This is a genomic window from Halomonas sp. GFAJ-1 (assembly GCA_002966495.1).
Taxonomy (GTDB): Bacteria; Pseudomonadota; Gammaproteobacteria; order Pseudomonadales; family Halomonadaceae; genus Vreelandella.
Window position 1 is genome coordinate 1,093,028 of the sequence record CP016490.1, and the last position, 57,671, is coordinate 1,150,698.

The 57,671-nt window shown below is 54.4% G+C and carries 51 protein-coding genes (2 of these 51 running past the window's edge); 22 read left to right on the plus strand and 29 right to left on the minus strand.

Translation table 11 applies throughout. The features are described from left to right. The 3 genes in view from BB497_05040 to BB497_05050 are tightly spaced (each overlapping or abutting the next) and all read left to right on the plus strand, a layout consistent with a single transcriptional unit that may run on beyond the window. Positions 1-1,263: the 3' portion of a DNA methyltransferase gene (locus BB497_05040; GenBank protein ID AVI62114.1), read on the plus strand. The gene continues 219 nt to the left of window position 1, outside the view; only the last 1,263 of its 1,482 coding nucleotides appear in the window; the start codon falls outside the window, past its left edge; the stop codon is at positions 1,261-1,263. Then, positions 1,260-2,948 carry a hypothetical protein gene (locus BB497_05045; GenBank protein ID AVI62115.1) on the plus strand — a complete coding sequence of 563 codons (1,689 nt, stop codon included), beginning with the start codon at positions 1,260-1,262 and terminating at the stop codon, positions 2,946-2,948. Before BB497_05040 ends, BB497_05045 begins: the two co-directional genes overlap by 4 nt. Next, a complete protein-coding gene (locus BB497_05050) occupies positions 2,945-3,799 on the plus strand; it encodes an abortive phage resistance protein (protein ID AVI62116.1) in 855 nt (284 codons plus the stop codon). Before BB497_05045 ends, BB497_05050 begins: the two co-directional genes overlap by 4 nt. Before the next feature lies 1 nt (position 3,800). Here the strand turns inward: BB497_05050 and BB497_05055 are convergent, their stop codons facing one another. The 3 genes from BB497_05055 to BB497_05065 form a co-directional block, all read right to left on the minus strand. After that, a complete protein-coding gene (locus BB497_05055; protein ID AVI62117.1) occupies positions 3,801-4,700 on the minus strand; it encodes a transposase in 900 nt (299 codons plus the stop codon). Then, positions 4,700-5,017, minus strand: a complete 318-nt coding sequence (locus BB497_05060; GenBank protein AVI62118.1) for a transposase — start codon at positions 5,015-5,017, stop codon at positions 4,700-4,702. Before BB497_05060 ends, BB497_05055 begins: the two co-directional genes overlap by 1 nt. A gap of 525 nt (positions 5,018-5,542) precedes the next feature. Next, complete coding sequence (locus BB497_05065) at positions 5,543-6,391, minus strand: 3-mercaptopyruvate sulfurtransferase (GenBank protein AVI62119.1); 849 nt, start codon at positions 6,389-6,391, stop codon at positions 5,543-5,545. A gap of 293 nt (positions 6,392-6,684) precedes the next feature. Between BB497_05065 and BB497_05070 the strand changes: the two genes are divergently transcribed. From BB497_05070 to BB497_05110, 9 genes are all read left to right on the plus strand, one after another. Next, positions 6,685-7,533 (plus strand): DNA-binding protein, encoded by an 849-nt coding sequence (locus tag BB497_05070; GenBank protein ID AVI62120.1) that lies wholly within the window; start codon positions 6,685-6,687, stop codon positions 7,531-7,533. 273 nt (positions 7,534-7,806) lie between these two features. Beyond that, complete coding sequence (locus tag BB497_05075) at positions 7,807-8,844, plus strand: ABC transporter substrate-binding protein (protein AVI62121.1); 1,038 nt, start codon at positions 7,807-7,809, stop codon at positions 8,842-8,844. A 17-nt stretch (positions 8,845-8,861) separates the two neighbouring features. Beyond that, positions 8,862-9,431, plus strand: coding sequence for a C4-dicarboxylate ABC transporter substrate-binding protein (locus BB497_05080; protein AVI62122.1), 570 nt, complete (start codon positions 8,862-8,864; stop codon positions 9,429-9,431). Next, positions 9,428-10,732, plus strand: coding sequence for a hypothetical protein (locus BB497_05085; protein ID AVI62123.1), 1,305 nt, complete (start codon positions 9,428-9,430; stop codon positions 10,730-10,732). The genes BB497_05080 and BB497_05085 overlap by 4 nt, the downstream gene beginning before the upstream one ends. Continuing rightward, positions 10,732-11,421, plus strand: a complete 690-nt coding sequence (locus BB497_05090; GenBank protein ID AVI62124.1) for an Asp/Glu racemase — start codon at positions 10,732-10,734, stop codon at positions 11,419-11,421. The genes BB497_05085 and BB497_05090 overlap by 1 nt, the downstream gene beginning before the upstream one ends. A gap of 434 nt (positions 11,422-11,855) precedes the next feature. Further along, the gene (locus tag BB497_05095) at positions 11,856-12,035 is read left to right on the plus strand and encodes a hypothetical protein (GenBank protein ID AVI62125.1); all 180 of its coding nucleotides are present in this window, start codon (positions 11,856-11,858) and stop codon (positions 12,033-12,035) included. A gap of 236 nt (positions 12,036-12,271) precedes the next feature. Next, complete coding sequence (locus BB497_05100) at positions 12,272-12,919, plus strand: peroxiredoxin (GenBank protein ID AVI62126.1); 648 nt, start codon at positions 12,272-12,274, stop codon at positions 12,917-12,919. Positions 12,920-12,996: 77 nt separating this feature from the next. Beyond that, positions 12,997-13,905 (plus strand): MBL fold metallo-hydrolase, encoded by a 909-nt coding sequence (locus tag BB497_05105; GenBank protein ID AVI62127.1) that lies wholly within the window; start codon positions 12,997-12,999, stop codon positions 13,903-13,905. 124 nt (positions 13,906-14,029) lie between these two features. After that, the gene (locus BB497_05110) at positions 14,030-15,496 is read left to right on the plus strand and encodes a dihydrolipoyl dehydrogenase (protein ID AVI62128.1); all 1,467 of its coding nucleotides are present in this window, start codon (positions 14,030-14,032) and stop codon (positions 15,494-15,496) included. An 89-nt stretch (positions 15,497-15,585) separates the two neighbouring features. Here the strand turns inward: BB497_05110 and BB497_05115 are convergent, their stop codons facing one another. From BB497_05115 to BB497_05145, 7 genes are all read right to left on the minus strand, one after another. Then, complete coding sequence (locus BB497_05115; GenBank protein ID AVI62129.1) at positions 15,586-15,933, minus strand: carboxymuconolactone decarboxylase; 348 nt, start codon at positions 15,931-15,933, stop codon at positions 15,586-15,588. A gap of 112 nt (positions 15,934-16,045) precedes the next feature. Beyond that, complete coding sequence (locus BB497_05120; protein ID AVI62130.1) at positions 16,046-17,044, minus strand: cytochrome d ubiquinol oxidase subunit II; 999 nt, start codon at positions 17,042-17,044, stop codon at positions 16,046-16,048. Beyond that, positions 17,041-18,465, minus strand: a complete 1,425-nt coding sequence (locus tag BB497_05125) for a cytochrome D ubiquinol oxidase subunit I (GenBank protein ID AVI62131.1) — start codon at positions 18,463-18,465, stop codon at positions 17,041-17,043. The genes BB497_05120 and BB497_05125 overlap by 4 nt, the downstream gene beginning before the upstream one ends. A 198-nt stretch (positions 18,466-18,663) precedes the next feature. Further along, positions 18,664-19,002: a hypothetical protein gene (locus BB497_05130; protein ID AVI62132.1), complete on the minus strand. Its 339-nt coding sequence runs from the start codon at positions 19,000-19,002 to the stop codon at positions 18,664-18,666. 13 nt (positions 19,003-19,015) lie between these two features. Beyond that, positions 19,016-20,398: a twin-arginine translocation pathway signal protein gene (locus BB497_05135; GenBank protein ID AVI62133.1), complete on the minus strand. Its 1,383-nt coding sequence runs from the start codon at positions 20,396-20,398 to the stop codon at positions 19,016-19,018. A 156-nt stretch (positions 20,399-20,554) separates the two neighbouring features. Next, entirely contained in the window at positions 20,555-23,686 is a 3,132-nt protein-coding gene (locus BB497_05140) for an acriflavin resistance protein (protein ID AVI62134.1), read from the minus strand. Beyond that, the gene (locus BB497_05145) at positions 23,683-24,930 is read right to left on the minus strand and encodes an RND transporter (protein ID AVI62135.1); all 1,248 of its coding nucleotides are present in this window, start codon (positions 24,928-24,930) and stop codon (positions 23,683-23,685) included. The genes BB497_05140 and BB497_05145 overlap by 4 nt, the downstream gene beginning before the upstream one ends. A gap of 121 nt (positions 24,931-25,051) precedes the next feature. Here BB497_05145 and BB497_05150 point away from each other — a divergent pair, with 121 nt between their 5' ends. Beyond that, positions 25,052-26,152: an amine oxidase gene (locus tag BB497_05150; protein ID AVI62136.1), complete on the plus strand. Its 1,101-nt coding sequence runs from the start codon at positions 25,052-25,054 to the stop codon at positions 26,150-26,152. A 67-nt stretch (positions 26,153-26,219) separates the two neighbouring features. Here BB497_05150 and BB497_05155 read toward each other — a convergent pair whose 3' ends face one another. From BB497_05155 to BB497_05175, 5 genes are all read right to left on the minus strand, one after another. After that, positions 26,220-26,723, minus strand: a complete 504-nt coding sequence (locus tag BB497_05155) for an Opioid growth factor receptor (OGFr) conserved domain containing protein (protein ID AVI62137.1) — start codon at positions 26,721-26,723, stop codon at positions 26,220-26,222. Then, positions 26,723-27,238, minus strand: a complete 516-nt coding sequence (locus BB497_05160; protein AVI62138.1) for a hypothetical protein — start codon at positions 27,236-27,238, stop codon at positions 26,723-26,725. The genes BB497_05155 and BB497_05160 overlap by 1 nt, the downstream gene beginning before the upstream one ends. Before the next feature lie 442 nt (positions 27,239-27,680). Then, positions 27,681-28,307, minus strand: a complete 627-nt coding sequence (locus BB497_05165; protein ID AVI62139.1) for a hypothetical protein — start codon at positions 28,305-28,307, stop codon at positions 27,681-27,683. Between the two features lie 291 nt (positions 28,308-28,598). Then, positions 28,599-28,988 (minus strand): (2Fe-2S)-binding protein, encoded by a 390-nt coding sequence (locus tag BB497_05170; protein ID AVI62140.1) that lies wholly within the window; start codon positions 28,986-28,988, stop codon positions 28,599-28,601. A 28-nt stretch (positions 28,989-29,016) separates the two neighbouring features. Continuing rightward, the gene (locus tag BB497_05175) at positions 29,017-30,123 is read right to left on the minus strand and encodes a 4-hydroxyphenylpyruvate dioxygenase (GenBank protein AVI62141.1); all 1,107 of its coding nucleotides are present in this window, start codon (positions 30,121-30,123) and stop codon (positions 29,017-29,019) included. A gap of 127 nt (positions 30,124-30,250) precedes the next feature. On the opposite strand from BB497_05175, the gene BB497_05180 reads away from it, so the two are divergent. From BB497_05180 to BB497_05195, 4 genes are all read left to right on the plus strand, one after another. Next, on the plus strand, positions 30,251-30,727 hold the full coding sequence (locus BB497_05180; GenBank protein ID AVI62142.1) for an AsnC family transcriptional regulator: 477 nt from the start codon (positions 30,251-30,253) through the stop codon (positions 30,725-30,727). A gap of 85 nt (positions 30,728-30,812) precedes the next feature. Then, complete coding sequence (locus BB497_05185; protein AVI62143.1) at positions 30,813-32,399, plus strand: AAA family ATPase; 1,587 nt, start codon at positions 30,813-30,815, stop codon at positions 32,397-32,399. A gap of 369 nt (positions 32,400-32,768) precedes the next feature. Continuing rightward, positions 32,769-34,229, plus strand: coding sequence for a transporter (locus tag BB497_05190; protein ID AVI62144.1), 1,461 nt, complete (start codon positions 32,769-32,771; stop codon positions 34,227-34,229). Between the two features lie 237 nt (positions 34,230-34,466). Continuing rightward, complete coding sequence (locus BB497_05195; GenBank protein AVI62145.1) at positions 34,467-34,997, plus strand: hypothetical protein; 531 nt, start codon at positions 34,467-34,469, stop codon at positions 34,995-34,997. A 348-nt stretch (positions 34,998-35,345) separates the two neighbouring features. On the opposite strand, the gene BB497_05200 is transcribed toward BB497_05195, so the two are convergent. Together BB497_05200 and BB497_05205 are read right to left on the minus strand one after the other, a co-directional pair. After that, a complete protein-coding gene (locus tag BB497_05200) occupies positions 35,346-36,401 on the minus strand; it encodes a C4-dicarboxylate ABC transporter substrate-binding protein (GenBank protein ID AVI62146.1) in 1,056 nt (351 codons plus the stop codon). A 255-nt stretch (positions 36,402-36,656) separates the two neighbouring features. After that, positions 36,657-37,139, minus strand: a complete 483-nt coding sequence (locus BB497_05205; protein AVI62147.1) for an AsnC family transcriptional regulator — start codon at positions 37,137-37,139, stop codon at positions 36,657-36,659. A gap of 177 nt (positions 37,140-37,316) precedes the next feature. Here BB497_05205 and BB497_05210 point away from each other — a divergent pair, with 177 nt between their 5' ends. After that, positions 37,317-40,832 (plus strand): pyruvate ferredoxin oxidoreductase, encoded by a 3,516-nt coding sequence (locus tag BB497_05210; protein AVI62148.1) that lies wholly within the window; start codon positions 37,317-37,319, stop codon positions 40,830-40,832. A 192-nt stretch (positions 40,833-41,024) separates the two neighbouring features. On the opposite strand, the gene BB497_05215 is transcribed toward BB497_05210, so the two are convergent. The 7 genes from BB497_05215 to BB497_05245 all read right to left on the minus strand — a co-directional run bounded on the left by BB497_05215 (position 41,025) and on the right by BB497_05245 (position 48,417). Further along, a complete protein-coding gene (locus BB497_05215) occupies positions 41,025-42,215 on the minus strand; it encodes a Bcr/CflA family drug resistance efflux transporter (protein ID AVI62149.1) in 1,191 nt (396 codons plus the stop codon). A gap of 102 nt (positions 42,216-42,317) precedes the next feature. Next, positions 42,318-42,962, minus strand: a complete 645-nt coding sequence (locus BB497_05220) for a maleylacetoacetate isomerase (protein AVI62150.1) — start codon at positions 42,960-42,962, stop codon at positions 42,318-42,320. A 25-nt stretch (positions 42,963-42,987) separates the two neighbouring features. After that, positions 42,988-44,007 carry a 2-keto-4-pentenoate hydratase gene (locus BB497_05225; GenBank protein ID AVI62151.1) on the minus strand — a complete coding sequence of 340 codons (1,020 nt, stop codon included), beginning with the start codon at positions 44,005-44,007 and terminating at the stop codon, positions 42,988-42,990. Positions 44,008-44,064: 57 nt separating this feature from the next. Continuing rightward, positions 44,065-45,372 carry a homogentisate 1,2-dioxygenase gene (locus BB497_05230; protein ID AVI62152.1) on the minus strand — a complete coding sequence of 436 codons (1,308 nt, stop codon included), beginning with the start codon at positions 45,370-45,372 and terminating at the stop codon, positions 44,065-44,067. An 82-nt stretch (positions 45,373-45,454) separates the two neighbouring features. Next, positions 45,455-45,655: a hypothetical protein gene (locus tag BB497_05235; GenBank protein AVI62153.1), complete on the minus strand. Its 201-nt coding sequence runs from the start codon at positions 45,653-45,655 to the stop codon at positions 45,455-45,457. Next, entirely contained in the window at positions 45,642-47,372 is a 1,731-nt protein-coding gene (locus BB497_05240; GenBank protein ID AVI62154.1) for an FAD-dependent oxidoreductase, read from the minus strand. The genes BB497_05235 and BB497_05240 overlap by 14 nt, the downstream gene beginning before the upstream one ends. 76 nt (positions 47,373-47,448) lie before the next feature. Further along, a complete protein-coding gene (locus BB497_05245) occupies positions 47,449-48,417 on the minus strand; it encodes an MBL fold metallo-hydrolase (GenBank protein ID AVI62155.1) in 969 nt (322 codons plus the stop codon). A 443-nt stretch (positions 48,418-48,860) separates the two neighbouring features. Here BB497_05245 and BB497_05250 point away from each other — a divergent pair, with 443 nt between their 5' ends. The 4 genes from BB497_05250 (at position 48,861) to BB497_05265 (ending at position 52,658) form a co-directional block, all read left to right on the plus strand. Further along, the gene (locus BB497_05250) at positions 48,861-49,349 is read left to right on the plus strand and encodes a MarR family transcriptional regulator (protein ID AVI62156.1); all 489 of its coding nucleotides are present in this window, start codon (positions 48,861-48,863) and stop codon (positions 49,347-49,349) included. Positions 49,350-49,708: 359 nt separating this feature from the next. Next, positions 49,709-50,770 carry a C4-dicarboxylate ABC transporter substrate-binding protein gene (locus tag BB497_05255; GenBank protein AVI62157.1) on the plus strand — a complete coding sequence of 354 codons (1,062 nt, stop codon included), beginning with the start codon at positions 49,709-49,711 and terminating at the stop codon, positions 50,768-50,770. A 57-nt stretch (positions 50,771-50,827) separates the two neighbouring features. Further along, positions 50,828-51,370: a C4-dicarboxylate ABC transporter permease gene (locus BB497_05260; GenBank protein AVI62158.1), complete on the plus strand. Its 543-nt coding sequence runs from the start codon at positions 50,828-50,830 to the stop codon at positions 51,368-51,370. Next, positions 51,363-52,658 (plus strand): C4-dicarboxylate ABC transporter permease, encoded by a 1,296-nt coding sequence (locus tag BB497_05265; protein ID AVI62159.1) that lies wholly within the window; start codon positions 51,363-51,365, stop codon positions 52,656-52,658. Before BB497_05260 ends, BB497_05265 begins: the two co-directional genes overlap by 8 nt. A 115-nt stretch (positions 52,659-52,773) precedes the next feature. Here the strand turns inward: BB497_05265 and BB497_05270 are convergent, their stop codons facing one another. The 5 genes from BB497_05270 to BB497_05290 form a co-directional block, all read right to left on the minus strand. Next, complete coding sequence (locus BB497_05270; GenBank protein AVI62160.1) at positions 52,774-54,816, minus strand: phenylacetic acid degradation bifunctional protein PaaZ; 2,043 nt, start codon at positions 54,814-54,816, stop codon at positions 52,774-52,776. A 69-nt stretch (positions 54,817-54,885) separates the two neighbouring features. Then, complete coding sequence (locus tag BB497_05275; GenBank protein ID AVI62161.1) at positions 54,886-55,968, minus strand: phenylacetic acid degradation protein; 1,083 nt, start codon at positions 55,966-55,968, stop codon at positions 54,886-54,888. A 19-nt stretch (positions 55,969-55,987) separates the two neighbouring features. Further along, on the minus strand, positions 55,988-56,539 hold the full coding sequence (locus BB497_05280) for a phenylacetate-CoA oxygenase subunit PaaJ (GenBank protein ID AVI64264.1): 552 nt from the start codon (positions 56,537-56,539) through the stop codon (positions 55,988-55,990). A gap of 46 nt (positions 56,540-56,585) precedes the next feature. Then, positions 56,586-57,416, minus strand: a complete 831-nt coding sequence (locus BB497_05285) for a phenylacetate-CoA oxygenase subunit PaaI (GenBank protein ID AVI62162.1) — start codon at positions 57,414-57,416, stop codon at positions 56,586-56,588. 11 nt (positions 57,417-57,427) lie between these two features. Then, on the minus strand, positions 57,428-57,671 hold the 3' portion of the coding sequence (locus tag BB497_05290) for a 1,2-phenylacetyl-CoA epoxidase subunit B (protein ID AVI62163.1). Its footprint extends 38 nt past the window's final position; the window shows 244 of its 282 coding nt (coding positions 39-282); its start codon lies beyond the right edge, outside the window; the stop codon is at positions 57,428-57,430.

Below are 57,671 nucleotides of genomic sequence, written 5' to 3' on the forward strand. Positions count from 1 at the left end.
ACCGGTGACGAACTCAAGGATTTTATCGATAACACCCTCTTCCCCGGCCTGCAGCAGCTACAGCCCCAGGGCGACGATATTCGCGGTGTGGTGATTCGCAATGTATTCGAGGATGCCTATAACTACATGAAGTCTGGCCAGCTGATGCGCCAGGTGATCAACCGCCTGCAGAGCGGCGTCGACTTCAACAAGTCCGCCGAGCGCCACGAGCTGGGCGAACTCTACGAACAGATCCTCAAAGACCTGCAAAGCGCGGGCAACGCCGGTGAGTTCTACACCCCGCGGGCGGTGACCGAATTTATGGTTAACCGCGTTGACCCGAAGCTTGAAGAAAGCGTGATGGACCCGGCCTGCGGCACCGGTGGGTTTTTAACTTGCACCATTGAGCACAAGCGCCGCCATTACGTGAAAACGCCGCAGGATGAACAGACCCTGCAGAACAGCATTCACGGGGTTGAGAAAAAGCCGCTGCCGCACCTGCTGGCCACTACCAACATGATTCTGCATGGCATTGAAGTGCCCAACCAGATCCGCCACGACAACACCCTTGCCCGCCCGCTGCGCGATTGGGGGCCGAAAGAGCGGGTGGATGTGATTGTGGCCAACCCGCCGTTTGGTGGCATGGAAGAAGATGGCATTGAAACCAACTTCCCCAGCGCTTTCCGCACCCGGGAAACCGCTGACCTGTTCATGACGCTGTTTATCCAGCTGCTGAAAAACACCGGCCGCGCCGCTGTGGTGCTTCCGGATGGCTTTCTGTTTGGCGAGGGCATGAAAACCCGCCTGAAAGAAAAGCTGCTGGAGGAGTGCAACCTGCACACCATCGTGCGCCTGCCCAACGGCGTGTTTAACCCCTACACCGGCATCAAGACCAACCTGCTGTTCTTCACCAAGGGCCAGCCGACCGAACATATCTGGTATTACGAACACCCCTACCCGGAAGGCTATAAGAACTACAGCAAAACCCGTCCGATGAAGTTTGCCGAGTTCCAGACAGAAATCGACTGGTGGGGCGATGAAGACGATGGCTTTGCCAGCCGTGAGGAGACCCATCAGGCCTGGAAGGTCTCGATCGATGAGATCAAGGCGCGTAACTACAACCTGGATATCAAGAACCCCTGGCAGGGGGAAACCATCACCCACGACCCGGAGGAACTGATGGCCCAGTATCAACAGCAGCAGGCGGAAATTCAGCAGCTACGCGACCAGCTGAAAACCATCCTGAGTGATGCGCTCACCCGTGATGCAGGGGAGCCGGTATGAGCGCGCATAAACTGATCACCGAGCATCTGGATCTATGGACGCAAGCCGTCACTCAGAAATCCACGGCAGGCCGGGGGAGCAACGGCAAGGTTGAGCTGACTGGTATCAAGAAGCTACGGGAGCTGATTCTGGAACTGGCGGTGCGCGGGAAGCTGGTGGAGCAAGATCCTAATGATGAGCCCGCAACACGACTACTTAGCAAAACCATAGCCTTACGGGAACAACTTGTCAGAGAAGGTAAAATTCGGAGGCAAAAGAAAACCATTTCAGCTGAAGGCATAGAAAAACCATTTGAAATTCCAGCTAGCTGGAGCTGGGCTACTCTCCCAGACGTTGCCAGCTACAATCCCGGAAAAACTCCCTCCACCAAAGACCCTAAATTCTGGGCCGTGGTTGATTCAGGAATACCGTGGGTAAGTATTGCTGACTTGAATCATAACGGTACTATTTGGAGCACCGCAAAAGCGGTCACACAAACAGCAGCCGATGAAGTCTTCAGGTTACAACCTATTGCGCCCGGCACCATTTTGATGAGTTTTAAGCTTACTGTCGGGAAGGTATCTATCACCGAAGTACCGGCTTATCACAACGAAGCTATCATCTCGATTTTCCCCTTTAACGGAGTGAGCCGGGACTACCTTTTCAAAGTCATGCCAATGCTTGCTCTCGGCGGTAACACCAAACGCGCAATTATGGGCAACACGCTCAACGCAACATCTTTGGCTCAGATATTGGTTCCGCTTCCCCCAGAGGAAGAACAACACCGCATCGTCCAGAAAGTCGATGAACTGATGGCCCTCTGTGACCGGCTGGAACAGCAAACCAGCGACCAGCTCGACGCCCACGAAACCCTCGTAGATACACTACTTGGCACTCTGACCCAATCCAACAACGCCACCGAACTGGCCGACAATTGGGCGCGCCTGGCCGAGCACTTCGATACGCTGTTTACCACCGATCAAAGCATCGACAAGCTCAAGCAAACCATTCTGCAACTGGCAGTGATGGGGCAGCTGGTGGAGCAGGATGCGGGGGATGAACCAGTGATAAATCTGCTCAAGCAGCATTACATTACTAGCAAGTCTTGTTCTTTGAATGGGTGGGCTGAGGTTTCGTTGGGTAATCTAGGAACAGTTGTAGGTGGATCTACGCCTACAAAGTCCAAAAGTGAATTTTGGAATGGAAGCATTCCTTGGGTATCACCAAAAGACATGAAGTTCCATCTAATAATAGATTCCCAGATAAGAGTTACCGAGCATGCACTGAGCCAATCAAACTTAAAGCTAGTGCCTGAAAATAGCCTAATTATGGTTGTTCGGGGAATGATTTTGGCTCACTCCTTCCCAGTTGCGATCACTGGATGTGAAATAACAATTAACCAAGATATGAAGGCACTAACACCGCCTGATAAAATCAGCAAATACCTACTTTTATACCTACAGGCATCAAAACATAAGGTAGTAGGTCTTGTTGACCGATCATCTCATGGCACATGCAAGCTAATTTCAGAAAAGCTTTGGTCACTACCTATATTCTTGCCACCACTCGAAGAACAACGCCGAATAGTCCAGAAAGTCGATGAGCTGATGGCCCTCTGCGACCAACTCAAGGAACGCCTAAACCAGGCCAGTAGCACACGCTGCCAGCTGGCGGGAGCGGTGGTGGAAGGGGCACTGGAAGGATGACCGACTACACCAAGCCCTGGCTCAGCCACTTGGAGCAACTGCAGCAGCTAAAAGATCGTGGCCTAACGGTGACAGACGACCAGCGCGCGCTGGCGCATCTCCAACGGATTGGCTATTACCGGTTGAGTGGGTATTGGTTTGCTTTTCGTCAGCGCTCAGGCGTATGCACCCCTTTAAATAAAAATGGTAAGCGGCTGCTCAAAAAAGGCAAAACGGACTACCTAGCGTTAGACACGTTTAAGCACGGCACCACCTTTCAGCAAGCCTTCGACCTTTACGTATTCGATAAGCGGTTACGCCTACTGGCACTGGATGGCCTTGAGCGTATCGAAGTGGCGCTGCGGGTAGACATCGCCCATACGCTGGGGCGGCTAGATCCGTATGCTTATTTGAACCCTGAACTATTGCATGATGCGTTCGCCTATACGATTGACCAGAAAACAGGCGTCACGCCTTTGCATAAATGGCAGGAAAATCATGCGCGCTTAATTAACCGTTCTCGGGAAACGTTTATTGAGCACCATAAAAAGAAGTACGGGTTACCGTTGCCGATATGGATAGCCAGTGAAGTGTGGGACTTCGGTACGCTTTCCCATCTGTTCGGTGGAATGCGTGAACAGGAGCAGGATGCTATTGCAGCGCGCTATGGTATTAGCAATGGGCGCGTATTCGCTTCCTGGCTTCGCAGCTTGAACTATTTACGCAATGTGTGTGCCCATCATAGCCGGTTATGGAACCGCAATATGGCTGACCAGCCGCGCAAGCCTAGCCATGGTGAAGCTAACTTGTTTTTCCAAGGATGGCAGGATGCCCTGAACCGCCCCGGTTATTCCGGAGACCGGTTTGTTTGAGTCAGGCAGCTTCACCCGACTCCTCCAGTTGACGATAATACGTCCTTTCTCGTTCTGCTGGTGGAACGTTTCCGATGGGTTCCAGTAGTCGGCGATTGTTGAACCAGTCAACCCACTCCAGCGTGGCATACTCAACGGCACCCAGCCCTCTCCATGGGCCACGATGATGGATCACCTCCGTTTTGAACAAGCCGATTATGGTCTCGGCCAGCGCATTGTCGTAGGAGTCGCCGGTGGTGCCGACTGAGGCATTGATACCCTCGTCAGCCATACGCTCGGTGTAGCGGATCGAGAGATATTGGCTTCCCCTATCACTATGGTGGATCAACCCTTGTCTGTGTTTTCGTGCCCACAGAGCTTGCTCCAGAGCGTCCAGCACCAGTGCCGTTTTCATCGACGTCGCTACACGCCAACCCACGATACAGCGTGCATAAACATCGATAACGAAAGCAACGTAAACGAAGCCAGACCAGGTAGCGACATACGTAAAATCGGCCACCCAAAGCTGATTAGGACGCATGGCCGTAAAGTCGCGTTTCACTAAATCAGGTGCTCGTTTCTGGCCGGGATCACTGATCGTCGTGAAAGGGCGTTGGCCTCGCACTACGCCGCGAATTCCCAGGCGTCGCATGAGTCGTTCTACGGTGCAGCGAGCAATATTAACGCCCTCACGGCGGAGTTGCCGCCAGACCTTACGAGCACCGTAGACGCAGAAATTTTCTTCCCACACTCGCTGAATCTCAGCGGTAAGAAGCGCATCCTGCCGATATCGATCTGCCCGCCGCTCAGGATCGGTCTCAAGTGCCTTGTGGTGGTAATACGTCGATGGGGCGATTGGCAGCTGGCTACAAATCGACTCGACCCCGAACTGAGCACGATGCTCGTCGATAAATGACACCATCAGTTGGGTTTGCGGTCGAGCTCCGCCTGGGCGAAAAAAGCAGCCGCCTTACGGAGAATTTCATTGGCGCGCTTCAATTCGACGTTTTCACGCTCTAGCTGCTTGAGTCGTTCATTTTCAGGCAGGTTAACCGAGCTATCTTCCTGCATGAGTTCTGAGCGTTTGCACCAGGCTCTTAAGGTCTCTGGTGTACAGCCAAACTTGCTGGCAATGGAGCAGATCGCCGCCCACTTGGACGGGTATTCGCCTTGCTGTTCAAGGACTAATCGAACAGCTCGCTCCCGGACTTCTGGGGAATATCGTTTTGGTGAGTTCATAACTCCATCCTCTCAAGATATGGAGTCTCCGGTAAAGCCGGGGCGGTTCAGCCCACGTTCAAGCGCGCCCTTTCCTGCTGTTCTGTATTGTGCAGTTTCTATTAATGACGATTAACCCAACATCTACTTGGTGGTCTCGTCTAACAGATTTGCTGGACAGTTTTCCAGATCTGAATGAGGCAGGCCTAAATCTACAAGGCATGGGAGTAATAGAAGGTTGGCTGCAGTGGGAATGGCCAGAACAGCAATAAAAAACCCCTAAGCAATGTTACTGCGTAGCAGTCTCACCGATAGGGGCCGTGTTGGAACTGACTATAGCCCCCTTATGGGTTGCTATCAATGGGTTTTATATATCCATGTAGAATAAAAGAAACGTGATAGTCATCGAACAAGGCACCTGAAAACTGGCTGGGGTATCAATCCAGTAACACCCTCTTCGCTAACGACGCTTTGTACGCGGCGTTCCTGTTTAAAGTCATCCAAGGTGCTGAAGAAACAGTGACCTGCGCCATGTCATATCACAACCTAAGCCACAGGGAGTGACTCGTCGCTCCCCCAATCTGCCCAAGAGCCGTCGTACAGCGATAGCTGATGGTAGCCCGCCAGTTCGGCGGCCAGCAGAATAATGCAGGCGGTGATGCCCGAGCCGCAGGAAAACACCAGTTGGGGTTCACTGTTGGAGTGAAGGGGAGGCGCAAGCGTGACAAAGAGTGCCTTCAGTTCGCTAACCGGTTTAAAACGGTGCCCCTCTAGCACCTCGGTAAACGGCAGGTTGTGGGAGTTGGGGATATGACCACTGCGCACCCCAGGGCGTGGTTCAGGCACCTGTGCCAGAAAACGTGAACGTGATCGGGCATCAACAACGGTGACTTGGCTGTCGTCTAGGTGTTGCAGCACGTAGGCTGAGTTTCGCACCCAGCGATGGTCAAGGTTGGCGACGAATTGGCTGGGCGTGGCGGTCGTTTCCGCGATGGTAGAAACAACGTCCCGCTTTTCGGCTAGCCACTGTGGCAGCCCTCCATCCAAAACAAAAACGTGCTGCACGCCCATGGCGCGGAAAATCCACCAAGCCCTGGGTGCCGAATAGATGCCTTGGTTATCGTAGAGTACGACGAGGCTTTCAGCCGTAATGCCTAGCCGTTGAGCTTCCTTAGTGACTTGTTCCTCTGTTGGAAAGGCGTGGGTCTGAGAAGATTCTGTGTCACAAAGCACACCTTCAAGATCGATCTGGCGACTACCCGGTATCCATATTGGGCGATCATAAACGATAGGCTCTTTACCAATCACCGTTGCCATGCTCGCATCGATCAGCACTAACCGTTCGTTGTTTAGGTTGTCTTGCAGCCATTGGGTCGTCACAAGGGGGGATGGCATGGTGTTCTCCGGTTATAGGCTTGCAGTTTGTGTGATTCTAGCGATAAGCAGCTGTGTGCTACAGGGCCTCCACTTCAAACGCCACAATTTGCCGCTGAGCGCTGGAGAATTCCACGCCAATTAAGTGAATCGGCTTGCCGCTGGCATGGTGTTTGTCGGCATAGCCTTTGGCGTTGACCTGCTTTACTGCTTTGCCAACGTGACGCCTGCAATACGGATAGCGTTGTCATTTGTTGTTGCCCGATACATTTCCAGCATCCATGATGTATGAAACTGAGGTTTCAGGACACATAATGCCCCCGACAGCCAAAGAACGTTCTTTTCTGACCCGTGTGCGTAGCGCTCTCCCCACTCTCCATCCTGCCGAACGTCGGCTGGGTGAGTTTGTTTGTGACTTCCCGGGCGAATTAGCCAGCTACGATGCCCAGGAGCTCGCTAAGTTTGCCAACGTCTCTAAAGCGACTGTGTCACGTTTTGTGCGGCGGCTGGGCTACGAAAGCTATGAGGCCGCTCGAAAACATGTACGAGAAGAGCAAAGCACCGGCTCTAGGTTGTTTCTTCCTTCATCTGACAGCCGTATTGAAGAGCAATCGCTCACCAGCAATTTGGAGCTGGGTAAAGCCAATCTAGACCGAACATTCGCCACGATCACCCAGGCAGAAATCGACAGCGTAGCTCAAACGATCCTCAGCGCTCGTAAAACGTGGGTCATCGGCTTTCGCGCCAGCCACCCTTTTGCAGATTACCTGCGTTGGCAATTAACCCAAGTGATCGAACACGTCGTCAGCTTGCCCGGTGGAGGCGAAACATTGGGCGAGCAATTGGTCAATTTCACCCCAGATGATTGTGTGATTCTATTTGGCCTGCGCCGCCGCGTGGCGCTGACTGAACAACTGCTTGCGCATGCCAAAGAGTGCGGCACTAAGCTGCTTTATATTACCGATGAAGGAGTGGACGCAGAACCTAATGCCACTTGGCACTTCCGTTGTCACACCCTGGCCACTGGGCCATTATTTAATCACACCGCCGTAATGGCGCTGTGCCACTTGCTTGTTATGCGCACGATTGAATTAGCAGGCGAAGCCTCTCGGTCTCGACTGCGCCGCATCGAAACGCTAAATGATCGTTTTGAAGAGCTTTAACGTTACGGAAAAGGTGTTCACAAGCACCTAGATAGCGCATAGCACTCCCTTCTTGCACTCTCTGTGTGCACTTTCGTAACACCTCCACGCACTTTTTTATGCGCAGTACATCAGGTAGTTAATTGATTTTAATGTGAAACTACAGTTTCTTAATTATAGTGGCATGAAATATGGATCTACTTTTGAAGCGTGGCACAACATACAGTCAGTCGTCCAAATTCATGAGTGCCACACCGCTGAGAAACCATAAGACCGCCCAATAGGAAACTCATCATGTTAAAGCGCACCGCACTCATTACCGCCATTTCAACCGCCTTATTACTACCCGTCGCCCATGCAGACACACTTTCTCTGAGAGTGCTAGGACAGCCTGCAGGCTCTGGGTTGATCGCGCAAAATAAAGAGCAACCTTTCTTTGAAGCCCTTGCCGAACATAGCGGCATGGATGTGTCTGTTCAGTATATTCCGGTTGATGTTGCCGGCATCCCCGATACGGATGGCCTGCGCGTACTGAACTCAGGTTTGTTCGACATTGTTTCGCTGCGCGGACCACAGGTGAGCCGAGATGAGCCTTCCATTTTAGGCCTGGATTTGGTCGGCCTTAATACTAGCTTTGAAGCCGGGCGTAATAACGTCGATGCGTTTTACGATTATGTTGACTCCCGCCTACAAGAACGCTTTAACGCCAAACTGTTAGGTGTATGGCCAGCAGGCCCTCAGGTCATTTTCTGCAATAAAGACATCACCGGTCTAGACGATCTGCGGGGGTTACGAGTTCGTGTGGGCGACCAAAGCGCAGCTAATTTTATTGGTGAGCTTGGCGCGACCGGCATCTCTATGCCTTTCGGTGATGTTCAGCAAGCGCTTTCCCGTGGCGTTGTGGACTGTGCGATTACGGGTCCCGCTTCCGCTAACTCCGGTGGCTGGCCTGAAGCAACAAGCACGGTGCTGCCGATTGCACTACAGCTCGCCATCAATGGCTATGCCATCAATATGAACACCTGGAATCGCTTATCTGCTGAGCAGCAGACCCAGCTTGAAGAGGCAATCGCCAAGCTCAGTGACGATGTTTGGCAATACTCTGAAGCGTTGTATGAAGACGCTATGCGCTGCAACGCGGGCGAATCCCCCTGTGAGTTTGGAACCTCATACTCACTTAGCGAAGTGCCTGTATCAGACGCTGATCTAGCGACCGTCACGGCGGCTGTTGAAGAGGTCTCGCTACCTCTCTGGGCTCGCCAGTGCAACGCCGTTGCTGCTGATTGTGAAGCCGCTTGGCGTGACACCGTTGGCGCTCAGTTAGGCTTATAAAGCAATAGGAGAGGAATATGACCACTTACTCTCGAATTCTTGGGATCATTTTTGGCAGCATGATGTTATTGCTGGCGTTACTGATTACCCTCGAAACACTCATCCGTAAGTTCTTCTCTTTGTCACTAGGGGGTGTCGATGAACTCGGTGGCTACGCCATTGCCATTGCGGCACCGCTAGCTTTCTGTGTTGCGATGGTTGAGCAATCGCATATTCGTATTAACTTGTTGCACATGCGCCTCCCCACTGCCACTCAGGCGGTTCTCAATGCACTGGCAGCCCTTTCACTAGGGCTGTTAGCAGCATTTTTACTCTATTTCACCGTGCAGACCGTGCTGGATACCCAGCTGTACCGCTCCATTGCGCAAACGCCTTGGGCGACGCCACTGATCTATCCTCAGTCCGTTTGGCTAATCGCCATGACAGCCTTTAGCGTGGCGGCGGCATTGCTCTCAGTGAAAGCGCTATTACTGCTCTTAAAACGTGACTGGAAAACGCTAAACCGCCAATTCGGCCCAAGCTCAGCAACCGATGAGTTAGAGGCAGAACTGGCCGACCTTGAACAGCGTGAAGGAGGAAAGCTATGAGCATCCCCTTGATTGTAGGCGCATTTTTAGCCATGCTCGCGCTGATGCTGCTAAGCTTGCCAGTTGCTGTTTCCATTCTGTTTGTGGGGGTGCTGGGCGGCTATCTGATGTATGGCATGCCCCTTGTGGACATGATGGGCGGCGTCGTTTGGAGCAGTTTAAATAGCCCCTCCATGCTTGCGATACCCCTGTTTATGCTGCTTGGAGAGTTGTTGCTGCGAGGTGGTATCGCGGACCGCATGTATGCCGCACTGGCCGTTTGGTTTAACAAACTTCCTGGCGGCTTACTGCATACCAACATTGCCACTTGCACACTTTTCTCGGCGACCTCTGGTTCATCCGTGGCGACCGCTGCCACCGTGGGCACCATTGCACTCCCTGCGTTAAATCAGTACCGCTACCCAATACGGCCTTCACTCGGCTCTTTGGCCGCTGGCGGTACGCTCGGCATTCTGATCCCCCCTAGCATTAACCTGCTGGTATATGGGCAATTGGCCAATACCTCTGTTAGTCAGCTGTTTGCAGCAGGCCTGGTTCCAGGCATTACCTTGGCACTTCTATTCTCCATATACCTGTTTATTGCCCACGGCAAGGCAGGCAACTCATCACTGGTAGAAGTTGACGTTTCGCTACAAGAGAAACTCTCACTTTCCAAGCACCTTATTCCGCCGGTGGTCATTTTTGGCGTGGTGATGGGAAGTATCTATGGCGGCCTAGCGACCCCTACAGAGTCAGCCGCCATTGGTGTGGTCATTGCGTTAGGGTTTATCATTGGCGGGGGCAAAATGAGTATCGATCTTCTCATTCACTGCTCTCTCCAAGCAGCTAAAACGTCGGGCATGGTGATCATCGTGCTGATGTGTGCGCTGCTGCTTAATGTCACCATCTCGATGTTGGGCGTTACCCAAGCGCTGACTCAATGGGTTGCATCTTTTGGGCTTAGCGCTGTCGGCCTGTTGCTCGTACTGCTGGTGTTCTACGTGATACTTGGCACCTTTATGGATGCCATGTCGATGCTGGTGCTCACCGTACCCATTACCGTACCGATGGTGATGGCTGTGGGCATTGACCCCATCTGGTTTGGCATTTTTATCGTCTTAATGTGCGAGATTGCCCTTATCACCCCTCCCGTCGGCATGAATCTGTTTGTGGTTCAGGGCGTGCGCAAAGATGGTGGCAGCTTTAATGATGTTATTTGGGGGTCGATGCCCTTTGTTGCCATTATGGCACTGTTTACGCTCGCTATTATGGTATGGCCAAACATTGTTATGTGGCTTCCTGACCTGCTGGCGGGGCGCTAATGACTCCTCACATGCACTCATCGGAAAAAATAGCGCGTATCTTAATTATTAACCCTAATACGAACGCTAATGTCACACACAGTATTCGACAGTTAATCTCCCGTATTACCCCCGCGGGCACCATCACGAAAGTGACCAGCCCAGCTCACGGCCCCTACGCGATTGAGAACGAACAGCATAAAGAGGAGGCGACTCAACACGTACTAACATTGATTGAACAACACAGTGCAGCGAGCTTTGATGGATACATCATGGCCTGCTTTGATGATATTGCTATCCCAGAAGCACGATCAATCACCCAAGCTCCGGTCATCAGTTTGGCAGAAGCGGGCATGCGTTCTGCAGCGGCCAGCGGGGGCCTGTTTACCGTGATCACGACGTTTGAAGAGGCCGTGCCCACCATTGAGAAGCTGAGCGCCGCCTATGGGTTAAATAAACGCTGCCGTGTTGTTGCCACAGGCATCGGTGTTTCTGACACTGCCGCGCAAACTAAGCAAGCCGAAGCCCAGCTACACGAAGCGATTCAAGAGGCAATCCGACGAGAGTCGACCGCTATTGTATTGGGCTCAGGGGCGTTTGCAGGGCGTGCAATGGCACTGCAAAAACGATACGGCATTAAAATCAGCGATGGTTTCACTGAAGCGCTAGATTACACGCTTCACAATCTACAACTCCAAAAGCGAGCCTAATGTTGGGTGCCCGCGCCACTAGCGGGCATACCCCACTTATGTTTTTGCATCATCAGAGCTTGCAGCCGGGGAGGGGCCTTATACGCGCGACCCCCGGGCGTTGTGCGCTCAAATGCAGCAGAGCACGCCAATAGAGTTTTATAGCATCATCCAAACAACTAGCCCTCCCGATATTACCCACACAAACAATACTGAACACACTATCGGGTGCTTAGCTATCCTTAGCAGAGAAGACCAGGGATAGGAGGCCCGAGAAGATGCCATGAAAGCCAAAAAAGTTACTGCCAATAGCACCAAGAAAAAAGACGAGAGCGAGTAGAACAGTATCGCAAAGCGCATCAGCATTCCTACCCAATATCGAGGCTGCGGGGAAGCTACTTCCTATCCGACAACACCCCCCCAATGTTCGCATCTGAACCATGGCGGCTGGTCAAGTGTTAAGGCCTCATATCATCTCGACAGGAACGGTGATTTTCAACCCAGTTGTCCAAATACCTCTGAAGAGTCTGATTATTACGCTCGACTTCCTGAACCAGCAAGGCCAAGCAATCGATTTGCTTACGCATCTCCACGGAGTCGTGGCACTCGTACACCTTCAAATGGGTGCTGGCTGAACCATATAGCCACTTAACCGCTTTTCCTATGTAAGCAGATCAGTAAAGGTTAACGCCGGTGAGGCATAGCAAAGATAGCCAATCCAAAAGGTACGAGTGAGATTGAGATCGCAAGTCGTGATTCGCTTGGTGAGGTGTTGAATCACTATGGTCACAATAGTGCGTGGCTATTCGTTTTATATAACAAAATGAGCTATCGTTATTCCTGCTATCAATTCAACTCTCAGGAAATCATCATGTCCAACGATACTATGCAGCCCGTTATGCCCCAGATTAACCGCCCCGCTCCCGATTTCACGGCGAAAACCACCCACGGCGAAAAGTCGCTGAGCGACTATCGTGGCAAGTGGTTGGTGCTTTTTGCCCACCCCTCCGACTTTACCCCGGTATGCACCACGGAATTTTCGGCATTTGCCAATTATGCTGATCAGTTTAAAGCGGTTAATACAGAACTCCTGGGCTTGTCCATAGACAGTATCCATTCACATATCGCATGGACCCGCAGCATCAAGGAGAACTTTGGTGTTGAGATTACGTTCCCCATCATTGCTGATTTAAGCATGAAGGTGGCCAACGCTTACGGCATGATTCAGCCGGGTGCGAGTGATACGGCCGCCGTTCGCGCCACCTTCGTGATTGACCCTGAAGGCGTGTTGCGCGCCATGTTGTACTACCCAATGACTAACGGTCGTTCGGTTGAGGAGGTGCTGCGCTTAGTCAAATCGCTGCAAACCAGTGATGAGCATGGTGTCGCAACACCGGAAGCTTGGCTGCCGGGTCAGCCGGTGATCGTACCGCCTCCCCATACCTCGCAAGACGCTGAGGCACGGCAATCAGAGGGGTATGAGTACACCGACTGGTACTTCTGCAAAAAGGTGATTTAACGCCTGCGAACAGCGACGGGATGGCTGGCTGCGGTCAGTCATCATGGCTTTTCAGCTCACTACCAGGAGAGTCCTATATGAAAACCTTTGCACATTCTGAACATACGGGGGCGGGTACGCCCGATGTAGCCGGTTTTTTTGATCCGCGCACCTTTAGTGTCCAGTACGTGGTGAGCGACCCTGCAACGAAGCAGTGCGCGATTATTGATCCTGTCTTGGATTTTGATGAGAAATCAGGCGCTACAGCGACTCATCATGCCGATGAGCTGCTTGCGTACATTGCCAAAGAAGGCTTGTCGGTGGCGTGGATTCTCGATACCCACCCCCATGCTGATCACTTCTCTGCTGCGCAGTATTTGAAAGAAAAAACCGGCGCGCCCACCGCGATTGGCGAGCATGTCACTAAGGTGCAGGCACTATGGAAAGAGATTTACCACTGGCCGGATATGCCCACCGATGGACGCCAGTGGGATAGGCTGTTTGCCGAAGGTGATACGTTCACCATTGGCGAGCTGAATGCCCGCGTTATGTACTCCCCAGGCCATACGCTTGCCTCTATCACCTATGTGATTGGCGATGCGGCGTTTGTCCACGACACGCTCTTTCAACCTGATTTCGGCACTGCACGGGCTGACTTCCCCGGTGGCGATGCTACCGTGCTGTGGAACTCTATTCAGCAAATTTTGGCGCTTCCAGAAACAACACGCGTGTTTACCGGGCACGACTACATGCCTGATGGCCGCGAGCCGCAGTGGGAAAGCACGGTGGCGGAACAGCGCGATTGCAACCCCCATTTAGCAAGTGTGAGCGAAGCGGACTACGTTGCCTTGCGCCGCAAGCGCGACAGCGAATTACCCATGCCGAAGTTGATTCTGCACGCACTGCAGGTCAATGCCCGTGGCGGGCGTTTGCCTGAGCCAGAGGCGAACGGTAAGCGTTATTTGAAAATTCCCTTGGATGCCTTAGAAGGCGCTGCTTGGGATTAGCGGTTCAACAAACTCTTTGCCGTACTCGCCAGCCCCACAGTGCCGTGATGGGTCGCGTGCCGGTCACCATCCTTTTTCATGCCCACTGAAGATAGCGTTGGTCAACACAAGGAGAAGTAGCAACATGCAACAGCTGCAAACGAAGGTTGCGATTATTGGCGCAGGCAGCGCTGGGCTTAGTGCATGGCACGCAGCACGCAAGCACACGGACGACGTGGTGTTAATTGAAGAAGGGCCGTATGGCACCACCTGCGCTCGCGTGGGCTGTATGCCCTCTAAGTTACTTATTGCCGCCGCGAATACGGCTCATAGCGCGCGCAACGCCGCCATGTTTGGAGTCGCTGTTAACGAGGTGGCGGTTGACGGACAGGCGGTGATGGCCCGGGTTAAAAGAGAGCGCGACCGCTTCGTGGATAACGTGCTGTCCTCCATGAAGTCGATTCCCGAGTCCCACCGCCTGCAGGGGCACGCGCGGTTTATCGACCCCCATACGCTCGCCATTGGTGACCATACCCAGCTGACGGCCAACGCCATTATCATCGCCACTGGCTCGCGGCCAACGTGGCCGCGCCTGCTGGAAGGGGCGGGAAACCGCTTAATCATCAATGATGATGTGTTTGATTGGGAGACGCTGCCAGGCTCCGTTGCGGTAGTGGGGCCGGGGGTGATTGGTATGGAGCTAGGGCAAGCGCTCAGCCGGTTAGGCGTGCGCACACGTACCTTTGGTGTTGGCGGTGCGGTTGGCCCTTTTCAGTCTGACAAGCTGCGGCAGCTGGCTGACGAGACGTTTAACCGTGAGCTCTATCTAGACCCTGATGCCACTATTGAGCAGGTAGAGCAGCAGGGCGATGGCGTCGCCATTACCTTCTACGAGCGGGAAAGCAGGCAAAAAACCACGGAACTATTTGACTATGTGCTAGCGGCAACGGGGCGTAAGCCTAATGTAGATCAGCTGGGTATCGAGAAAGCAGGCGTGGCGCTAGATGCGCGTGGCGTCCCTCGTTTTAATCGTTTCACCACCCAGTGTTTAGCCCAGGACAATACACCTAGCCATATCTTCATCGCGGGCGATGCCAACCAGTCTGTTCCGCTACTCCATGAAGCGATTACCGAAGGCAAAATTGCTGGACGCAATGCCGCTTGCTTAGACGATGTGCAAATGGGGCAACGTAATGTGGCGCTCGCGGTGGTGTTTACCGAGCCGCAGATGGCTATCGTGGGCGAAAGCCGCGCGGCCCTAGAGGCGCGCTACGGCGGGTGTGACTGTATTGCAGAGGGCGGCGTGTCGTTTGACGACCAAGGCAGGGCGCGGGTGATGGGTGAAAACCACGGCTATTTAGCGCTTTACGCAGAGCACGGCAGCGGGCGCTTTTTAGGGGCTGAAATGTTAGGGCCACGGGCAGAGCATATTGCCCATTTGCTGGCCTGGGCCTTAGAGCAAACGCTAACCGTTAGCCAAATGCTGACCATGCCCTTTTATCATCCCGTGGTGGAAGAGGGGGTAAGGTCGGGGTTGCGTGACTTACAGGCAAGCCTTAAGCAGGGGGCAGGCATCGCTGAGCGCTGTATGGAGTGTGGCCCAGGCGACTGAGAGTTTATATAACCGTTAGCGGGTGATTATGCGCCGAGCAACACCTGCCCTGGCTGCTGAAAAGGGCAGGTGTACACAATAAGACGTGCTTAGTCTTGACTGGCGAAACTATCAAACGCCTCAAGCGCTTGAGCTGCATAGGTAAACGCTGGCCCGCCGCCCATGTACATGCAAACGCCCAGCATCTCCATTACTTCTTCCCGCGTTGCGCCAAGCTCTGCAGCGGCTTTAGAGTGGAACGCAATACAACCATCGCAGCGCACGCTAATACCAATGGCTAGCGCCATCAGCTCTTTGTGCTTGTGTGAAAGTGCTCCTTCTTTATTCGCCCCTTTCGCCATTTGGGTGAATCCCTTGGCAACATCAGGAATATTTTTGCCAATATCCTGCATCAGTGCCGAAAGGTCTTGAGTCGTTTTTTGCCAATCTTTATGCATTGCTGCCTCCTAGCGGCGTTGTCGTCAGTGTTCCGTGCTAAGCACGCATTCTACGTGCGAGCCAAAGCCCGCACGCAAGCTGTATTGCCATTGATGGCCTGTGCTGTGCAGGTCAGTGATAGCCTTCGCCCACTTTGACCTTGCCGCGAAACACCCAGTAGGTCCACGCGGTGTAGGCCAGCACAATAGGAATGACAAATAGGAAGCCAATCAGCAGGAACAGCTGTGATTCCGGTGCCGAGGAGGCATCCCAAATGGTGTAGTTGGGAGGCACAATGACTGGCCATTTGCTGGCGATCAGCCCCAAGTAGGTAAACAGGAAGATGCCCAGCGACATCACAAACGGCAGGCCTTCGTCTTGGCGTTTTACCGCACGGTACACCATGCCTGAGCAGAGTAGGGCCAGCACTGGGAAGATCCAAATCAGCTGGAACGTATCCATCCAGCGGCTATACACCTCAGGGCTTACCAGCGGTGTCCAGATACTGACAATGGCAAACACCGCTAAAACAGCCAGCAGCAGTTTAGGGGTAATGGCGTACGCCCACTGCTGTACATGGCCTTCTGATTTCATAATCAGCCAGGTAGCACCCAGCAGCGCGTAGCCTGCCATTAACCCTAGCCCGGTTAACACGGTGAACGGCGTTAGCCAGTCGAGCGCGCCGCCCACGTAGCGGAAATCCTCAACGGCAAACCCTTGGATATAGGCACCCACCACCGCGCCCTGGGCAAAGGCAGCAACGGCAGAGCCTAAGAAGAACGCGCGGTTCCACCAGCGGCGGTTTTTGTGTGACTTAAAGCGAAACTCAAAGGAAATGCCGCGGAAAATAAGACCGGCCAGCATTAAGAACACGCCGATATATAGGGCGGGCAGAAAGACTGAATAGACCAGCGGAAAGGCGCCTAACAGCCCAGCACCGCCGAGCACCAGCCAGGTTTCATTGCCGTCCCATACGGGGGCAACGGAGTTCATCATCACATCGCGTGAATCTTCGTCGGGGGCAAAGGGGTATAAAATCCCCAGGCCCAAATCGAAGCCGTCCATAATGACGTACATAATCACGCCAAAACCGATGATTACCGCCCAGATTAAGGCTAAGTCGATACTCATGATGCGTTTGCTCCTGCGGTGTTCTCGCCTAAATCATCATCCAGCGGGGTGTGCGCGGCAGAAAACGGACGCTTAGGACGCTCAACCTCACCGTGAACCTCTATCGGGTCATCCAGCATGCCATTGCGCACCACGCGGGTGAGGTAGTACACGCCGACGACAAACACCACGCTATACACGGCGATATACCCAATCAGCGTAAACAGCGCCATCGCGCCGGTGAGCGACGGTGTTAAGCCTTGGGCGTGGGTCATTACCCCGTATACCAGCCACGGCGCGCGGCCTGCTTCCGTCACGATCCACCCAGCAAGCACGGCCACAAAGGGTGTGATAATCATCGCTACCAGCGTTTTAAGGAATAGTGGGCTCTCAAAAATACGCCCTTTGCTCCGCAGTATTAGCCCCAGCAGGGCGACGCCGATCATTAAAAAGCCAATGCCGACCATCACGCGGAAAGACCAAAACACCAGAGCCACCGGAGGCTGCTCTTCAGGGGCTACTTCGGAAAGCCCTGGAATCACGCCATCAGCGCTATGTTTGAGGATGATGCTCGCCATGTTGGGAATACCCAGCTCAAAGCGGTTGGTCTGATTTTCCTGGTCAGGCAGCGCAAAAAGCAGCAGCGGTACGTTAGCGCGGGTTTCCCAGTTACCTTCCATGGCGGCCACTTTAGTGGGCTGGTGCTCTAGGGTGTTGAGCCCGTGGAAGTCGCCGATCAAGGCCTGGGCGGGGGTTAAAAAGAGCAGTAACCAAAGGCACATGGAGAGCGCTTTCTTGTTGGCGTCTACATCACGGTTGCGCAACAGGTACCAGGCGCTAACGCCTGCCACCACAAAGCCACCGGTGAGGAACGACGCCATGCCCATGTGGGCGAAGCGATACCAGAAAGAGGGGTTAAAAATCGCTTCAAGCCAAGAGGTAATATGGAAACGTCCATCAATCAGCTCATAGCCCGCCGGGGTTTGCATCCAGCTGTTGGCAGACAGAATCCAGAACGAGGAGATAAACGTCCCGATAGCCACCATGATGGCAGCAAACAGATGAACGCCTTGGGGCACCTTATTACGGCCAAATAGGAGTACGCCTAAAAACGCCGCTTCAAGGAAGAACGCCGTGACCACTTCGTAACTTAAGATAGGACCAAGGAAGTTGGATGTCGCGTAGGAGAAGTTGCTCCAGTTAGTACCGAACTGGAACGACATCACGATACCTGATACCACGCCCATACCAAACACCACGGCGAACACTTTGGTCCAGAACTGTGCAAGACGGTCCCAGGCCAGGTTAGCGGTTTTATAAAACAGGCCATGCAGGACAGCGATGTAAGAGGCTAGGCCAATGGTAAAAACGGGAAAAATAGCGTGAAAAGAGACTACAAACGCAAACTGCAGGCGGGATAACACCAGCGGATCGAGCTCCATCGTAAACCTCCAAGCGCATGAAGCATGATAAAGAACAGGCGTTATGTTCACGGAGTGAAGCGAGAACAGAGAGCCCTTATATTGCTTGTGGTAATATGCTTATTACCTATTAGATAATACAAGGGCGCGCTGGAAGCGACAAACGAAAAGGTCGTGATCCGCGATGGCGTATTGTCGCATCGCGTGGCGCAAGCTACTTTACTCCCCGCGTAGGCGGATCAAATAGCTAAGCGGGTGCAGGATAAGAAACGCCAGCACAAACGTGGCGATCACTGCGCCGCTTAGGGCTATCCAGTCAAACAGTGTGGCGACATAGCTCAGCGTAGAGTGCGTTAACCAGGGCACCCATAATATAGCCGTTAGCCCCAGGATGAGCGCTAATAGGGTTGTCGGGCGGTGACGGTAGCGAGTGATTTGATAGCCGCGTAAGTAGGCAAGTAGGTGCAGGCCCGTGACAGCGATGCCCCCGATAATCAACAGCCACATAAAAGGGGCCAAGGCGTACATCAATATGGTGAGCATTCCGCTAATGGTCATGTGTCTGTTCTCCTTATGCCTGGCCTTCCAGCACCGCGTAGTAGGCGGGCTGCAGCATGCGGTCTTTCATCACCCACGCTGCCCAAGACTCGTCTGTTGGGTCAATAAACGGGAACGACGGCATAAAGGCGAAGTTATCGGCATAACCAAACTCCACTAGCATGGCCTTTCCAATACCCGTAATCATGGGGCAAGAGGTGTAGCCCGTATGCCGGGCAGGGGGTGTTTTTCCCTGCATCACGGCCAGCAGGTTCTCTTCTACCACCGGTGCTTGGGCTTTTACGCTGGCAGCGGTTTTATTGATGGGCGCGCCAATCACATCGCCAATGCCAAATACCTCGGGGTAGCGGTTGTGCTGCAGGGTGTGAATATCTACGTCTAGCCACTCGCCCCTGAAGGGGCCATCTTGCGCGATCAAATCACTCTGCTTCACAAAGTCGTGGGCGCTCATGGGGGGCACAACGTGGATAAAGTCGTAGTCGGCAATCACGGTGGGCTGGTTATCGCGCCTAAATTCTGCTTCGCGCAGCTCATGGTGGGAGGTGAACTCGCTCTCGGGTCCAACAAAAGCAAATTCAGCCTGCTTGGCGTGAGGGTCGATGGCGGAAAGGCGGTAGTGATGGCGCCGTTTAACGCCTTGATCATCAAAACGTTGTTTAACGAACTCATCGACCCAGGGTTGCGAAAAAAGTCCCGCGCCTGGGGCCATATAGTCCAGTGTGAAGGCATCACGTTGCCCAGAGGCTTCCAGTCGGCTTAGCGTCGTGAAGGTCATCTTCAGCGGCGCACCGGCGCACTTTACGGGGGTGGGGGCAGCGGTAAAAATCCCTTTGCCCTGGCCGCTATTAAGCCATGTTTGAATGGCGTGGTTCGTCCGTGAGGCCCCTTCAATACTGGCATAAACACTGCCAATGCCATGCTGCCCTACCAGTTCAGGCGTCATCCCCTCAATTAAGTGATAATTGAGTTGAATGCCGGTTGCCACAACCAAGAAGTCGTATCCAAGGGTGGTGCCGCTGGCCAACGTAATGCGCTTGCTATCGGCATCAATGTTCGCCGCGTATTCACGCACCCAGTTCACGCCGCGTGGCATAAACTGCGCATTTGGGCGCATGGTTTTGTCGGCGTTCCATACGCCAGAGGCGACCAGTGTCCAACCAGGCTGGTAGTGATGCGTTTCGCGTGGCTCAACGAGGGTAATGCTGCCCCCTTGGAGCCGCCTCGTTAGGCGGTTCGCCATGGCCATGCCCGCTGCACCGCCCCCAAGAATGACGATGCGTGCCTGGGTTGGCAGCGTGTTGGCAGACAGTGCACTGAGTGGCAGCAGGCTACCTACCCCCAGGCTAGAGCCAACTTTTAGCAAGTCTCTGCGCGTCAATAGTGGCGTCTTTTGCATGGGGGCACTCCTTAAGCGAACGCTAAGATATATTTTTTTGTAATATCGTTATTCCATTATGTCTGCTGCGTGCGAAAAAGCCATCATCAATTTGTCCAAAGTGACAAAAAGTCTCACATCAGAAAATTAATGAAGGCTTCGACGGGGTATGCACCGTTAAGCCGGGCGTGGGTTTGCATCGTTATGGGGCTTCCAGCGTTGGCGGGCATGTTCACTCCAGGAAAGCAGCGCCGGAATAATAAACAGCACCAGTAGCGTCGAGCCTCCCAAGCCAAACGCAATGGAGGTTGCCATAGGAATCAGGAATTGCGCCTGCAGCGATGTTTCAAACAGCAGTGGCAGCAGCCCGCCAATGGTGGTGAGCGATGTCAGCAGTACCGCTCGCACTCGCTGTACAACGGCTTCATTAAGCGCGTCATCAATATCCAGGCCTTTTTCTCGCTGCTGGCGGTAGAAGCTGACCAAAATAATGGCGTTATTGACCACAATGCCCGACAGCCCGAAGAGCCCAAATAGCGACAAAATCGTCAGGTTGATCCCCAATGCCCAGTGCCCCAGCAGAGCACCGACCAGCGAAAAGGGGATAATCGCCATGACGATAAGCGGCAGTGTCCAAGACGCAAACACCCAGGTGAGCACGCCATACATCAGCCCCAGGCCGATGAGTAGCCCAGTGCGCATATCCGCCATGGTTTCGCGCTGGTCGGCGGCGCGCCCTTCAAAGCTGGTGGTTAAGAAGTATTCACGCTCTAAACGCGGCAGCAGCTCGGTAGAAAGGCTTTCCAGCACCTGCTCTGCTGAGGTGGCCTGGCTATCGATATCGGCGGTCACCTCCACGGCCAGCTGCCCCTCGGCATGGCGTAACGTTTCAAACCCTTGGCGGTGGGATACTTCCATCACCTGCGAGAGCGGCACCTGACGGCCATCGCTTAACGTCACCGCAAAACTCGACAGGGTGGCTAAGCGTTCGCGCTGGTGCCTGGGCAGCTGTACCCGCACTTCGATTTCATCCGCTCCAGTTTGGTGTATCTGCACTATCTGTCCGTCAAAGGCGGTGCGCAGCTGGCGGCCCAGGTCGTCGGTGGTTAAGCCCAGTGCCTGGCCGTGGGCACTGACGCGATAGATCAGCTGCTCACGCCCCCAAGGCATATCGTTTTCCGTGCTGAGTACGCCGGGTAACCCGGCCATCGCCTCGCCGAGAATGTCGGCGGCCTGGCGTAGGCCTTCGGCGTCTTCACCGGTGAGCCGGATGTTGACATCTTTGCCTGGCGGGCCAGCGGCGCGCTCGGTAATCGTCAGGCTATCCAAACCGGCGGGGGTATGTATCCGTTCGCGCCAGGCGCGGATGAAATCGGTGTTACGTACGTCGCGGCTATCCGGCGAGGTCAGCTCTACCATGATCGAACCCACGCCATCGCCAGTGCGTGCTGGCGCACCGCCCGCCTGGGTGCTGCCGTAATGCGCAACCGCCGTGCGCACTAGGCCGCCGCCCAGGGCGTCATCGGTCTCTTGCAGGGTGGCCTGCAGATGATCGACAAAATCCGCCGCCTTCCCACGATGGGTGCCCGCCACAAAGCTGGCGTTGGCATAGACGATGCTGGACTCCGGTGATGGAAAGAAATTGAAGCCAATGCGCCCCCCGGCTAAAAGCCCCGCAGTGACCAGGGTGATGGCGAGGGCTGCGGTCAGCGTTACGCCACGGTTGCGCAGCGAGCGCTGGGAAAAGCGCCGGAAGCGGCCTTCACGGAACTGGTCAAAACGGTGTTCAAACCCCTGGCGTAGCCGCTCGATACCACGGGCAGGGCGCTTGGGTGTATTGGCGGGCAAAAAGGCATTGCGCAGGTGCGCGGGTAGCACAACAAAGCACTCCAGCAGCGAGGCAATCAGCACGCAGATCATGATAATTGGAATATCGCCCAGAATATTGCCAATGACGCCGCCAACGATTAACAGCGGCATAAAGGCTGCGACCGTGGTGAGCGACGAGGCGACCACCGGCCACAACATGCGGCGTGCGGCACCGGCGGAGGCAAGCTTGGGGTCTTCGCCCATGCGGTGGTGGGCGTCGGCGTCTTCGCCTACCACAATCGCATCATCGACAATCACCCCCAGCGCCATAATAAGCGCAAACAGCGACATCATGTTGATAGAGCCGCCAATTCCCCAGAACACGCCCAGTGATGCGAGAAATGCGGTTGGAATGCCAATCGCTACCCATAGCGCCACGCGTGCAGGCAGAAAGAAGTAGAGCAATATCACCACCAGCAGTAGCCCGGTCAGGCCATTGCCCAGCAATAGCGAAATACGTTCGTCGATGAGTTGCCAAGACTCATCGTAAACATCTACGTTGACGTTGGGCGGGAGCGTGGGGCGCGTTTCAGCCAGCCAGCGCTCTAAGTGCTGCGCCGCTTTTAGGGAGTCCCCGCTCTCTGCGCGCTGTAAAATCAGCTCAACGGCGGGGTAGCCGCGGTAGGTTAGCTCAACCTCTCCCTCTCTGGCTTCCTGGTGAATATGCGCGATGTCGCCCAGGCGCAGCTGCTGGCGGCTGTTGCTCAGCACCGGCATATCCTCAAACGCGAGGGCATCGCGGTGCTGTTCCAGAGAGCGCAGCTCGCGGGTGCTATCCTGCTGGCCTAATAAACCTGCTGGTACATCTTGCGACATGCCCTGCACCCGCGTGGCAATGTCGCTCAGCGAAAGCCCCAGCGCTTGCAGGCGTTCGGCAGGTACTTCGATGCTGATTTGTTGGGCAGGCAGGCCGTTAAGCTCGATACGGTCAATGCCCGCCATCAGCAGCGAGTCTTCAAAGCGGCGGGCTAACTGGCGCAGCTCGTGGGGGGCTAAATCGCCGTGTATCAGCAGTCGTGCGACGGGTTCATAGCGTGCTAGGCGAGAAATTTCGGGGGTTTCTGCATTGCCAGGTAGGTTGGTAAAGCTATCTACCTGCTGGCGAATGTCGTCCAGTGCCAGCACGGGGTCGCTGTTTTCCTCTAGCTCCAGCGTGATATTGGCAATCCCCTGCGCGGAGGTTGAGGTCATGCGCTTGAGGTTATCAATGCTGCGCAGCCGCTGTTCCAGCGGGTTGGTAATGCCCTGCTCGATGTCTTCGGCGGAGGCACCGCTCCACACCACGCGCACATTGACCACATCGAGGGCAAAGGTGGGGAAAAACTGGATATTCATGCGCGCAATCCCCAGCGCGCCGCCCAGTAGCATTACCAGCATCACAAGGTTAGCGGCGACCTTGTGGCGAACAAAGAAGCCGATAAAATCGCCGCGCTGGGTCATGGGGTGTCCCCACCGTCAGGCGGCGTTTGGGTGATCTCCACATGCAGCCCCTGGGCGGCATTGGGCAGGTGGGTCGACATAATCTGGTCGCCGTCTGTCACCGTGTCAGCGCGCACTAACAGCCAGCGCTCCCCTTGCTGCTTGGCAACTTCCCCCAGCCGTTCAACGCGCTGGCGCTCTAGGCGGCTGTCATCATTAATGCGGTAGAGCAGGTCGGCGCCATGCAAGGCGGCGTAGGGCACGGCAAAGGCATCGCTGACGCTTGGGCGGTTTAACTGCACGGCGACCATCGCCCCCGGCCGTAGCCCCTCTGCTGGGTTGTGTAGTGAGAAAATCGCCTCGGTGCCCGCTGGGTCACTTTCCCCCGCAAGACGTTCTAATACAAAGCGCTGGCGGCCATCCACCGAGGTCGCTTCAAGGGAGTGGTCGCTCTGTAAATAGGCGTCAAGCTCTGCGTGATAGCGCTGTGGAACACGGGCGCGCAGCTCTAAGCCATTGCGCGGATAAAGTGATAGCAGCGGTGCGCGTGCGGCCACGTCATCGCCAACAGCGACCTGCACGCGGGACACGCGGCCTGCAAAGGGCGCGTGAATTCGGCCACGGGCGAGGTTGCGTTGGGCGTCAGCCTGCTGCACCTGCGCCCTGGCCAAGCGCGCTTCCAGGCTGGCTAAGCGAGAGGGGTATTCGGCAATAGCACTTTCGCGGGCAGAGACGGTGAGCTGCGCCCGCGCTACTGCGTCGCGTGCTGCATCAACATCTGTTTGAGAGGCCAAGTTGCGCCCTTCCAGCGACCGGTTACGCTCCAGCTGGCGGTTGGCATTGGCGAGAATCTCGCGCTCTTGTTCCAATACCTGGCGGTTATTCTCATGGCGGATACGCTCATTTTCCAGCTGCGCCTGCAGGTCGGCGAGCTCCGCCTCGGCTTGGTGCAGAGGCGATAACAGCTCGTCTTCATCCAACGCCAGCAGCAGCTCGCCCTGCTCTACTGCCTGGCCGTCGCTGACGGGGCGCTCGACAACCTGTGCTTGAAGGGGAGCTACGAAGGTCACCATATTCGGCGCGACCACTTCACCAAACAGCGCCAGCAGGGGGGTATGCTCACCAGGCGAAACGCTGATGGCTTCAACTGGCCAGCGGCGCTCCTGGGCGTCAACCGGGGCGGGCTCCGGGCGTGTGTAACGCAGCGCCATGAAGCTGGCGATGCCAAGAACCAGTATTACCAAGGGAAGCAAGCGCTTTAGCATAAGGATATCTATATATAGAATAAGATCTGCTTATCTTAACGCGCTTGCATCCCAATAATATTGGTTAATAGCACTGTTGCGACAATGCGGCGCACTAAATTAGCAACCATCGAGACGTTTCATGCCTACATCACGTATCGCCATTATAGGTGCTGGGTTAGCGGGGCTGTATGCCGCGTATTTATTGGAAAAACGGGGCATCAGCGATTACGTGATGCTGGAGGCGCGAGAGCGGGTGGGTGGACGTATTGCAACGTTAATACCCAGCGGAGAGGTGCTGATTGAGGGGAGCGCAGGGTCGTTTGATTTAGGGCCTTCTTGGTTTTGGCCTGAGTTTCAACAGGTGCTTGGAGCGCTGGTGGAATCGCTAGGGCTGTCATCGTTTGCCCAGTATGAAACCGGCGATATGATTATGGAGCGCTCCCACCAAATGCCGCCCGTTCGCATGCAGGGCTTTGTCAATCAGCCGCCTTCTATGCGGCTACAGGGTGGCATGCAAGCGCTGATTGATGCATTGCGCCAGCGCATTGGCCCTGAACGTATTTTTACCGGCCAGGCCGTTCAGTCGATGGCACTCACTTACAATGGCCGTGTGGAGATGCTGTGTACTTCTGGGCAGCGTTATAACGCCCAGCATGTGTTGCTGGCTGTGCCGCCGAGATTAGCGGCGCAAACAATGACGTTTTCACCGGCGCTACCGGCGGGGCTGACTCATCAGTGGGCGTGCACTGCTACCTGGATGGCACCCCACGGCAAATACGTCGCCCTGTATCCCACGCCTTTTTGGCGAGATGAGCAGCTTTCGGGAGAGGCGCGCAGTCTGCTGGGCCCGCTGGGTGAAATTCATGATATGTCCCATCCAGGTGGTCACGGCGCGCTGTTTGGCTTTTTTAGCTTACCCGCCAGTGCGCGAGCGCAACTGGGTGATGAGGCACTGCGTCAGCACTGCCGCGTACAGCTGGCTAGACTGTTTGGCCCTCAAGCTGCTAGCCCGAGTATGGATGTGATTAAAGACTGGGCGCAGGAGCCGTTCACCGCTACCTATGCCGATCAGATACCTAGCGAGCATCACGGTACTGCGCCGCCTGCTCGCGCGGCTGAAGGGCCTTGGGGGCCTTGCTTAACGGGTATTGGTAGCGAGTGGGGTAAGCACTATGCCGGCTACCTGGCAGGTGCTATTGAAGCCGCTGAGCGAGGCGTCGCGGATGTGTTAGCAAAATAGGGAGCTTGCTTGTTTGGCGCTCGTTCTTCCCAGTGAAAGGCCAGTACAGCAAAACATACTCATTTACTTAAAAAGCCTCCCGCCAATACCGCAACGATGCTTCTGATACCACGCCATGCTGTGTGCCCAGCTCAATCACGGCCTGCTGAACCGCGCGAGCTAACGTTGGCTGATGGCATAGTGCTAACGACCGAATCATACGGGTAATGCGTAGGTGGTTATGGCCACCGGCTTTCAACCAAATGTGCGTTTGCATCGATAATGTCGGCTGGGCGGTTATATCGTTGCCATCGCGAAGGAGTCCAAAAAAATCCAGCATGACATCAAGGGAGCGTTGCTGATGGCGGCGTAAGGGCTCTTCGCGTTCAAAAGCTGCTTGCACGTCACTCGTCAGCAGGGGCGCAAACGCATTAAAACGACCGGCTTCCGGTATGGGGAATAGCCACTGAATGTAGTCGTGGGTATGTTCTAGCCAGAAAGAGGAGAGTGCCCAGATCTCTTCAAGTAGACGCCCTTTATGATCCTGGCCTTCCCCACGATAAAACGCGATTAAGCGCGCATCATTGTCCATTATGCCCCTCGCTTTAACGGTTCAGCGTGACTATGTAGCGCCATTTCCAGGGTGTGGCGTTCGACATCGTGATCGTGGTGGGCCTCAATGCGTTCCAGCGCGCGAATATAGTAGGCGGGTAACCTGTGCTCACGCGCACCGGCCAGCACATGGTGCTTGTACCATGTATACGGACGAAGCCCGAGGGCGGTGACGTTACCGACATACGCCTGCACCTCAAACTGACGGTCACTGGCAAGATCCGTGACCGTCAGCCAGGTTTCGTTGTAGGCCACGCCAAGCCCCTCGTACCGATCGAGGGTGGGTTTATGATGAGAAGCGACCTCCCAAATAACCCCATATACCGCTGACTGCTCTGACGCAGGCACAATATCGCACTTGCCCGAGCCGTCCCCACTACGCTGATGAAACGCTAACCGATAAGACGGCAGCAGGGCGGTGGTCACAAAGCGTGCTGGAATCCGTGCGGCTAAGCGCTGCGTTGACATATTGGATCCATAAGCAAAGCAGAGCATGGCGTTCTCCTTAACGTGACATGGTTATTAACAGCCCGTGTTTAGTGCGTATCGCCGCTGTGAGAGGTGTCCTGATAATGTGCCAGTACCTGGGCCGCATTCGCTTTTAGGGTCTCTCGCCACGCACGGGGTTCAAGCACTTTGACATTGGTGCTCATGCCCATCAGCCACCACAGGGTTTGCTGGTCATCGGGTACATGGGCGGTCAGGCGATACCACTGGCTGTCCGGCAGGGCGTTAATTGTCCCACCACCACTGGGGGAATCAGCCCCTTAAGATACTCCTCGGCAAGCACGAGCGTTAACGCACTCGGCACGTCCAGTGCCGGTAAGTGGCACTGGAACTCTCGATCAAAATACCAACGGTAAGGTTTTCGGCTGTCGTCGCAGCAAATCGGACATAGTGACGCCACCCCAGGCAGTAATGATGAAAACGCAAGAGTCTAACGTGCCTCACAAAACTTAGCGACTCTCTTGGGCAGCGCATCCGTCTCCCGAGCGAGCAAATGAGCACGGTTGCGCCATAGCGCTACGGTGCTCTGTTCAGGTGCCGTATTGGGCAGGTGCGCCCAGAGTGCGGCAGGATGTATGTCGGCCGTTTTCTCTAAGAAAGTGTTGGGGTGTCCTTTCAGCCATAAATACACCGCCTGTGCGCTGCGCCCCATGGAGACGGGAAACAGCAGAGCATCAAACGGGAGCGTAATACCCAGCTCAAGCAGCAGTGCGTTCACCTCATGATCACAGGCGAGGTGCCAGCAGTGATGGTTAGCGACTAGCGGCGCCATTAAGTGGCCCGCGACACAGTGCCAGAGTAAATGCGCCTGTAAAAAACGGCGTGATTCATCGGAAAGTGAAGTGCTGTAGCGAGGACAGAAGTAGAGATGACGCCCATCGGTACTTGCGGAATCAAATGACGGCGCCACGACCGGCGTTAGGGTAAAAAACTGACTTAAAAAATTCATGACCGGGAGCGTGTTAGCCCAAGCGTCGCGATCCGCTTGCCACTTGGCAAGCTCCATCTTTTGCTGGGAGGTCACTGAAGCGGTTGATGAGCACGTCTGTATATCCATATCCTTATCTTCCCTGAGTTAAGAAGGTAAGATGCTACGACAGTGCTGCGACAACTAACGCCGCATTAAATAAGCGATGATGATTCGCTTTAAGAATTTGAAGCCAGGCGATTAAAGAGAATGTGTGTATCCTCTGCGGTACTTCAGGGAAGGTGCAGTATTGCATTCTGAGCACTAGGGCTAATTTTCAGTAGCTCTTTTCAGCGGCTACCAACCTGAAGAAATAATCTTTTTTGTAATATGCTCAATGGCTAGGTGACACATTATTTTGTAGCTAGACAGTAATAGATTTTAGTTGGTCTGTTTGCATTTGATATGCCCAATGCAAACGTTACCCTCTTGATCTTCAAACACCGGTATTGCGTCAAGTTTATCGAAGGCGCCCGTTAAACAGTTGCCTGTTTTACTATCAAAGGCTGCGCCATGGGCACTGCATAGCAAACGATTTCCATCTGACGAAATGATACTCTCTGACCGGTAATTGAGAGGTAAGTACTGGTGGGGGCAGGCATTGACGTAGCAATAAATAGCACCCTCTATGCGCGTTACAATGACAGGGAAAGATCCACCGTTGCTAATAATTTCCAGGCAGTGTGTTTTACCTTCTTGTATGAGATTAGAAGGACAAACAATAGCCCCCGCTTGGGGGGCATTCGCATAGTTACGCCAAGCGTCGTGCACAGGGTTTCCTTTTTACTGTTTAACAGTACTAGTCAGCAGTGCTTTGCAACACGCCTCGGTTAATTTGATCCTCTTCGATGGATTCAAAAAGTGCTTTAAAATTACCCTCTCCAAACCCATCATCGCCCTTGCGCTGGATAAACTCGAAGAAGATCGGACCAATCACCGTTTTTGAGAATATTTGTAGCAAAATTCTGGTTTCGCCACCGCCCAAGACGCCTTCACCATCAATCAAAATGCCACGGTTACGAAGTTTATCGAGAGGCTCCTGGTGGTATTTTACGCGCTCAAGCGACTTTTCATAGTAGATGCTTGGCGGGCCAGGCATAAATTCGAGTCCCTCAGCCGCAATTAAGTCAGTGCCGGTATAGATATCGTCCGTGGCAATGGCGATATGCTGAATACCTTCGCCGTTATACTCACGTAAGTACTCTTCGATCTGGCTATGATCGTCGGCACTCTCGTTAATAGGGATACGGATTTTACCGTCGGGGGAGGTTAATGCACGGCTTGTAAGGCCGGTTACTTTACCGGTGATATCGAAGTAGCGTATTTCACGGAAGTTAAAGGTGTCGTGATAAAACTTATACCACGTGTCCATGTTGCCGCGAATAACGTTATGAGTGAGGTGGTCAAGATAGTAAAAACCAAAGCCTTTAGGCTTAGGATCTTTCTCAGCTAACCACTCAAACTCATTGGAGTAACAGCTGCCTTTTTCGCCGTACGTATCAATAAAGTAAAGCAGCGAACCGCCAATGCCAATAACGGCTGGTGCGTCGATAGACTTATTGCCAGTGAACTCTTCAGCACCTAAATCAACGGCACGTTTTAGGGCATGCTGAGCATCAACTACGCGCCAGGCCATGGCCGGTGCGCATGGGCCGTGTGCCTCGATAAATGCTGATGCATGTGAGTCAGGCTCACTGTTAAGCAGGTAGTTGATATCACCCTGACGATAAACAGTGATTGATTTGTCACGGTGTTTTGCAACGGGGACGAAGCCCATTTGCCTAAACAGGCTGTCTAATTTTTCGGGCTCAGGGTGGGCAAATTCAACAAATTCAAAACCATCAGTACCTGCTGGGTTTACATCACTTATAGTTACTTTGGGCGCGTCGTGTGGGAAGGGACCCATCGTTGTCTCTCCTTATTGTTTTGTAATTTGACAAGATCAGTATAGGGAAGAGTCGGTGCAATTAGGTTGCAAACTAACCCCGTATGCAGCCAAATAGTGCACAGCTTGTGCGCAATTGGAGTCTTATATGCATGAGGTTTCTCTAGATCGTTACGATCTTGCAATTTTGTCAGAATTGCAGAAAAACTCAGCCCTCACTAATTCAGAATTGGGTGAGCGCGTCAGCCTGTCTCCCTCTCAGTGCTCCCGGCGCAAAGCGCGGTTAGAAACCGAGGGGGTGATTAAGGGGTATTCGGCGAGGCTAGATGCCGCTAGCCTGGGTTTTGGCTTGCGTGCCATCACTAGAGTTAACCTTAAAGCTCACGGTGAAAGCATGGACGATGATTTCGTAGCGTTACTGACGAAGCACGCCATGGTGCGAGAAGCCTACTCTGTATCCGGCGATGCGGACTATGTACTGCACGTAATAGCCAAGGACCTCACCGAATTTTCGGACTTTATTCACCATCATTTATTGCCTCATCCTAATGTCACCCAGGTCCGCTCTGAAATCATACTGCGTAGTATGAAAGAGGCGCAGGGCCTGCCAGTGAGTGGTGGTTAGGCTATGTCCGAAATCGCCGACTTTTCAGGCAACGCCTAATCAGAGGCTCCCTAAGCAACAGAGTTTTTTGTGTCCTGAGGGTTCTATGCGTCTTAAGTTTTACTGTCAGAATCGAATTGGCATTCTTCGCGATATAGTGGCTCAGTTTGCTGATTACCGAATTAATGTCGCGCGGGGCGAAGTGGGCGGTGAGCAGGGCAATACCATCTATTTGCATGTTCCGAACTTACTTAATGCGCAGCTACTGACGCTTAAGCCGGTATTGGAAGCCATCCCCGGCGTGTTTAGTGTTAAGCGCGCTAGCTTGATGCCCAGTGAGCGCCGTCATTTGGAACTGGATGCGCTGTTATCCTCGCTTTCTGACCCCGTCATGTCGATTGATATGCAGGGCCGGATTGTGGCGGCTAACCGTATTGCTGTTCAGGTATTGGGGGTGCGTGTTCAAGAAGTGCCGGGGCTCTCGCTGGATCGTTATCTTGATGAAGTGGATCTTCCCGATTTGATTCGCCGTAACAACTCACGCATCAATGGGCTGCGGATCAAGCTAAAAGGTGACACTTATCTTGCCGATATCGCGCCACTGCACATGGAAGACACGAAGGTGGATTCACTAGCAGGGGCGGTCGTGACGTTACACCGTGCTGACCGTATTGGAGCACGTATTTACCAGGTGCAGCGTCAGGAACTGCGTGGCTTTGAGGCCATTTTTCAGTCGAGTTCGCGATTGGAAGCCGTGATCAACGAGGCGCGTCGTATGGCGCCACTGGATGCACCGCTGTTAATTGTGGGTGAAACGGGGACGGGAAAAGAGCTGGTGGCCAGGGCCTGTCATTTGGCCAGCCCTCGGGGGCAAGCGCCGTTTGTGGTGCTTAACTGTGCTGGGCTTCCTGAGTCAATGGCCGAGACAGAGCTTTTCGGTTACGCACCTGGAGCCTTTGAGGGCGCTCGGCCGGAAGGAAAGCTTGGCCTCCTGGAGCTTAACGAAGGTGGCACGGTCTTTCTTGATGAAGTCGGCGAAATGAGCCCACGGCTGCAGACGAAGCTGTTGCGTTTTCTTCAGGATGGCGGCTTTCGGCGTGTGGGTAGCGAGGAGGAGACCTTCCTTGATGTCAGAGTAATCTGTGCCACTCAACAAAACCTGCCACAACTATGTAGTGAAGGGCTTTTTCGGCTGGATCTTTATCACCGGCTCAATGTGCTTTCGCTACAGGTGCCACCGTTACGTGAATGCCTGGACGGCATCGAGGAGTTGGCGGCCTATGTACTTGATCGTGCAGCGCGTCAGATAGGCTGCCCTTTGCCGGAGCTTTCGCCCACTGCGCTTGAAAAAATCACCCGCTACGACTGGCCGGGTAATGTGCGTCAGCTGGAAAATGTGCTCTTCCAGGCGGTGTCGCTGTGTGAAGAGAAGACCATTGAGCCGGTGCATTTGCGCCTTCCTTACAGCGAAGTGTCTTCTGAGCTGGCGGGGATTCCATTAGAAGGAAGCTTGAGCGACATGCTAGGCGAGGTGGAAAGAAACATCTTAAGTACGCTGTATCAGCAGCACCCCTCCAGCCGCCAGCTGGGCAAGCGGTTGGGCGTTTCGCACACCACCATTGCCAATAAGCTCAAACGTTACGGGATAGGTGCTCAAGACGATACTCAAAACAATAGCCAAGACAACACTTAAGTCATTACTAAGAGATAATTTGGGACGATTTTTATAAAATTTTTCATGGCCGTTAAATTAACTGTAACGATTTATTTACAGGGTGGCAGAGAAATATAACGCTTGGCCCCCGGCTATCGGCATTTTTTATTAAGTGTAACGTATAGTTTACGGTTGCGCCTCGCTTAGGCAGCCAGCGTCTCAATGAATGCGATTTAAGCCCATTCCTGCCCCATGGCTATCCCCATAGACTCTTTATAGATTGCTCTTTATGACGGGTTGACCGCCGTTGGTTGGCTTTTATAAGCAGCTAATCGCTTTTAAGTAGCTGTTCTAGCTGCTCATCAATAAATAGCCTAATAAAACAATACAAATTCATAAGGTTTCCCAATGACAACGACAAATACGCCTCCCAAAACGCTGTGGCTGGGCCGCTGGGGGTTTGTGCTGGCAGCCACGGGTTCTGCAGTGGGCCTGGGTAATATCTGGAAGTTTCCTTACATCACCGGCGAGTTCGGGGGGGGCGCTTTTGTGCTGGTCTATCTGGCCTGCATATTGGCGGTCGGTGTTCCTATCATGATGGCTGAAATCAGCTTCGGCCGCCGTGGAAGGGGCAGCCCGATTGACGCTATCCGTCGTGTGGTACACGAGTCGGGCCGCGGCAGTTTCTGGTCGATCTTCGGCTGGATGGCCATGCTCTGTGGGTTCATGATTCTGTCGTTCTATGTAGTGGTCGCTGGCTGGTCATTCTCCTATCTGTGGAAAATGCTGAGCGGCGGACTGGCGGGTAATAGCGTCGAAGACATGGCGGCTATTTTTTCCGCCAATAACGCTAATCCGTTTTCACTCGGCGCTTGGAGCACGCTGGTTACGGTGCTCACCATGTTTATTGTGGGCAAAGGCGTACAGGCCGGTATTGAAAAGAGCGTGAGCTGGATGATGCCTGGCATGGTGATCATGCTGGGCATACTGATTGGCTACGGTGCGTTTTCCGGCGGCTTTGCAGAGGCATGGTCGTTTCTGTTTTCCTTCAACACGGAAGGGTTAAGCAGCGAAGGCTTGCTCGCAGCGCTAGGGCACGCCTTCTTTACCTTGTCGCTCGCATCTGGTGCGATTCTTACCTACGGCTCTTACTTGCCAGACGGGCACTCCATCGCGCGCACGACGTTTAGCGTGGCTATCGCTGATACCGTAGTTGCACTGATGGCTGGCTTGGCTATTTTTCCGATTATTTTTGCTAACGGAATGAACCCCGGCGAGGGCCCAGGGCTGATTTTCATGAGCCTGCCGCTGGCGTTCCAAGCGATGCCCTTTGGCACATTGTTTGGCATTCTGTTCTTTTTGATGCTGTCGATGGCGGCGCTTACCTCGTCGATTTCGATGATCGAGGCGACGGTAGCCTGGCTCACTGGAAGCAAGGGAATGACGCGTAAACAGGCATCGTGGGGTGTGGGTATTGTGCTGTGGTTAGTGAGCACCTTGGCGATGCTGTCGTTCAATGTTGGTGCTGATTGGTCGCTGGCTGGGCGAAACTTCTTTGGCTGGTTAGATTACTTAACTTCCCGCTGGATGATGCCGCTAGGTGGCCTAGGCATGGCACTGATGGCAGGCTTCCTGCTGCGTAATGAAATATTCAGGGAAGAGCTAGGACTTACCCGCACTCAGCATATGCTGTGGTTGTTTATGGTGCGTTACGTCAGCCCGCTAGGCATTGTGTTAATTTTCATCGATGCGCTGGGCCTTGCCACCCTCCAGGTAGGCACTCAGTGGCCGTGGTTGCTGGCGCTGCTGGCGCTTGTCACCGTGGTGGGAGAATTGGCTAGCCCGCGACTGCGTCACCAAGCCTATTAGCGCACGCGGTACCAGCTGTTTAAACAGCTGCCTGAAAAACGCCCCCATCAAATGCTGATGGGGGCGTTTTGCGTTATTGGCATGGCTTGTTTCGCACAGTCATCTATTTCAAAGCCTACATACAAGCCTATTGAGCAATGTTAAATTAGCAAGCGTTGGGTTTGGCTCGATAGTTTAATTAGGCCGATAGTAAAGTACGACACCAATAACGGATCATAAAATACCAGGAACACGATTGTGTTAAAAAAATTTTGCGTTAACTCTTCGCTACTAACAATACTCACATTTGCGGCTGGGTCCGCCCATGCTGGCGGCTATGTGGGGGCATCTGTCGGTCAATCAGAGTTTCCGGGGGATTATGACCACTCCCTTAGCTTTTCTGTAAAAGGTGGCTATGCAGTGAGTGAGCATTTAGCGTTTGAAGTGGCTTACTTAAATCTCGGTAGTTCCAAAGATAAAAATGAAAACCACCCTACCCCTCCCTGGGAGGCTGAGGTAACGGGTATCAATACATCGTTAGTACTGAGCGCGCCTCTAAATCAACGGATTGATATGTTCGCTAAAGTGGGCGGCTTCTTTTGGCGTGTTGACGTTAGTGAAGACGGTTATGGCAATATTTTCTCTGACAGAGGCACTGATATCAGCTTTGGTGTAGGCGGGGCTTACCACGTCGCTGACGATATTTCCGTATTTGCTGAATACCAGCGTTTTGATGTTGATAGCGGAAAAATAGACAACTTTGCGGCGGGTATACACTTGTTTTTCTAGCCAGCGAGCCTGTGGCTGATCGAGAGGCAAAGCCCCCCCAATCCATGTATAGGGTGGGGGCAGCGACGTCCATCGTCATGCTCCCTTAGGTGTGCTGGGTAATGATCTCAGTATCAACCGATGCGCACTGCATGACCTTGATACGGGTCAATTTGGTTTCAAGTGAGATCGTATGGTGCAGATGATGAGAGCGCTGGAAAGAAGAGCGCTGAGAGCCAAGGTGGGGTGGTGAAAGCTGGCAAGAAGTGACGTGGGAGGGAAAGCGCTGAACAGTGGTGTTTATGGGGGAGGCATCAGCGTATCAATGTGTTCTCGCCGCTCGCTATGCGTCGCGGCGAGAACACTCGTCTACTGGCTTACAACACGGTTGGCGATACTCTCTTCCTCCGCTGCATTAACTAACTGCTCACGAAAGAAGGCAAGCGCTGCTGGCGCGTCCACACCACGGCTCTTTACAGACTCACTCCAGGCATCCTGCAAGTTGCTGGCGACGCCCCGCAGGTGGTCAATGTCTTGTTCCGATGCTTGGGTAAAGGTCGCGCCATTTTCTTCACCAAATTCAACGCCACGCTGGTCGGAAATATCCATCATGTAGCCAAATAGGCGTGAAAGCCGCTCGCCCGATACGCTTTCAATTGCCGCGCGGTCTTCGTCCGACACTTGATCCCAGAACATCGGGTTCATCACAATCGCAAAGCTGCCGCGATAGAAGCCGCCATCTACGGTAAGGGTATGCGGGGCTACTTCGGCAACGCGAAAGCTGCGCAAGCTTTCAAGTGTTAGCATCGCACCGTCAACAACGCCTTGGGAGGCCGCTTCGTAGGTGCCTGTTGGAGGAATGGCGACCCCAGTCACTGACATTGCCTCGGCTAAGCCACTCATCACTCCGCCGCCCACGCGCAGCCGTTTGCCGGCAAGCTCATCAATTGAGCTTATTTGATCACGGGTAAATATTTGCCCTGGGCCATGCACGCCCATCGCCACCACATCAACGCCACGGTGCTCATTAGCTTGCTGTAAATACTCTTGATGGGTATGCCAATAAGCGGCGGAAGCATCTTCTGAGGAGAACTCCTCAAACGTAGGGAATTCAGGCAGCTGCGTTGCTAGAAAGCGGCCCGCCATATGCGCATGAAAAATCCAACTGGCGTCCGCAATGCCATCCGCAACGATCTCCATTTGTGCGGGAGGTGGCCCCATATCATGCACCACCTCTACCGTGACCCGGTCATCAGTGGCTTCCTCAATCCACGCCTTCCAGGTCGGCCAAACAATGGTATTGACGCCATGGTTAGGCCCGCCCCAGGTACTGACGGTGATCGTTGTTTGTGCAAGTGCCGACATACTAAATGCCATGCTTGAAATAGCGATGGCACCTACGAGTAAGCGAGCAGGTTTATTCATTTTTAAAGCTCCAGAGCCGGCGCTATTAGGCCTTGTACGAAAACCTAGCGCCTGTGTTGTTATTGGTAATGCCTAACCCCGGGCAAGTGGCGTCTTCTCGGGGCTGCGTAAATCACACCGGTTACCATGCCTCTGGATAGTTTCAATAGCAACTAATTTGAGAGCGGTTGGTATTGTACTTAAGTCTTGGGTTTTAAGTTTTACAGAACTCGGGTGCTTAAAGATCTACAAGTTTGGCGGCCGTGGTCAGTGGAGTCAGCGAATCGGGATAGCGGTCTCTTCTTTGATATTACGTAGCACGAAATTGGAGCTGACCTGGGAGATACCATTTAGGGTGAAGAGCTTCTCATTCAGAAAACGGTCGTAAGCCGCCATATCTTCAATAACTACTCGCAGTACGAAATCGGCGTTGCCGGTGGTGGCGTAGCACTGCAGCACTTCTGGGTACTGCAGAATGCGATTTTCAAACTCAACGGTATTGTCAATGTGATGGCGAACCAGCGTCACCATGACCAATGCTGATAGTGGCTGGCCCACTAAGCTGGGCTCCACCAGCGCAGCAAAACGGCGGATAACGCCACTCTCTTCCAAGGCCTTTACGCGACGCCAGCAGGCGGCGGGGGAAAGCCCGATCTGTTCGGCAAGCTCATTGTTGGTAATGCGCCCCTGTTGCTGAAGCAGGGTAAGAATGCGCTGATCATGTCTGTCTAAGGTGATTTCTTTCGTCACTTCTCTCATGGCGTCATTTCATTTATTTGTGGTTTGTTGAATATCATTGCGTCTAAAGAAAAAAAATGAAAGGAATGATTAATAACCAGACTTTTGAAGAGTGAATTAGCAAGCACCTTTAGTGCGCTCTTGGCTAGACTCAAGCGTATTACAACTATAACTCTTCAACCGTACTGGTGATCTCTCATGACAATCCACTCAATCGCTGAGCAGGCTGGTTCTACTAACCCGTCTCTCGATATCACACTTGATGACTACGAACTGGCTGACCGCTATAGCCGCGGAGAAGGCCGTGTCTTTCTAACCGGCACCCAGGCGTTGGTGCGCATTGCTTTGCGCCAGGCCGAGCTTGATCGCCGCGATGGCCGCCACACGGCAGGTCTCATCAGCGGCTATCGTGGCTCTCCCTTGGGCGGTGTAGACCAAGAGATTTGGCGAGCGAAAGCCGCTATGGCATCGCACAAAATTGATTTTGTCCCCGCGATCAATGAAGACCTGGCTGCCACCATGATGCTGGGCTGCCAGCAGGTAGAGACAGACCCTGAACGGCAGGTCGATGGCGTCTTTGGTATGTGGTATGGCAAAGGGCCAGGCGTTGATCGCGCGGGTGACGCGTTAAAGCACGGTAATGCCTATGGCAGCTCACCGACTGGCGGTGTGCTGGTGGTCGCGGGTGATGACCATGGGTGTGTGTCGTCCTCAATGCCACACCAGTCGGATGTTGCCTTTATGGCGTGGTTTATGCCGGTGGTGAGCCCTGCTTCATTGGCAGAATATGAACGCTTTGGGCTGTGGGGTTATGCACTTTCACGTTTCTCGGGTTGCTGGGTGGGTTTCAAAGCGGTTTCTGAAACCGTCGAGAGTGGCGCGTCGGTGGACGTGCCCCCGTTACCGGAATATGTAACGCCTGAATTCGATGTGCCGGAAGGCGGTCTACATTATCGCTGGCCCGACTTGCCGGGGCCGCAGCTTGAGACCCGCCTTGAGCACAAGCTGGCTGCCGTTCAGGCGTTTGCCACGGCCAACCCGATTGATCAGTATTTATTTCGCCAAGAACAGGCGACGTTTGGGCTGGTGACCACCGGCAAGGGACACCTGGATTTACTTGAGGCGCTGCGTTTATTGGGGCTGGATGAAGCGAAGCTGCGTGAATTGGGTGTGGAAATATACAAAGTTGGGATGGTATGGCCGCTCCATCGACCCGGCATTCTTGAGTTTATTCATGGCAAGCGCGAGGTGCTGGTCATTGAAGAGAAACGCGGCATTATTGAAAGCCAGCTAAAAGAGTACATGTCAGAACCCGACCATCCAGGCGAAGTGATCATTACCGGCAAGCAGGATGAAACTGGCAAACCGCTGATTCCCTTTGTTGGAGAGCTTGGCCCGCGCCTCTTGGCAGGCTTTGTCGCAGAGCGTTTAGCGCGCTTTTTCAAGATTGATTTTAGCGACAAGCTGGCAACCGTTGATGCGTGCCAAGCAGGTGTTAAAGAGCTTGGCGGTGTACGTCGCATGCCGTATTTCTGCTCCGGTTGCCCACACAACAGCTCGACGAAAGTGCCGGAAGGCAGTAAAGCCCTGGCGGGGATCGGCTGCCACTTTATGGCCTCGTGGATGGACCGCAGCACCGAATCATTAATTCAGATGGGTGGCGAAGGCGTTAACTGGGTAGGCAAGAGTCGCTTTACCGGCAATGGTCATATTTTCCAGAACTTAGGCGAAGGCACCTGGTTTCACTCCGGCTCAATGGCGGTGCGCCAGGCAGTGGCTGCCAACGTCAATATTACCTACAAAATTCTATTCAACGACGCGGTGGCCATGACGGGCGGCCAGCCGGTGGATGGGCAAATTAATGTTCCGATGATTGCCCGACAATCGCTGGATGAAGGCGTTCGCCGGGTCATGGTGGTCAGTGACGAACCGGAGAAGTACCGGGGGCATGAAAAGGAATTCCCTGAAGGGGTGACTTTCCACGGCCGCGAAGAGATGGATACGCTACAACGTGAACTGCGCGAGATCCCCGGCTGCACCGTGTTGATATATGACCAGGCATGCGCAGCTGAAAAGCGCCGTCGGCGCAAGCGCGGGTTGATGGAAGACCCAGCCCGCCGCGTGTTTATCAACCACCATGTCTGTGAGGGCTGTGGAGACTGCTCGGTACAGTCGAACTGTTTATCGGTGGTGCCTCGCGAGACCGAGTTAGGACGCAAGCGCAAAATCGACCAGTCGTCCTGCAACAAGGATATGTCCTGTGTCAGCGGCTTTTGCCCTAGCTTTGTCACTGTTGAAGGTGGCGAACTGCGTAAAGGTCAAGGTGTGACGGCCGACAACGCCTTTTGGAAACGGGTGTCGCATTTGCCAAGCCCTGCTATTGCCCCTTTGGCGGCCCCTTATGATCTGCTGGTGGGGGGCGTTGGCGGCACAGGCGTAGTGACCGTTGGCCAGCTGATCACCATGGCTGCTCACCTGGAAGGCAAGGGCTCCAGTGTGCTCGACTTCATGGGGTTTGCGCAAAAAGGCGGGGCGGTACTTAGCTATGTCCGCTTGGCATCTCAGCCCAGCGAGCTTAATCAGGTACGTATCGAAGCGGGTCAGGCCGATGCAATGATCGCTTGCGATATGGTGGTGGCCAGTTCGCAGAAAGCGCTGAATGTGCTGCAGCCGACCACGCGTATTGTGGCCAATCTGGCCGAGCTCGCCACGGCGGACTATGTCCTTTATCGCGATGCGGATATGCAGCCCGGCAAGCGCCTTAACATGCTGCGTGATGCAGTGGGAGATGCACGCTTCGCGTCGCTGGACGCCAATCGCCTAGCGGAACAGCTGCTAGGGGATACCGTATTTTCCAATATGATGATGCTGGGGTTTGCATGGCAACAGGGGCTAGTGCCACTTTCTGAACCTGCACTGCAGCGTGCCTTGGAGCTTAACGGCGTCGCCGTAGAAAAGAACCGTCAGGCCTTTGCCTGGGGCCGCTTGGCAGCGGTGGAGCCCGACTACCTTCAGCAGCACTTGGATACGATGCCACTGTCCGCGAATGCTACGCTGGACGACGTGGTCGCGCGTAATAGCCGTCATCTGGAGCGTTATCAGAACCGTGCTTTGGCTGAGCGTTACGTCGCCCAGGTGACGAAAGTGCGTGACGCAGAGGCCGCGTTAAACGGTGGCGACTCATTGAGTGAAGCCGTCGCGCATCAGCTTTATCGCTTGATGGCGTATAAAGATGAGTACGAAGTAGCGCGGCTCTACACCCAGAGCGATTTCCTGGAGGAGGTCAACGCAACATTTGCAGGGGATTATAAGCTAAGGTTCCACTTGGCACCGCCGCTTCTGAGTGGCCGAAAAGATGCGCAGGGGCGTCCTGTGAAGCGCCGCTTCGGCCCCTGGGTACTGAAGGCAATGGGCGCGCTGGCAAAGATGCGCGGTTTGCGTAACACGGCGCTGGACCCGTTTCGCTTCAGCGCTGACCGGAAGCTGGACCGCGCCCTATTGGCGGACTACGAGCAGCTGATTGATGAGCTGGTGGCTCGTCTTGACGGGGCAAATCACGCTACGGCCCTGGCGCTTGCTAAGCTGCCGGAAGAGATTCGTGGTTTCGGGCCGGTTCGTGAGGCCGCCGCTGAGAAAGCCAACGAGCGCCGCGAGACGTTGCTGAAGGAGCTACGTGAAGGTCGCTCGAAGACCATCGCTGTCGAAGCTGCTTGACTGAGTACGATCTGAATAACCCGCGACGGGGGCGCTGTAAACCCTTCCCTGGGCGCTACTTTCGCCATCCATGGCGAAAGACCCCCGCTACGGGTTATTGCTGATCGTGTTAGAAAGCGTTTTTACAAAGCTTTCATCAGGCCACGCAATGCAATGCGTGGCCTTTTGCTAGGTAGCGATACAGTGATTCAGCTACGCCTCTTTTCGGCGGCGTACCAGCAGCCAGTGGCTTAGCAAGGTGAGCAGCCCCATCAGCCCTATCGTCAAGGCCATGGTGCGGGAGCTGCCGTCGTGGAATTGCCCAACTAATCCACCTACCACAGCGGCAATCGTCATTTGCAGGAAACCAAATAAAGAAGATGCCGCACCGGCACACTGTGGGTTGGGCGCGAGCGCCCCGGCCATTGTTTGCGGCATCAGAATGCCGACGCCCAGCATGAATACCATCTGCGGCCCCACGACTGCCCAGGGGAGATGAATGCCCACCACGGCCAAGCCCGCCATGATTCCTCCGCCTATCGCGCAGACCACGCTGCCCAGGGTGATAAGGCGATCACGCCCCAGGCGGTGGCTATATCGGCCGCTGGCCAGCGTTCCAATAAAAAAGCCCACGACAATCAGCGTGAACAGCACGCCATAAAGGGTAGGGGCGACACCCATATACTCGATGAGTACAAAGGAGGAGCCCGAAAGGTAAGCGAACAGCCCGGAAAAAGCGGCCGCATTCACCAAGGTGTAGCCAATAAAGGCGCGCTGGCTTAGTAGTAGGCGAAAGTTAGCGAGTATCGCCCTTGGGTGAACCGACTGCCGCCGCTCCTTCGCTAGCGGTTCGGGCAGCATCAGTATCAGCACCGCCAGCATCACCGCCGCATAAAGTGCCAGCACCACGAACACTGATTCCCAGCCAAAGAACAGCAGCAATACCGCACCCCCAACAGGAGCCAGGGCAGGGGCGAGCGCCATGGTGCTCGCCATATAGGCGAGGATGCGGCCTGCTTCGATAGGCCCGTGGATGTCGCGCACTGCGGCCCTTGCTAGCACCGGGCCAGCAGCACCGCCGAAGGCCTGCAAGAAGCGTCCAGCCAGCAGCCATTCGACGGTTGGTGCCCAGGCGCAGAGTAGGCTTGCCGCGAGAAACAGCGAGAGGCCTGCGATCATCACTGGGCGGCGGCCAAAGCGGTCAGAGATTGGGCCGCATAATAGTTGAGCCAGGGCGAATCCAGCCATATAGAGGCTAAGGGTTAGCTGGATTTGGTCTGGGCCGGTATTCAGCGCTTGTGCCATGGCGGGCATGGCGGGTAAGTACATATCCGTCGCTAGCGGGCCGAGCGCCGTTAGTGCGGCCAGGGCCACGATAGTGGCGGTAGAGGGCAGCTTTAGCACCCCGTAGCTCCTTATGGTTAGACACGCGACGGGCGCCTTCCCAGCGGAGAGGCGCCCGCTCATTGCTGACCTGCCTAGCTTAGCTTTTCTCTTAGCTTAAGCTCAGTTAGCGTCAGGCTGTGCCTCCGGTGCGGCGTTTGCAAAGGCTGGCAGCGCACGACAATTGGCAGCGATGCGCTGGATCGTCGGGTAGGCTGATAAATCGCACTCGAAGCGTTCTGCGTTATACACCTGGGGTATCAGGCAGATATCCGCAAGCGTTGGGGTGTCGCCATGGCAAAAATCGCCGGTATTGGCGCCACCTGCAAGCGCTGCTTCCAGAGCGGTAAATCCCTCGGTAACCCAGTGGCGGTACCAGGTAAGCTTGGCGTTGTCGTCCGCTCCCAGCTCACCCACCAGGTACTTGAGTACCCGCAGGTTGTTGAGCGGGTGAGTGTCGCAAGCGACTAACTGCGCAAGGCTACGCACCCGCGCGCGCGCTAAGGCGTCAGCCGGCAGCAGCGCGGGAGCTGGGTACACCTCGTCAAGGTACTCGCAGATCGCCAGTGACTGGTTGAGCACTACACCGTCATCTAGCCCCAAGCTTGGCACCATCCCCTGCGGGTTGCGCGCCAATTGCTCGTCACCCCGTTGCTCGCCTTTCACCAGATTGACGGGGGTCTGGTCGTAGGCTAGACCCTTGAGGTTTAAGGCGATGCGCACCCGATACGCAGCCGACGAGCGGAAGTAGCCGTAAAGCGTCGTCATGTCGCTTTCCTTATATTGCCGTGCTTTATTTGGGCTGATACTTCACGACTTGTTGATCAATCGTGCCAAAGATGTTGTGGCCATCGCGGTCGAACATTTCGATACGAACTCGGTCGCCAAAGCGCATAAAGGGCGTTTTCACCTGGCCGTGGAGTATCTGCTCGACCATGCGCACTTCGGCCAAGCAACTATAGCCTACACCACCATCAGCCACTGGCTTTCCAGGGCCGCCGTCGGGGTCTGGGTTAGAAATAGTGCCCGAGCCAATCACAGCACCCGCGCCGAGATATCGAGTCTTAGCCGCATGGGCAACCAGCTGTGGGAAGCTGAAAATCATATCGGGACCCGCTTCTGGCTCGCCAAACTTCTCGCCATTAAGGTGCACGGTCAGCGGTAGGTGTACCTTGCCATCCTGCCAGGCATCGCCCAGCTCATCGGGGGTCACCGCGATAGGCGAAAAAGAAGAGGCGGGCTTGGCTTGGAAAAAGCCGAAGCCTTTAGCGAGTTCGCCTGGAATGAGGCCGCGCAGGCTCACATCGTTAACCAGCATTACGAGCTTAATGTGCTTGGCGGCTTCCTCTGGGGTCACGGCCATGGGTACGTCATCGGTGATAACGGCGATCTCGCCCTCAAAGTCGATGCCATGCTCTTCACTCACCGCTTCAATATCGTCAGTGGGGGCTAGGAAGTAGTCGCTACCGCCCTGGTACATCAGCGGGTCGGTCCAAAAGGTTTCAGGCATCTCGGCATTACGTGCCTGGCGTACCAGCTTGACATGGTTCAGGTAGGCGGAGCCGTCGGCCCACTGGTAGGCACGCGGTAACGGGGAGTGCAGGGCACTCTGGTCAAGTTCAAAAGCGCCGTCAGCATCACCGCTGTTCAGCTGTGCATAGCGCGCTTCAAGCGGCGGGCTAACCGCTTCCCAGTTTTCAATGGCGGCTTGCAGCGTGGGAGCAATATCGTCAGCGCTCACTGCACGAGTGAGGTCGCGGGAGACAATGATGAGCGCCCCATCGCGCCCCTTTTTAAGTGTTGCAAGTTTCATAATGATTCAATCCTTGTCATCAGGGTGGGGCGCGCAGCCCCACTCGTTATAATAGTGTTAGGGCTGGTTTGGATCGAAGTGCGAACGCAGCGTTGACCAGACATCAACATAATCACGTTGGCGGAAGTCCGCATCCAGCGCCGCAGGGGTCGGATGGAAGAAGTAGCGGCTTTCAAACATGAAGGCCAGTGTGTCCCCCAGGAACTGGGGCTTCAGCTCGGCGTTGGAGGCTTTTTCAAAGGTTTCAGCATCCGGGCCGTGGGGCGACATAGAGTTATGTAGGCTGGCGCCGCCTGGGGTGAAGCCTTCCGCTTTGGCGTCATACTCACCGTGGATAAGCCCCATAAACTCGCTCATCAGGTTACGGTGGAACCAGGGTGGCCTGAAGGTGTTCTCGGCAACCATCCAGCGCGGTGGAAAAATGACAAAATCAAGATTGGCCATTCCCGGCGTATCAGAGGGTGACGTCAAGACGGTAAAGATTGATGGGTCTGGGTGGTCGAAGCTTACCGTATTGATGGTGTTAAAGTTAGCCAGATTATATTTATAGGGCGCGCAGTTGCCGTGCCACGCCACCACGTCTAACGGTGAATGGTTGAGCTTTGTCTCCCAGAAGCGACCAGAGAACTTAGCCACTAAGCGGTAGTCGCCTTCAAGGTCTTCATAGGCTGCCACGGGGCTTTGGAAGTCACGTGGGTTGGCTAAACCGTTAGCTCCGATGGGGCCGAGGCCGGGTAGCTCTAAAGGACTGCCGTAGTTTTCGCAAATATATCCCCGCGCAGCGTCAACCCCCTGTGCCCTACGCACTTGGAACTTCACGCCGCGTGGGATAACGGCAATCTCTCCGTTATCAATCTCGATGTCACCAAATTCAGTGCGTAAACGAATAGCGCCCAGTTGGGGAACGAAGAGCAACTCACCATCTGCGTTGTAGAAAAACCGCTCGGTCATGTCTTTATTGAATGTATAAACATGCACGCCCACGCCAGCTTGGGTTCCCGCATCTCCGTTGACCGCAATGGTAAACAAGCCATCGATAAAATCAGTCGGTGCATCTGGAATAGCAACGGGATCCCAGCGCATCTGGTTGGGGTCCGCCGCAGGTTTGTCTAACGGAGCCGTATGGATGTTTTTGTTTTCTAGCGGCTGATACGCGCTCTGAACAACGGACGGGCGAATGCGGTAGAGCCAGCTGCGAAAGTTTTGATGACGCGGCGCAGTGAACGCGGAACCGGTTAACTGTTCCGCGTATAGGCCGTAAGCGCAGCGTTGGGGTGAGTTTTGCCCAATCGGCAGGGCGCCCGGCAGCGCTTCGCTTGAAAAGTGATTATGAAAGCCGTTTTGATAGCTCAACTGTTCAGTCATTGTTAGGTCCTGCTTTATTTGAACGTTAGTTTGATAAACGTATATTTTGTTAAAGCTAAATTGTTATAAACCTATGGCGCGGCTATTGATCGACGTCACAGGCTGCATGGGCCATCGCCTCTTTGAGCACCGCTTGATCGCCGACGTGGTTGGCAAGTAACAGGATCAGGCGGGCATTGATGCGTTCGCTTTCGGCGTCGCTGCGGTCACGATGCAGCGCTGTAAGTGCCGCATAAAAGGCATCCGGGTCAGTGAAATTGGGGTTCAGTTCAAGCATTGGCATGGCGGCGTTCCTGAGAGGGCGTGTCAGCATCACTTGCAAGATGAACGCCTAGCGCACGGTCTAAAGCATCTTCAACCTTGTGAGCTGTAACGGCGTGCCAGCGAGCAGCAACGTGTTGGTCAGGGCGGATAAGGTATCCGGCACCTGCCTTCAAGCCGTATCGCTCTGTCACTAGACCTTCGGTATCGTCGATGAGGGTGGTGCGCGGCAGAGCGCTAAGCGCATTTGACGCGGAACTAGCGACCACCAGTCTTAAATCAGGGCGGCGTTCTAACAGCTCACCCAGCTCTTTTGACAAGGCGTCAGCGTGCCCGTCATCCATACGGCCATCGAGTAGCAACACAAAGCCATTGCCAAACTGGTTGAGCAGCCACGCGCTCTCTTTGCCTAACCGAATGGGGGCGTCTTTGACGGGACTGCCAGGGCGTAACTCGCTTGGGCCACCGTCAACATCGGGGGTATTAAGCGGTGAGTGGTCATAGCGACACGGCATGGAAAGGCGGCCGCTGTTGACCAGACTACGTGCGAAGGCATGTTTCTCAGCCAGCTCTAACGTCACATCGCGGAACACTTTGCTGATATGGCTCTTCGGGGTAATAAAGTCAGTGGCCCGGGTAGAGTTAAGGATGTTTTCTGCCGCGCCGTGCTGGCGCTCAGCGTTATACGTGGACAAAAGCAACGCAGGCGCTTGCTGCTTGAGAACCCGAACAAGCTTCCATACCAAGTTATCCACACCTTGTAGGGCACCATTAGCCCCTCTGGCGCCAAAGGGAGATACCTGATGCGCCGCGTCGCCCATAAATATCACGCTGTGATGAATAAAGTTATCCATCTTGCGGCAGCGGAAGGTGTAGACACTGGCCCACTCAAGCTCGAACTCCACGTCTTGGCCAAGCATTGCCTGCACGCGTGGGCGAATGTTCTCCTCTTTCTTCTCTTCTTCCGGGTCAGCGTCCCAGCCTAGCTGGAAGTCGATACGCCAAACATTGTCCGGTTCCTTGTGCAGCAGCACTGACTGGTTAGGATGGAAGGGCGGGTCAAACCAGAACCAGCGCTCTGTTGGGAAGTCGGCCTTCATCACCACATCCGCAATCAGGAAGCGGTCCTGAAATACCTGGCCTTTGCACTCTAGGCCCAGCATGTCGCGGATTCGGCTGTTAGCGCCATCCGAAACAAGAAGATAGTCACAGGTCAGCTGATAGTCACCCTCCTGAGTCGAGACCGTGATGGCGGTGCTGTCGGGCTGAGCGTCAACATCAATGACCTTATGCTTCCAGCGAAGGTCAATGTGCTCAGCAAAGTCGTGAGCACGGTTGACCAGGAACTCTTCAAAGTAATACTGCTGCAAGTTAATAAAGGCCGGAATACGGTGGCCGTCTTCGGGCAGCAGGTTGAAGTCGTAGACTTCGCGGTCTTGGAAAAAGACGCGGCCGTGCTGCCAAGTAACGCCTTTTTCAAGCATCGGCTCGACACAGCCCAGGCGGTCGACAATTTCCAGCGAACGTTTAGCAAAGCACAGTGCCCGTGACCCGACGCTAACGGTGTTGTTATCGTCCAGGACAATCGAATTAATGCCTTGCTGAGCCAAGTCGATAGCGGCAGCGAGGCCGCTGGGCCCGGCACCGACAATCACTACCGGGTAATGGCGAACGTCTGGAGCATCGAGCTCAGGCGGGCGTCGGTAAGGATAGACAGGATTTTTATAGGTTGTTGGCATCTATTACTCCCCTACAGCGTCGGGTGCGTTGCCCCCGACAGCTGGGCATGATCAGTGGGTGTCACTGGTGAGGCACTTACTGATTTTCAACGGCGTCCTGCAGCGAGTGCCACATAGCGGTATCACGCTCTGCCGTCCAGATGCGGGGATCTGGGTATTCGCCGCCTGCTTCGTCGTAGCAGCGAGTGATGTCGAAAGGGACACAGTGATCGAAAATGACCCAGTGGCCATACTTCGGCTTAAGTAGCGCGTAGGTCTCGGCGTAGCACTCAGAGAGTGATTTGCCCGCTGCCTTACCGGCTTTGACGCTTCCGTACATGTCATTCAAGAAGTCGCGGGTGCCTTGAATAGCTTCCTGGCACTGTTCGGCAGTTTGCAGTGCATCGCCGCGACCGGGCACCAGCTTTTGAGGCTGCATGGCCTGCAGGCGGTCAAGCGTGGCAGGCCAGTCTTCGTGGTAAGCATCGCCGGTGTAGGGGGTCGCGCCATACTCAACCAGGTCGCCGGCAAATATCACTTTTTCTTTCGGTAACCAAACGATGGTGTCGCCCTTGGTGTGTCCGCGGCCCAAGTGGATGATCTGTACCTCGCGCTCACCCATGAAGACGGTCAGTTTTTCCTGGAAGACAGTGGTTGGCCAGGTTAAACCAGGGACAGAATCGACCCCTTTGAACAAGCGCGGGAAGCGGCCGACTTCTGATTCATAGTCTTGCTGGCCACGCTCTACAATCAGGTCATAGGTGTTCTGGCTTGCGTATATGTTCTCAGCATCGTACGCCGAAGCACCGAGAACACGCACCGCATGGTAGTGGCTCATGACCACATGCTTAATCGGCAGGTCAGTTACCTCGCGAATACGGCGGATAACGTCCTGGGCCATGATGGGCGTGGCCTGGGTGTCGATGACCATTACGCTGTCATCGCCAATCACAATACCGGTATTGGGATCACCTTCGGCCGTGTAGGCGTAAAGCCCTTCTGCCAGCTTGGTGAAACTGATCTGTTTCTCTTCGGTATCGGCATGGGATGCGAATTTCTTGCTCATGGTATCTCCGGTGCTATCAGGGTGATTCAGATCGTTGTACGACAGGAGAATAGTTTCTTATGAAACTAAATGTCCAGTATGCTGTGTGCCGGATGGGTCTTTTTTTGCAAGGTATTAACAATAAATCTGAAAAAATCAGCTGTTTAATGCAAAATAAGACTTAGGTCTAATGATTAAAATCTGTAAATTGGTTGCATAAGATACCATATGGGGGCAGTGTTCACGGCTGTGATGAGCTTCATAGAGGCTCACTAGCTTTAACGAGGAGTGATGTCAGTCACGCGTTTGATGCGCCTGCTGCTATATCGAGACATGGAGTTTATGCCGCCACGAGAAGTGCTGACGAGGCACAATATCAGTGTGATAGGCGCGTTGCTGGTGCCCATATTCCCAGCTATCGTGCTGTTTTTTTGCCATCATCCGGCGGCACTAGGAGAAATACAATGACGATGGATAAAGCAGACGGCGAGGCCTCTTTGGACTCTTCAGCCAGGGCAGAGCTAGACCTTAATCAGTTTCTACCCTATCAGCTGAATCGCCTCGCTGACCGCATCAGCCAGGCGTTAGAGAAGCTTTATGCTGAGTCCTATGAGCTCAACATCGCCCAGTGGCGCGTACTTGCATGGCTTAGCCACTGCGACGATTTAACCGCGAAGAAGGTATGTGCCTATACCAACATGGACAAGGCGCGCGTGTCTCGCGCTATTCAGTCGCTGGAAGAACGCGGATTAATCAGCCGGACGCCCTCGCAGCAGGACCAGCGGTTACATGACTTACAGCTAACGGAAACTGGGCAAGCGCTACTCAATAAGTTAGTGCCCGAAGCCCAAGCGTGGGAAGCCAATCTGGTGTCAACCCTAAGCGTTGGTGAGTATCGTGACCTGCTTAATACCATGCGCAAGCTTGAACGGCAGTTGGAGAGAATTGGCTAAAGGCCAGAGAGAGGCAAAACGAGACACGTTGGCGAATGCTAAGCGGCATGCTCTCAATGGGGCGTCGTTAGTGGCTCAGTAGGTAATATTTGTGTAACAAAAAGCTGAGAGAAAAATAATCCCCTATAGTCATTGGTAGCGACTCAAGGGAGTGGTTGCTTTTCATATAAATCATTGTAATTTAATAAAAAAATACTTATTAATACTTAAGTATTAGCATCTATTAGTCGATGGGTCGTTGCACGACCCACGTATCTGCAGGCATCGTGATAAATAACGTGATTCATATATTTTTATTAATATGATAATAAAGTATCACGTTGAGCGCTTCCGCTTCGTGACGACTAGAGGAAAGAAAAGTGAATAAAACAACAAACTTAATGGTCGGCGCCATTGCCGCCGCAACGCTGAGCACCTCCGCCTTTGCACAAACAACCATCACCGTGAGTACCTGGGCTGGCCCGAATCACGGCATCAACACCATGGTATGGCCAACGTGGAAAGCGTGGATTGAAGAAGCAACGGAAGGTCGCGTAACCGTAGACGTGATACATGATATGGGGCCCCCGGCTTCTCAGATGGAAATGGTGGCCGATGGTATCGCCGATGCGACCTGGGTTTTCCACGGCTATAACACTGGTCGCTTTCAGCTAACCAAGCTTCCGGAATTTCCCACTTTCCAGGACTTCTCATCGGAACATGCCTCCAGTGCCTACTGGCGTACCCACCAGGAGTATCTGGCAGCGGCAGGTGAACACCGTGGCGTTGATGTTGTGGCCGCCGGTGTCCACGGGCCCGGCTGGATCTTTAGCAGTGAGCAGTACGAAACCTTAGAAGACCTTAAAGGCAAGCGCATTCGCGTAGGCGGTGGCGTAATGGGAGACCTCTCTAACGCCCTGGGACTGACCGGTGTTGCCTTGCCGCCTACCGGGGTTTACGAAGCTGGCTCTCAGGGTGTTATTGACGGTGCGATGCTGGTTCCTGAAGGGCTGCGCAGTTTCCGTGTTGCGGAGATCTTCCCCTACACCCTCAAAGTTGATGGTGGTTTCTATCGCGGCAGTTTCACCATTGTTGTCAATCCGATGATCTGGGATGAAATGTCGCCTGAAGATCGTGAAGCCGTTGAATCTGTTTCTGGTGAGCGCTTATCTCGCCTGTTCGGCTACATGATGGACGTATCCGATGTGCGGGGCGTCGACTTTGCAGAAGAGCTTGGCCACACCTTTACCGAACTCGGTAGCGATGACCTCAACACACTGCAAAGTATGAGTGACAGCATGATTGCTGAGTGGGCTGAGTCTGTCTCAGAAAACCGTAACGTCGATGCGATGGCCGCTATCGAATTCTATCGCGAGCAGCTTATTGCTGCAGCGGAAGAAGAGAGCGTAAGTGGCCTAGTACCTGATGACTTAGCACCTTAAGACTTAGCCCCTGATAACTCAAAGTAAGTACTTACTGGCGCTAGACGGAGAGCGACCATGCAAACCCAAATGGCACGTGCTACGCGCGTTAGCCGGGTTCTGCAGATGATGCTAGAGGGGGTGGCCGGCGCTACCCTCTTTGGCATGATGCTGTTGACCACTGCTGACGTAGGCGGCCGCTACTTTTTTAACTCCCCCATCCTTGGCACCGTTGAATTAACCCAACTGATGTTGGCAGCGCTGGTATTTCTGTCGCTGCCGGTCGTTTGTTGGCGTCAAGAGCATGTCGCTGTTGATCTGCTTGATGCGGTTTTCCCAGCCAAGCTTGTCTGGATACGTGAAGTGATTGTTAACCTAATCGTGACGGCCGCCCTGTGGGTGATGGCGCAGCGCGTGTGGGCACTGGCAGAGCGCGCTTTCTCATGGGGAGACGTGACCGAGTTTTTGCGCATTCCACGCGGCTATCTGATCGGGTTGATCGCTATCATGCTCGCGCTTTCAGCGCTACTCACTCTCATGCGAGCCGGTTTCTATTTGCTCGAAGGGCTCAAGGTAATCGAAAAAGGTGGCCCATTGAGCAAAGGAGAGTCTCATGACTGAAGCGCTGTACGGTTTCGCAGTACTGTTGGTATTAGTCTTTCTACGCGTGCCCCTGGCGTTTGCGATGGGTATCGTCGGTTTTGCCGGGTTCTATTTTCTCACCGGTAACTGGAATGCGGCTGAGGCAATGGCGGCGCGCCGTGTGGTCGATACGGCTATGGACTATGGTCTGTCGGTCATACCCTTGTTCATTCTAATGGGCAACTTTGTTTCCCATGCGGGATTATCCGATGCCTTGTTTCGAGCATCTAATGGCTTTCTAGGTCACCGCAAGGGTGGTCAGGCGATGGCGACGATTGTTGCCTGTGGCGGTTTTAGTGCGATATGTGGATCGAGCTTGGCGACGTGCGCGACCATGGGCCGAGTTGCCATGCCGCAAATGCGCAAATATGGCTATAAGGATTCGCTTGCCGCTGCCTCCATTGCTGCGGGTGGCACCTTGGGTATCTTGATACCACCGAGCGTTATGTTGGTGATTTATGGAATTCTGACCGAAACCAGTATTCGTGAGCTGTTCGCGGCTGGCTTTATTCCCGGCATTCTTGGCATTTTTCTTTATATAGGTGCCATCAAGTGGGTTCTCTGGCGTGACCCCAGTGCAGGTCCTGCAGCAGAGAGAGTGCCATGGGCAGAGCGGATTCAAGCACTAAAAAGCGTAGGCAGTACGCTAGCGCTGTTTGTGCTGGTGATTGGCGGTATTTACCTAGGCGTGTTTACGCCCACAGAAGCAGCCGGTATTGGTGCGATGGGTGCATTTTTGATTGCACTGACGCGGCGTGCGCTGACACCACAAGTGTTGATGAATGTGTTGATGGACACCGTGCGTACTACGGCGATGCTATTTGCCGTGGTTTTAACGGCGCTGATCTTCGCTAACTTTATCAACCGTGCGGGGCTGCCTGGAGACTTGCTGGCGCTGGTTAATGGCCTCAATGTGGCACCTTTTGTGGTCATTCTGGTGATTATCGCTATCTACGTGATACTGGGCTGTGTGTTTGAAAGCATGTCGATGATGCTGCTAACCGTGCCGGTATTTTTCCCCGTCGTTGCGGGGCTAGGTTACGACTTGGTGTGGTTTGGCATACTTGTCGTTATTGTCATCGAGATCAGTTTGATAACGCCCCCTGTTGGTATGAACGTGTTCGTATTGCGGGCTGTATTGCCGGATGTATCAACGGGCACTATCTTCCGTGGCGTCACCCCTTTCTGGGTCGCAGGTACCATCCGCGCACTACTCGTGCTTATCTTCCCAGCGATTGTGCTGTTCCTGCCGCAGCTGCTGTATTAACGCTGTGCGATTAATGCGGTTCTATTAACGTCCGTGCTAAAGAAACGGATGACAGGGTAAGTGCCCTGTCATCCGTTTTTGTCTTGCTTTTTGTCTAGCTGTATCGGCTGAGACGTTACTGGCGTTTCGCGACCAGCGTTAGAATGTCGTAGCTGGCGACCAGCTCATCATGTTGATTGGTCACGGCCACGTCCCACATCACCACGCCTTGTGGGTGCCCGTCGGGAGAGGCCCGGCCCTGATCAATTTTGCGTTTACAGGTTAGGCGGGCGCGGATGGTATCGCCGACCAGCACAGGTGTAATAAAGCGCAGAGTATCCAGGCCGTAGTTAGCCAGTACGGGGCCTTCGCCTGGGTAGACGAACAGACCCGCAGCCGCCGACAGTACAAAGTAACCATGGGCAATACGTTGGCCGAACTGGGTCTCTTTCGCGGCAATGTCGTCGAAGTGCATGTAGAAATGGTCGCCGGAAAGGCAGCCAAAATTGACGATGTCAGCTTCGGTAACGGTGCGGCGGTGGGTGAGCAGTGACTCACCCACCTGCAGGTCGTCGAAATGGCGGCGGAACGGGTGGATATCGTTCTCGATCACCTTGGCGCCACGCACATACTCCCCTGTGACTGCCGCCAGCATGGTCGGAGAGCCTTGGATAGCGGTGCGCTGCAGGTAGTGGTGAACTGCACGAATACCGCCGAGTTCCTCGCCACCGCCTGCGCGGCCAGGCCCACCATGCTTGAGCATCGGTAGCGGAGAGCCGTGACCCGTAGACTCCTTTGATGCCTGAGCATCTAGAATGTGCAGGCGGCCGTGCTGGGCGGCCAGCACGGGGATCATTTCGGCAGCAATGGCGGGGTCTTTTGTGGTCAGCGTAGTTACCAGGCTGCCTTTGCCCTTGGCGGCGATGGCCAGCGCTTCGTCGATACCGCTGTAAGGCATTAGCGTCGCAACAGGGCCAAAGGCTTCAATGTCGTGAGCGCCGCCATCGTTCAGTGGGTTGCGGTTGATCAGGAGCTGGGGGGTGATGAAAGCACCGTTTTCCACGCCCTGGCCGACAGGCTTGAAGCTGCCATCTCTGCCAAAAACGCACTCGCTGGTTTCCAGCAGCTGCTCGATAGCTTCGTTTACGTCGCGTAGCTGGTCGCCGGACGAGAGCGCGCCCATGCGCACACCTTCTTCATTGGGGTCGCCGACCACGATTCTGGAAAGTCGCTCTTTAATCATGTCCGCCAATGTATCCAGATGCTCGGCGGGCACTAACACTCGACGAATCGCGGTACATTTCTGGCCTGCCTTGGCGGTCATTTCCTTGACCACTTCTTTGGCAAAGATCTCGAACTCTTCATCTTCCGGGCTTACATCAGGGGCCATGATGGCGCTATTGAGTGAATCCGCTTCAGCGTTGAAGGGAATGCTCTTTGCCATAATGTTAGGGTGGCCTTTCAGCATTAGGGCGGTATTCGCTGAGCCGGTAAAGGTCACAAAGTCTTGTTCTTCTAGGTGATCTAGTAGGTCGCCCGCCCCGCCAATCACCAGTTGCAGCGCACCTTCCGGCAGTAGGCCAGAGTCGATGATGACGCGCACCGCAGCTTCGGTCAGGTAGCTGGTCGCAGTGGCCGGTTTGAAGATACACGGCATGCCTGCCAGAAAGGCGGGCGCGAACTTCTCTAACATGCCCCAGATGGGGAAGTTGAAGGCATTAATATGCACCGAGACACCGCGGCGGGGCACCAGAATGTGGGTGCCGTTGAAGTGGTTCTCTTTACCTAGCTGGGTCACTGGGCCTTCGTGGGCCACATTGCCGGAGGGCAGTTCCTTACGCCCCGTGGAGGCGTAGGTAAACAGGGTGCCGAAACCACCGTCAATGTCGATCCAAGAGTCAGCCTTGGTGCAGCCGGTGTGGTGGGAGATGGCATAGAGCTCACGCTTACGCTCTTGGATATAGGCGGCCAGCGCCTTAAGAATGGCAGCCCGCTGCTGGAAATCCAGCGCCAACATATTTTTTACGCCGGTGTGGCGGGCATACGCCACCGCCTCGCGGAAATCGATTGCTTCTTGGTGAGTGTGCGCAACGGTCTCGCCGTTGATGGCGCTGATTAGTGCTTTGGACTCGGTTTTGCCAAACCACTGACCGGCAATGTAACTCTGTAAAACTGGCATTGCGTGTTCTCCCGTACAACATAGACAAAGCCGGCGCGGTCGCCGGCTTGGAAGTAGGTGGACTAGGGCTTACACCTCGTCAAAATCGAGGACCACCTTGTCGCTGATCGGATAGCACTGGCAGGACAGTACGTAGCCAGCATCTATTTCGTAATCTTCCAGAGCGTAATTAGCGTCCATTTCCACCTCCCCTTCGATGACTTTGGACTTGCAGGTGGAGCACACGCCAGCCTTGCACGAGAACGGTAGGTCGGCGCCGTGCTCGTTACCTGCATCGAGAATATTCTGGGTATTGCGGGGCAGCTTATATTCGATGGTGCGGCCGTCGATGATCACTTTGATGTGCGAAGTTTCTGCTTCAAGCTGAGCGGCGCTGGTTGCCTGGCGGCGCTTGGCGCCTGCGGTCGGTAGCCCCGTCGTGAAAAGCTCAAAGTGCACCTTGTCCTTCGGTAGTCCGTGGTCGGTCAAGACATCACGCACAATCTCGGTCATCTCTTGCGGACCACAGATAAATGCAGCGTCGAGATTGGGTACGTCTACCCAGCGATCAAACAGGGCATTGCACTTATCGACATCGATACGGCCGTTATACAGCTCGATTTCATGTTGTTCGCGGCTGAACACGTAAATGATGTTGAGGCGTTCTAGGTAACGATCCTTGAGATCCTGTAGTCGCTCGCGAAACAGCGTGCCCGTGGTAGAACGGTTGCCATAGATGACGGTAAAACGACTTTTTGGCTCGCTTTCCAGGGTGGTGGAAACAATCGACATGATGGGGGTGACGCCGCTGCCAGCGGTCACCGCCAGATAATGGCCTTCACGGCTGGGATCAAGCGGCACGAAGAACTTGCCTTGGGGCGGCATCACGTCAAGGCGATCACCAGGCTTTAATTGTTGGTTGGCAAAGCTGGAAAAGCTGCCGCCTGGCACTAGCTTGACGGCGACTCTCATCTCATGTTCGTGGACGCCGGTGCAGATTGAATAAGAGCGTCGGACATCTTCGCCGTTGATGTCGTGGCGCAGTGTCAGGTACTGCCCCTGGGTGAAACGAAAGGCGTCCAGCAGGTCGTCGGGAATGTCGAAAGCAATGGAAACAGCATCATGGGTTTCCTTGCGTACATCCTTGACGGTCAGGGCGTGAAATCGGCTCATGGGAAATGGTCTCGTCGTTTTACAGACACTTGAAATAATCGAAAGGCTCCAGGCAATCGCGGCAGCGGTAGAGCGCCTTGCAAGCTGTAGAGCCGAATTCGCTGACGCGTTCGGTCGCGTTGCTGCCACATAAAGGGCAGGGCACTACCGGATCAGACTGGCCTGTCAGGCTACGTTTGCTAGCACTTCCTACCGGCGGTGCGATGCCGTAGGCGCGCAATTTTTCGCGCCCTTCGTCGGTCAGCCAGTCGGTGGTCCAGGCGGGGGATAGGCGGCGCTGAATCAGCGGGTCTGAGTAGCCAGCGGCCACCAGTGCTTCATGGATATGCTGTTCAATAACTTCCGTTGCTGGGCAACCGGAGTAAGTTGGCGTTACGTTGACCGCCAACCGACCGTCCACCCAATCGATATCGCGCACAATTCCCAGCTCAACCACGCTGACCACAGGCACTTCCGGGTCTGGCACTTCCTGTAAAACGGCCAGTACAGCGTCGACATCGCCTTTTTCGCCCGCTCGTGGCAGCCCGCTGCGGTCGCTGCCGATCAGGTCTCTGGAGGGCCAGTCATCGATAGGCCCGTCACTGACAGGCCCATTACCGATAGGAGCAGGCGTTGGGTTACCAGACGGTCGCATCAGGATACGTCCTCGGCAGGTATTGCATTTCCGCCAACAAAAAGCCCAAGTGCTCGGTGTGATGCCCAACTTTGCCGCCGGTATACATCCAAGCGTCGTAGGAAGGGCGTTCCAGCGTGGCTTCCTCAAGCACCTCTTCCACCGTCGCTTTCCAGCGAGCGGCAATGGTTTCCGGATCAGGCGCGATACCGGCCTCTATCATGGCCTGGTCAATTTCGTCGGTTTGCAATAGCTCGCCGGTAAACTGCCAGAGGTTATTGAGGGCGCGCTGCATACGGGTGTGGCTCTCTTCGGTGCCATCGCCCAGGCGAATAACCCATTCGGAGGAGCGGCGTAGGTGGTACGTTGCTTCCTTGAGTGACTTGGCGGCCACTTCAGCAATGCGCGGGTCGCTGGATTCGGCTAGGCCGTCAAGTAGGTGAACATGCCATGCATCGAACAGGAACTGGCGTCCCATGATGTCGGCGAAGTCACCGTTGGGCTGTTCGGCGATCAGCAGGTTGCGAAAGTCGTGTGCGTCGCGGCGAAAAGCCAGGTGATCGGCATCAATTTTATGCTGGCTGCCACCGCCTTCAGCGGCTATCAGCTCAGCCGCATAGCCTAGCCAGTTGCGCGCCTGTCCGAACAGATCAAGACCCACATTCATCAACGCCATTTCTTCTTCCAGCGCGGGGGCCTTGCCACACAGCTGCGCGTGGCGCTGACCCAGTACTAAAGCGCTGTCGCCAAGGCGTAGCAGGTAATCGGTCAACGGTGTTTGTGTTTTTTGAGCTATGTTTTTTTGAACTGAGTTTTTCAGAGCTAGGTTCTGCATCACTGCCTCCCTCACATGTGGCCGACTTCTTTCGGCAGTTTGTAGAAGGATGCGTGGCGATAGACCTTGTCATTAGACGGGTCGAACAGCGGCTCTTTCTCGTCGGGAGAAGATGCGGTGATTTCGCTGGCCGGAACCACCCAGATGCTTACCCCTTCATTACGGCGGGTATAAAGCTCGCGGGCATTTTCAATTGCCATGCAGCGATCGGCGGCGTGTACGCTACCGACGTGCTTGTGGTTAAGACCATGCTTG

Bases quoted from the DNA above. Each gene is read 5' to 3' on its own strand.
- BB497_05100 (AVI62126.1), top strand. From the start codon at position 12,272: ATGTCCAACGATACTATGCAGCCCGTTATGCCCCAGATTAACCGCCCC.
- BB497_05155 (AVI62137.1), bottom strand. From the start codon at position 26,723: ATGGACAATGATGCGCGCTTAATCGCGTTTTATCGTGGGGAAGGCCAG.
- BB497_05285 (AVI62162.1), bottom strand. From the start codon at position 57,416: ATGCAGAACCTAGCTCTGAAAAACTCAGTTCAAAAAAACATAGCTCAA.
- BB497_05135 (AVI62133.1), bottom strand. From the start codon at position 20,398: ATGCAAAAGACGCCACTATTGACGCGCAGAGACTTGCTAAAAGTTGGC.
- BB497_05260 (AVI62158.1), top strand. From the start codon at position 50,828: ATGCAAACCCAAATGGCACGTGCTACGCGCGTTAGCCGGGTTCTGCAG.
- BB497_05075 (AVI62121.1), top strand. From the start codon at position 7,807: ATGTTAAAGCGCACCGCACTCATTACCGCCATTTCAACCGCCTTATTA.
- BB497_05085 (AVI62123.1), top strand. From the start codon at position 9,428: ATGAGCATCCCCTTGATTGTAGGCGCATTTTTAGCCATGCTCGCGCTG.
- BB497_05165 (AVI62139.1), bottom strand. From the start codon at position 28,307: ATGGATATACAGACGTGCTCATCAACCGCTTCAGTGACCTCCCAGCAA.
- BB497_05240 (AVI62154.1), bottom strand. From the start codon at position 47,372: ATGCCAACAACCTATAAAAATCCTGTCTATCCTTACCGACGCCCGCCT.
- BB497_05235 (AVI62153.1), bottom strand. From the start codon at position 45,655: ATGCCAATGCTTGAACTGAACCCCAATTTCACTGACCCGGATGCCTTT.
- BB497_05055 (AVI62117.1), bottom strand. From the start codon at position 4,700: ATGGTGTCATTTATCGACGAGCATCGTGCTCAGTTCGGGGTCGAGTCG.
- BB497_05225 (AVI62151.1), bottom strand. From the start codon at position 44,007: ATGAAACTTGCAACACTTAAAAAGGGGCGCGATGGGGCGCTCATCATT.
- BB497_05270 (AVI62160.1), bottom strand. From the start codon at position 54,816: ATGCCAGTTTTACAGAGTTACATTGCCGGTCAGTGGTTTGGCAAAACC.
- BB497_05245 (AVI62155.1), bottom strand. From the start codon at position 48,417: ATGAGCAAGAAATTCGCATCCCATGCCGATACCGAAGAGAAACAGATC.
- BB497_05230 (AVI62152.1), bottom strand. From the start codon at position 45,372: ATGACTGAACAGTTGAGCTATCAAAACGGCTTTCATAATCACTTTTCA.
- BB497_05125 (AVI62131.1), bottom strand. From the start codon at position 18,465: ATGGAGCTCGATCCGCTGGTGTTATCCCGCCTGCAGTTTGCGTTTGTA.
- BB497_05175 (AVI62141.1), bottom strand. From the start codon at position 30,123: ATGGGTCCCTTCCCACACGACGCGCCCAAAGTAACTATAAGTGATGTA.
- BB497_05180 (AVI62142.1), top strand. From the start codon at position 30,251: ATGCATGAGGTTTCTCTAGATCGTTACGATCTTGCAATTTTGTCAGAA.
- BB497_05250 (AVI62156.1), top strand. From the start codon at position 48,861: ATGACGATGGATAAAGCAGACGGCGAGGCCTCTTTGGACTCTTCAGCC.
- BB497_05105 (AVI62127.1), top strand. From the start codon at position 12,997: ATGAAAACCTTTGCACATTCTGAACATACGGGGGCGGGTACGCCCGAT.
- BB497_05115 (AVI62129.1), bottom strand. From the start codon at position 15,933: ATGCATAAAGATTGGCAAAAAACGACTCAAGACCTTTCGGCACTGATG.
- BB497_05080 (AVI62122.1), top strand. From the start codon at position 8,862: ATGACCACTTACTCTCGAATTCTTGGGATCATTTTTGGCAGCATGATG.
- BB497_05220 (AVI62150.1), bottom strand. From the start codon at position 42,962: ATGACGACGCTTTACGGCTACTTCCGCTCGTCGGCTGCGTATCGGGTG.
- BB497_05150 (AVI62136.1), top strand. From the start codon at position 25,052: ATGCCTACATCACGTATCGCCATTATAGGTGCTGGGTTAGCGGGGCTG.
- BB497_05275 (AVI62161.1), bottom strand. From the start codon at position 55,968: ATGAGCCGATTTCACGCCCTGACCGTCAAGGATGTACGCAAGGAAACC.
- BB497_05265 (AVI62159.1), top strand. From the start codon at position 51,363: ATGACTGAAGCGCTGTACGGTTTCGCAGTACTGTTGGTATTAGTCTTT.
- BB497_05145 (AVI62135.1), bottom strand. From the start codon at position 24,930: ATGCTAAAGCGCTTGCTTCCCTTGGTAATACTGGTTCTTGGCATCGCC.
- BB497_05140 (AVI62134.1), bottom strand. From the start codon at position 23,686: ATGACCCAGCGCGGCGATTTTATCGGCTTCTTTGTTCGCCACAAGGTC.
- BB497_05200 (AVI62146.1), bottom strand. From the start codon at position 36,401: ATGAATAAACCTGCTCGCTTACTCGTAGGTGCCATCGCTATTTCAAGC.
- BB497_05070 (AVI62120.1), top strand. From the start codon at position 6,685: ATGCCCCCGACAGCCAAAGAACGTTCTTTTCTGACCCGTGTGCGTAGC.
- BB497_05190 (AVI62144.1), top strand. From the start codon at position 32,769: ATGACAACGACAAATACGCCTCCCAAAACGCTGTGGCTGGGCCGCTGG.
- BB497_05205 (AVI62147.1), bottom strand. From the start codon at position 37,139: ATGAGAGAAGTGACGAAAGAAATCACCTTAGACAGACATGATCAGCGC.
- BB497_05210 (AVI62148.1), top strand. From the start codon at position 37,317: ATGACAATCCACTCAATCGCTGAGCAGGCTGGTTCTACTAACCCGTCT.
- BB497_05060 (AVI62118.1), bottom strand. From the start codon at position 5,017: ATGAACTCACCAAAACGATATTCCCCAGAAGTCCGGGAGCGAGCTGTT.
- BB497_05050 (AVI62116.1), top strand. From the start codon at position 2,945: ATGACCGACTACACCAAGCCCTGGCTCAGCCACTTGGAGCAACTGCAG.
- BB497_05090 (AVI62124.1), top strand. From the start codon at position 10,732: ATGACTCCTCACATGCACTCATCGGAAAAAATAGCGCGTATCTTAATT.
- BB497_05110 (AVI62128.1), top strand. From the start codon at position 14,030: ATGCAACAGCTGCAAACGAAGGTTGCGATTATTGGCGCAGGCAGCGCT.
- BB497_05160 (AVI62138.1), bottom strand. From the start codon at position 27,238: ATGCTCTGCTTTGCTTATGGATCCAATATGTCAACGCAGCGCTTAGCC.
- BB497_05065 (AVI62119.1), bottom strand. From the start codon at position 6,391: ATGCCATCCCCCCTTGTGACGACCCAATGGCTGCAAGACAACCTAAAC.
- BB497_05185 (AVI62143.1), top strand. From the start codon at position 30,813: ATGCGTCTTAAGTTTTACTGTCAGAATCGAATTGGCATTCTTCGCGAT.
- BB497_05120 (AVI62130.1), bottom strand. From the start codon at position 17,044: ATGAGTATCGACTTAGCCTTAATCTGGGCGGTAATCATCGGTTTTGGC.
- BB497_05045 (AVI62115.1), top strand. From the start codon at position 1,260: ATGAGCGCGCATAAACTGATCACCGAGCATCTGGATCTATGGACGCAA.
- BB497_05130 (AVI62132.1), bottom strand. From the start codon at position 19,002: ATGACCATTAGCGGAATGCTCACCATATTGATGTACGCCTTGGCCCCT.